At 66.4% G+C, this 55096-nt stretch carries 59 protein-coding genes, 1 tRNA gene and 1 pseudogene (2 of these 61 running past the window's edge); 34 read left to right on the plus strand and 27 right to left on the minus strand.

Features of this window, described 5'->3' with window-relative positions; translation table 11 throughout:
- The 5 genes from acpS to ruvX form a co-directional block, all read left to right on the plus strand.
- Window positions 1-15: the 3' portion of a holo-ACP synthase gene (acpS, locus tag H7F53_RS04795; protein ID WP_185678335.1), read on the plus strand. The gene continues 387 nt to the left of window position 1, outside the view; 15 of the gene's 402 nt are visible here — the last part of the coding sequence; the start codon falls outside the window, past its left edge; the stop codon is at window positions 13-15.
- 96 nt (window positions 16-111) lie between these two features.
- Entirely contained in the window at window positions 112-999 is an 888-nt protein-coding gene (lepB, locus tag H7F53_RS04800) for a signal peptidase I (RefSeq protein WP_343061914.1), read from the plus strand.
- A 10-nt stretch (window positions 1000-1009) separates the two neighbouring features.
- A complete protein-coding gene (locus H7F53_RS04805; RefSeq protein ID WP_185678336.1) occupies window positions 1010-2140 on the plus strand; it encodes an AI-2E family transporter in 1131 nt (376 codons plus the stop codon).
- 10 nt (window positions 2141-2150) lie between these two features.
- A complete protein-coding gene (locus tag H7F53_RS04810; protein WP_185678337.1) occupies window positions 2151-3269 on the plus strand; it encodes a DUF3089 domain-containing protein in 1119 nt (372 codons plus the stop codon).
- On the plus strand, window positions 3266-3751 hold the full coding sequence (gene ruvX / locus H7F53_RS04815; protein ID WP_343061915.1) for a Holliday junction resolvase RuvX: 486 nt from the start codon (window positions 3266-3268) through the stop codon (window positions 3749-3751). Before H7F53_RS04810 ends, ruvX begins: the two co-directional genes overlap by 4 nt.
- Before the next feature lie 52 nt (window positions 3752-3803).
- Here the strand turns inward: ruvX and H7F53_RS04820 are convergent, their stop codons facing one another.
- The 4 genes from H7F53_RS04820 to argH form a co-directional block, all read right to left on the minus strand.
- The gene (locus tag H7F53_RS04820) at window positions 3804-4589 is read right to left on the minus strand and encodes a precorrin-2 dehydrogenase/sirohydrochlorin ferrochelatase family protein (RefSeq protein WP_185678338.1); all 786 of its coding nucleotides are present in this window, start codon (window positions 4587-4589) and stop codon (window positions 3804-3806) included.
- A gap of 46 nt (window positions 4590-4635) precedes the next feature.
- Window positions 4636-5895: a diaminopimelate decarboxylase gene (gene lysA / locus H7F53_RS04825; protein WP_185678339.1), complete on the minus strand. Its 1260-nt coding sequence runs from the start codon at window positions 5893-5895 to the stop codon at window positions 4636-4638.
- 159 nt (window positions 5896-6054) lie between these two features.
- The gene (locus H7F53_RS04830; protein WP_185678340.1) at window positions 6055-6300 is read right to left on the minus strand and encodes a hypothetical protein; all 246 of its coding nucleotides are present in this window, start codon (window positions 6298-6300) and stop codon (window positions 6055-6057) included.
- Between the two features lie 12 nt (window positions 6301-6312).
- Entirely contained in the window at window positions 6313-7686 is a 1374-nt protein-coding gene (gene argH, locus H7F53_RS04835; RefSeq protein WP_185678341.1) for an argininosuccinate lyase, read from the minus strand.
- Window positions 7687-7708: 22 nt separating this feature from the next.
- Between argH and H7F53_RS04840 the strand changes: the two genes are divergently transcribed.
- The gene (locus H7F53_RS04840) at window positions 7709-8293 is read left to right on the plus strand and encodes a TlpA family protein disulfide reductase (RefSeq protein ID WP_246438505.1); all 585 of its coding nucleotides are present in this window, start codon (window positions 7709-7711) and stop codon (window positions 8291-8293) included.
- An 89-nt stretch (window positions 8294-8382) separates the two neighbouring features.
- Window positions 8383-8469, plus strand: a tRNA-Leu gene (locus H7F53_RS04845).
- 215 nt (window positions 8470-8684) lie between these two features.
- Here H7F53_RS04845 and H7F53_RS17975 read toward each other — a convergent pair.
- Window positions 8685-9140: pseudogene (locus H7F53_RS17975) on the minus strand (tyrosine-type recombinase/integrase); the annotation flags it as partial.
- Window positions 9137-9445 (minus strand): hypothetical protein, encoded by a 309-nt coding sequence (locus H7F53_RS04855; protein ID WP_185678343.1) that lies wholly within the window; start codon window positions 9443-9445, stop codon window positions 9137-9139. The pseudogene H7F53_RS17975 and the gene H7F53_RS04855, both read right to left, overlap by 4 nt.
- Before the next feature lie 226 nt (window positions 9446-9671).
- On the opposite strand from H7F53_RS04855, the gene H7F53_RS04860 reads away from it, so the two are divergent.
- The 3 genes from H7F53_RS04860 to H7F53_RS04870 are packed head-to-tail and all read left to right on the plus strand — an operon-like array spanning window position 9672 to window position 12401.
- Window positions 9672-10571: a recombinase family protein gene (locus tag H7F53_RS04860; protein WP_343061917.1), complete on the plus strand. Its 900-nt coding sequence runs from the start codon at window positions 9672-9674 to the stop codon at window positions 10569-10571.
- A complete protein-coding gene (locus H7F53_RS04865; protein ID WP_221773572.1) occupies window positions 10571-11473 on the plus strand; it encodes a plasmid partitioning protein RepB C-terminal domain-containing protein in 903 nt (300 codons plus the stop codon). The genes H7F53_RS04860 and H7F53_RS04865 overlap by 1 nt, the downstream gene beginning before the upstream one ends.
- Entirely contained in the window at window positions 11466-12401 is a 936-nt protein-coding gene (locus H7F53_RS04870; protein WP_221773573.1) for a plasmid partitioning protein RepB C-terminal domain-containing protein, read from the plus strand. The genes H7F53_RS04865 and H7F53_RS04870 overlap by 8 nt, the downstream gene beginning before the upstream one ends.
- Window positions 12402-12575: 174 nt before the next feature.
- On the opposite strand, the gene H7F53_RS04875 is transcribed toward H7F53_RS04870, so the two are convergent.
- The 8 genes from H7F53_RS04875 to H7F53_RS04910 all read right to left on the minus strand — a co-directional run bounded on the left by H7F53_RS04875 (window position 12576) and on the right by H7F53_RS04910 (window position 18484).
- Window positions 12576-13136: a PEPxxWA-CTERM sorting domain-containing protein gene (locus H7F53_RS04875; RefSeq protein WP_246438508.1), complete on the minus strand. Its 561-nt coding sequence runs from the start codon at window positions 13134-13136 to the stop codon at window positions 12576-12578.
- 293 nt (window positions 13137-13429) lie between these two features.
- Window positions 13430-13792, minus strand: coding sequence for a sensor histidine kinase (locus H7F53_RS04880; protein ID WP_185678346.1), 363 nt, complete (start codon window positions 13790-13792; stop codon window positions 13430-13432).
- 3 nt (window positions 13793-13795) lie between these two features.
- Window positions 13796-14521, minus strand: a complete 726-nt coding sequence (locus tag H7F53_RS04885) for a cytochrome c biogenesis CcdA family protein (RefSeq protein WP_185678347.1) — start codon at window positions 14519-14521, stop codon at window positions 13796-13798.
- Window positions 14522-14524: 3 nt separating this feature from the next.
- The gene (locus H7F53_RS04890) at window positions 14525-14920 is read right to left on the minus strand and encodes a TlpA family protein disulfide reductase (RefSeq protein WP_185678348.1); all 396 of its coding nucleotides are present in this window, start codon (window positions 14918-14920) and stop codon (window positions 14525-14527) included.
- Between the two features lie 58 nt (window positions 14921-14978).
- Window positions 14979-16070: an ABC transporter permease gene (locus tag H7F53_RS04895; protein ID WP_185678349.1), complete on the minus strand. Its 1092-nt coding sequence runs from the start codon at window positions 16068-16070 to the stop codon at window positions 14979-14981.
- A complete protein-coding gene (locus H7F53_RS04900; protein ID WP_246438510.1) occupies window positions 16067-16804 on the minus strand; it encodes an ABC transporter ATP-binding protein in 738 nt (245 codons plus the stop codon). Before H7F53_RS04900 ends, H7F53_RS04895 begins: the two co-directional genes overlap by 4 nt.
- On the minus strand, window positions 16770-17810 hold the full coding sequence (locus tag H7F53_RS04905) for a 3-oxoacyl-ACP synthase III family protein (protein WP_343061918.1): 1041 nt from the start codon (window positions 17808-17810) through the stop codon (window positions 16770-16772). Before H7F53_RS04905 ends, H7F53_RS04900 begins: the two co-directional genes overlap by 35 nt.
- A complete protein-coding gene (locus H7F53_RS04910) occupies window positions 17807-18484 on the minus strand; it encodes a 3-oxoacyl-ACP synthase (RefSeq protein ID WP_185678350.1) in 678 nt (225 codons plus the stop codon). The genes H7F53_RS04905 and H7F53_RS04910 overlap by 4 nt, the downstream gene beginning before the upstream one ends.
- Window positions 18485-18605: 121 nt before the next feature.
- Between H7F53_RS04910 and H7F53_RS04915 the strand changes: the two genes are divergently transcribed.
- Together H7F53_RS04915 and H7F53_RS04920 are read left to right on the plus strand one after the other, a co-directional pair.
- Window positions 18606-19136 (plus strand): sigma-70 family RNA polymerase sigma factor, encoded by a 531-nt coding sequence (locus tag H7F53_RS04915; RefSeq protein ID WP_343061919.1) that lies wholly within the window; start codon window positions 18606-18608, stop codon window positions 19134-19136.
- On the plus strand, window positions 19133-19774 hold the full coding sequence (locus H7F53_RS04920) for an NrsF family protein (RefSeq protein WP_185678351.1): 642 nt from the start codon (window positions 19133-19135) through the stop codon (window positions 19772-19774). Before H7F53_RS04915 ends, H7F53_RS04920 begins: the two co-directional genes overlap by 4 nt.
- Window positions 19775-20983: 1209 nt before the next feature.
- Here the strand turns inward: H7F53_RS04920 and H7F53_RS04925 are convergent.
- The 6 genes from H7F53_RS04925 to H7F53_RS04950 form a co-directional block, all read right to left on the minus strand.
- Complete coding sequence (locus tag H7F53_RS04925; protein WP_246438511.1) at window positions 20984-21610, minus strand: recombinase family protein; 627 nt, start codon at window positions 21608-21610, stop codon at window positions 20984-20986.
- Window positions 21611-21995: 385 nt separating this feature from the next.
- Complete coding sequence (locus tag H7F53_RS04930) at window positions 21996-22688, minus strand: hypothetical protein (protein WP_185678352.1); 693 nt, start codon at window positions 22686-22688, stop codon at window positions 21996-21998.
- Window positions 22689-23348: 660 nt separating this feature from the next.
- Complete coding sequence (locus H7F53_RS17980; protein WP_185678353.1) at window positions 23349-23690, minus strand: bifunctional DNA primase/polymerase; 342 nt, start codon at window positions 23688-23690, stop codon at window positions 23349-23351.
- Between the two features lie 120 nt (window positions 23691-23810).
- A complete protein-coding gene (locus tag H7F53_RS04940; RefSeq protein ID WP_185678354.1) occupies window positions 23811-24023 on the minus strand; it encodes an aldo/keto reductase in 213 nt (70 codons plus the stop codon).
- Complete coding sequence (locus H7F53_RS04945) at window positions 24020-24715, minus strand: DUF1080 domain-containing protein (protein WP_221773574.1); 696 nt, start codon at window positions 24713-24715, stop codon at window positions 24020-24022. Before H7F53_RS04945 ends, H7F53_RS04940 begins: the two co-directional genes overlap by 4 nt.
- Window positions 24716-24726: 11 nt before the next feature.
- Complete coding sequence (locus H7F53_RS04950; protein ID WP_246438513.1) at window positions 24727-25026, minus strand: hypothetical protein; 300 nt, start codon at window positions 25024-25026, stop codon at window positions 24727-24729.
- 103 nt (window positions 25027-25129) lie between these two features.
- Between H7F53_RS04950 and H7F53_RS04955 the strand changes: the two genes are divergently transcribed.
- Genes H7F53_RS04955 through H7F53_RS04965 form a run of 3 tightly spaced genes read left to right on the plus strand, consistent with a single transcriptional unit; the run spans window position 25130 to window position 27659 of the window.
- Entirely contained in the window at window positions 25130-25429 is a 300-nt protein-coding gene (locus H7F53_RS04955; RefSeq protein ID WP_246438515.1) for a helix-turn-helix domain-containing protein, read from the plus strand.
- A 2-nt stretch (window positions 25430-25431) separates the two neighbouring features.
- Window positions 25432-26766 (plus strand): type II toxin-antitoxin system HipA family toxin, encoded by a 1335-nt coding sequence (locus H7F53_RS04960; protein WP_185678355.1) that lies wholly within the window; start codon window positions 25432-25434, stop codon window positions 26764-26766.
- A complete protein-coding gene (locus H7F53_RS04965; protein ID WP_185678356.1) occupies window positions 26763-27659 on the plus strand; it encodes an HNH endonuclease in 897 nt (298 codons plus the stop codon). The genes H7F53_RS04960 and H7F53_RS04965 overlap by 4 nt, the downstream gene beginning before the upstream one ends.
- Before the next feature lie 517 nt (window positions 27660-28176).
- Here H7F53_RS04965 and H7F53_RS04970 read toward each other — a convergent pair.
- Window positions 28177-29028 carry a transporter gene (locus H7F53_RS04970; RefSeq protein ID WP_185678357.1) on the minus strand — a complete coding sequence of 284 codons (852 nt, stop codon included), beginning with the start codon at window positions 29026-29028 and terminating at the stop codon, window positions 28177-28179.
- 850 nt (window positions 29029-29878) lie between these two features.
- Between H7F53_RS04970 and H7F53_RS04975 the strand changes: the two genes are divergently transcribed.
- The 9 genes from H7F53_RS04975 (at window position 29879) to H7F53_RS05015 (ending at window position 40952) form a co-directional block, all read left to right on the plus strand.
- Entirely contained in the window at window positions 29879-32026 is a 2148-nt protein-coding gene (locus H7F53_RS04975) for a TonB-dependent receptor (protein WP_185678358.1), read from the plus strand.
- Between the two features lie 182 nt (window positions 32027-32208).
- Window positions 32209-32409, plus strand: coding sequence for a hypothetical protein (locus H7F53_RS04980; protein WP_185678359.1), 201 nt, complete (start codon window positions 32209-32211; stop codon window positions 32407-32409).
- Window positions 32410-32462: 53 nt separating this feature from the next.
- Window positions 32463-33017, plus strand: coding sequence for a pseudouridine synthase (locus H7F53_RS04985; RefSeq protein WP_185678360.1), 555 nt, complete (start codon window positions 32463-32465; stop codon window positions 33015-33017).
- Between the two features lie 83 nt (window positions 33018-33100).
- Complete coding sequence (locus H7F53_RS04990; protein WP_246438517.1) at window positions 33101-35572, plus strand: TonB-dependent receptor; 2472 nt, start codon at window positions 33101-33103, stop codon at window positions 35570-35572.
- A gap of 186 nt (window positions 35573-35758) precedes the next feature.
- Window positions 35759-37027 carry a DUF3422 family protein gene (locus tag H7F53_RS04995; RefSeq protein WP_185678361.1) on the plus strand — a complete coding sequence of 423 codons (1269 nt, stop codon included), beginning with the start codon at window positions 35759-35761 and terminating at the stop codon, window positions 37025-37027.
- Between the two features lie 61 nt (window positions 37028-37088).
- A complete protein-coding gene (gene bchI / locus H7F53_RS05000; RefSeq protein WP_185678362.1) occupies window positions 37089-38090 on the plus strand; it encodes a magnesium chelatase ATPase subunit I in 1002 nt (333 codons plus the stop codon).
- On the plus strand, window positions 38087-39847 hold the full coding sequence (locus tag H7F53_RS05005; protein WP_185678363.1) for a magnesium chelatase subunit D: 1761 nt from the start codon (window positions 38087-38089) through the stop codon (window positions 39845-39847). The genes bchI and H7F53_RS05005 overlap by 4 nt, the downstream gene beginning before the upstream one ends.
- On the plus strand, window positions 39844-40782 hold the full coding sequence (gene bchO, locus H7F53_RS05010) for an alpha/beta fold hydrolase BchO (RefSeq protein WP_185678364.1): 939 nt from the start codon (window positions 39844-39846) through the stop codon (window positions 40780-40782). Before H7F53_RS05005 ends, bchO begins: the two co-directional genes overlap by 4 nt.
- Window positions 40779-40952, plus strand: a complete 174-nt coding sequence (locus tag H7F53_RS05015; protein ID WP_185678365.1) for a hypothetical protein — start codon at window positions 40779-40781, stop codon at window positions 40950-40952. Before bchO ends, H7F53_RS05015 begins: the two co-directional genes overlap by 4 nt.
- On the opposite strand, the gene H7F53_RS05020 is transcribed toward H7F53_RS05015, so the two are convergent.
- Entirely contained in the window at window positions 40941-41675 is a 735-nt protein-coding gene (locus H7F53_RS05020) for a hydroxyneurosporene dehydrogenase (RefSeq protein WP_185678366.1), read from the minus strand. The two genes, H7F53_RS05015 and H7F53_RS05020, sit on opposite strands and share 12 nt — an antisense overlap.
- 119 nt (window positions 41676-41794) lie before the next feature.
- The gene (gene crtD / locus H7F53_RS05025; protein WP_343061923.1) at window positions 41795-43351 is read right to left on the minus strand and encodes a 1-hydroxycarotenoid 3,4-desaturase CrtD; all 1557 of its coding nucleotides are present in this window, start codon (window positions 43349-43351) and stop codon (window positions 41795-41797) included.
- A 108-nt stretch (window positions 43352-43459) separates the two neighbouring features.
- Between crtD and H7F53_RS05030 the strand changes: the two genes are divergently transcribed.
- From H7F53_RS05030 to pufC, 10 genes are all read left to right on the plus strand, one after another.
- Entirely contained in the window at window positions 43460-44563 is a 1104-nt protein-coding gene (locus H7F53_RS05030) for a methyltransferase (protein WP_185678368.1), read from the plus strand.
- A gap of 122 nt (window positions 44564-44685) precedes the next feature.
- Complete coding sequence (gene bchC, locus H7F53_RS05035) at window positions 44686-45675, plus strand: chlorophyll synthesis pathway protein BchC (RefSeq protein WP_185678369.1); 990 nt, start codon at window positions 44686-44688, stop codon at window positions 45673-45675.
- Window positions 45672-46673 carry a chlorophyllide a reductase iron protein subunit X gene (locus H7F53_RS05040; RefSeq protein WP_185678370.1) on the plus strand — a complete coding sequence of 334 codons (1002 nt, stop codon included), beginning with the start codon at window positions 45672-45674 and terminating at the stop codon, window positions 46671-46673. The genes bchC and H7F53_RS05040 overlap by 4 nt, the downstream gene beginning before the upstream one ends.
- 18 nt (window positions 46674-46691) lie before the next feature.
- On the plus strand, window positions 46692-48233 hold the full coding sequence (bchY, locus tag H7F53_RS05045) for a chlorophyllide a reductase subunit Y (RefSeq protein WP_185678371.1): 1542 nt from the start codon (window positions 46692-46694) through the stop codon (window positions 48231-48233).
- Complete coding sequence (bchZ, locus tag H7F53_RS05050) at window positions 48230-49675, plus strand: chlorophyllide a reductase subunit Z (protein ID WP_185678372.1); 1446 nt, start codon at window positions 48230-48232, stop codon at window positions 49673-49675. Before bchY ends, bchZ begins: the two co-directional genes overlap by 4 nt.
- Before the next feature lie 130 nt (window positions 49676-49805).
- Entirely contained in the window at window positions 49806-49961 is a 156-nt protein-coding gene (pufB, locus tag H7F53_RS05055) for a light-harvesting antenna LH1, beta subunit (RefSeq protein WP_185678373.1), read from the plus strand.
- 71 nt (window positions 49962-50032) lie between these two features.
- On the plus strand, window positions 50033-50224 hold the full coding sequence (pufA, locus tag H7F53_RS05060; RefSeq protein WP_185678374.1) for a light-harvesting antenna LH1, alpha subunit: 192 nt from the start codon (window positions 50033-50035) through the stop codon (window positions 50222-50224).
- A 102-nt stretch (window positions 50225-50326) separates the two neighbouring features.
- Entirely contained in the window at window positions 50327-51151 is an 825-nt protein-coding gene (pufL, locus tag H7F53_RS05065) for a photosynthetic reaction center subunit L (RefSeq protein ID WP_185678375.1), read from the plus strand.
- A 14-nt stretch (window positions 51152-51165) separates the two neighbouring features.
- Window positions 51166-52140, plus strand: coding sequence for a photosynthetic reaction center subunit M (gene pufM / locus H7F53_RS05070; protein ID WP_185678376.1), 975 nt, complete (start codon window positions 51166-51168; stop codon window positions 52138-52140).
- Complete coding sequence (gene pufC, locus H7F53_RS05075) at window positions 52137-53207, plus strand: photosynthetic reaction center cytochrome PufC (RefSeq protein WP_185678377.1); 1071 nt, start codon at window positions 52137-52139, stop codon at window positions 53205-53207. The genes pufM and pufC overlap by 4 nt, the downstream gene beginning before the upstream one ends.
- Before the next feature lie 246 nt (window positions 53208-53453).
- Here pufC and H7F53_RS05080 read toward each other — a convergent pair whose 3' ends face one another.
- The 4 genes in view from H7F53_RS05080 to H7F53_RS05095 are tightly spaced (at most 14 nt apart) and all read right to left on the minus strand, a layout consistent with a single transcriptional unit that may run on beyond the window.
- The gene (locus H7F53_RS05080; RefSeq protein WP_185678378.1) at window positions 53454-53798 is read right to left on the minus strand and encodes a hypothetical protein; all 345 of its coding nucleotides are present in this window, start codon (window positions 53796-53798) and stop codon (window positions 53454-53456) included.
- 12 nt (window positions 53799-53810) lie between these two features.
- On the minus strand, window positions 53811-54059 hold the full coding sequence (locus H7F53_RS05085) for a hypothetical protein (protein WP_185678379.1): 249 nt from the start codon (window positions 54057-54059) through the stop codon (window positions 53811-53813).
- Between the two features lie 14 nt (window positions 54060-54073).
- Complete coding sequence (locus tag H7F53_RS05090) at window positions 54074-54556, minus strand: TspO/MBR family protein (protein WP_343061925.1); 483 nt, start codon at window positions 54554-54556, stop codon at window positions 54074-54076.
- Window positions 54553-55096 carry the 3' end of a geranylgeranyl diphosphate reductase gene (locus H7F53_RS05095; protein ID WP_185678380.1) on the minus strand. Its footprint extends 710 nt past the window's final position, so 544 of the gene's 1254 nt are visible here — the last part of the coding sequence; its start codon lies off the right edge, out of view — the gene reads right to left on this strand; the stop codon is at window positions 54553-54555. Before H7F53_RS05095 ends, H7F53_RS05090 begins: the two co-directional genes overlap by 4 nt.

Raw genomic sequence — 55096 nt, forward strand, 5'->3', positions numbered from 1 at the left:
GCCCGTCCCGTGTGACAGTGCCGGCCTGACGCCAACCGTGGGGCGCGAGGCGATTGCATCGGCGCGGCGCACTGCGTACTAGCCGCACAACACACATCCCCAAGGATCATCGTGACCGACACCCCGCCCGCCGCGCCCCCCGTTACCGAACCCGCCCCGCCGCGCGCGATCGACTGGATCGCCGAGATCCGCGGGCTGGCGGTCATGCTGCTGGCCGTGCTGGCCTTCCACAGCTTCCTGGCCAAGCCGTTCTACATTCCGTCGATCTCAATGATGCCCAACCTGCTGGTGGGGGACCGACTGATCGTCTCGAAGTGGCCCTATGGCTGGAACTGGTCCTCAGCCTCGTTCCACGTCCTGCCGCGCTCGACCACACGGATTCTGGGCCGCACCCCGGCCTATGGCGACATCGTGATCGTCGTCCCGCCCAACCGCACCGACGACCTGATCAAGCGCGTGGTCGCCCTGCCGGGTGACCGGATCGCGGTCGTCAACGGCCAGATCGTACTCAACGGCAAGCCCGTGCCGCAGACCGCAGAGGCCCCGGCGCGGATTCCGGCAGACGACCAGTTGCGCTGCGAGGGCGCTGCCGGGCCATCATCGTGCTATGACGAGTTCGCCTCCTACCGGACCCGGTTGCCGAGCGGCGAAGAGGTCTACGAGTTGCCCGCCTACCGCGAGACCCTGCCCAACGGCGCAACCTACCAGATCATCGACCATCTCGATCAGACGCTCGACCACATGCCCGAAATCACGGTGCCGGCCGACCATGTCTTCGTCATGGGCGACAACCGCGACCATTCCGCCGATAGCCGAGCTCCGCTGTGGGAGAACGGGCTGGGCGGGCCGGTGCCGCTGTCCGACGTGGGCGGGCGCGCCGAGTTCATCACCTTCTCGTTGAACGGCACCGAGACGCTCAATCCGCTGACCTGGTGGGGTGCCTTGCGCACCAAGCGAGCCTGGAGCAGTCTGCGTCCGCCGATCATGACCCGACGATAAGGACCGTGCGATGAGTGGAGAGATCGACCCGCAGGCCGTGCCCCCCCGGCATACCCCGGCGGGCCACCACGCCCATCGCGCCGGGCCCACCGACTATGCCGATGCCGACGTGCGGCGCGAAGCCAAGAAGGCCGCGGTGTGGATCGGCATGGCCGCCCTCGTCGTCGCGGTGGTGTTCATGGCCCAGCCGCTGCTGGTGATCTTCGCCGGGCTGGTCTTCGCCGCGATGATCGATGGCGGCGCCCGGCTGCTTGGCCGGATCCTGCCGATCGGCCGCGGCTGGCGGGTCGCACTGGTGCTGCTCGGAACGCTGGCCTTCCTGGTGTGGACCGCATGGTTCGCCGGCACGACCCTGGCCGATCAGGCAGCCCAGCTGCCGGCCACGGTCGAAACCCAGGCGATGCGCGCGCTCGGCTGGCTCGAGGCCCACAACATGGGGGTGCGCGCCGAGGACGTGCGCGGCGTGGTCCAGCAGGCGCTGGGCGGCGTGGGCCAGCTGACCCGCGCGGTCGGCGGGCTGCTCGGGGGGGCGACCACCCTGTTCCTGGTGCTGGTGCTGGGGATCTACATCGCGGTCGAGCCGCGGCTCTACCAGCGCGGGATCGCCTGGATGCTGCCGATGGAGAGCCGCGCGCACTTCCACGGCACCGCCGCGCTGATGGGCAAGAGCCTGCGCATGCTGATGTTCGGCCGGTTGCTGGGCATGGCTGTCGAAGGCGTCGGTACCTGGGTGGCGCTGGTGCTCTATGGGGTGCCGATGTCGGGCCTGCTGGGCCTGCTGACCGGGCTGCTCGCCTTCCTGCCCAACATCGGCGCGCCGCTGTCGGGGCTGATCATGGTGCTGGTGGGCTTTTCCGGCGGAACCACGATGGGCCTCTACTGCATCGCGGTCTATGTCATCGTGCAGACGGTTGACGGCAACATCATCGTGCCGATGGTGGCGAAGAAGACCGTCGACCTCGCCCCGGCGCTGGTGCTGGGCGCGCAGCTGGTGATGGGTGCCCTGTTCGGCATCCTCGGGCTGGCCCTGGCCGATCCGCTCGTGGCGATGATCAAGGTCTGGCTTGAACGGCATTCAGCGCGCAATGCCAGCCTCGCCGAGGCCGCGGCGGGCGAGCCTCTCGCCGTTCCGCCCGCCTGACCCCGCCGCGATGGCCCGCAAGTTCCTCTACATCGTCGCGGTGCTGATCGCGCTGGTCTTCCTCGGCCGGGTCGCGCTGTCGTTTTGGGGCAATGACCTGGCCCGGCTGGCACTGGTTCCGGGCGGAGCCTACGAGCGGGCCGGCGCCCTGCCCGCCGGCGCCTATGCCGATCAGGCGATGTGGCTGTCGCGCCCCGGGCTCAAGGACGATCCGGCGCGGTTCCGTCCCGCCGGGCTGCCCGCCGATCCGGCGCCGCTGGATGCGGCCGTGTTCTTCATCCACCCGACCAGCTACATCGACCGCGCCCACTGGAACGCCCCGCTGGACGATGTCGCCGCCAACCAGACGGCGCGGCGGCTGGTTCAGGCGCTGGCCAGCGCCTTCAACGCGAGCCCCCAGCTGTGGGCACCGCGCTATCGTCAGGCGACCTTCGGCGCCTTCCTCACCGACCGCCCCGACCGCACCGCAGCGCTCGAGCTGGCCTATGGCGACTTGCGCCAGGCCTTTGCCGCCTTCCTTGCAGCAGTGCCGGAAGACCAGCCGATCGTGCTGGTCGGTCACAGCCAGGGAGCGCTGCACCTCAAGCGGCTGCTGCGCGACGAGGTGGCGGGCAAACCGCTCGCCCGGCGGATCGTGGCGGCCTACGTGATCGGCTGGCCGGTCTCGCTGGCGCACGATCTGGGACCGATGGGGCTGCCGGCCTGCGCAAGCGCCGCCCAGACCGGCTGCGTGCTGAGCTGGATGTCCTATGCCGAACCGGCCGACACCGCCGAAACGCGCCGGGCCTATGCGGGCAATCCCGCGGTCGACGGGCGGCTGCCTGGCAAGAGCCCGATGCTCTGCACGAACCCGCTGACCTGGACCCTGGGCACCGCGGCCCCGGCCAGCGCCAACCGCGGCACGCTGGTCCCAACCAAGGTCGAGGGTCAGGGCGAGCTGCGCCCCGGCATGGTCCCGGCCCGCTGCGGCCCGGAGCAGTTCCTGCTGATCGGCCCGCCACCGGAGATGGGCGACTATGTCCTCCCCGGAAACAACTATCACGTCTACGACATCCCCCTGTTCTGGGCGAACGTGCGCGCGAACGTGGCGATGCGGGTGCAGGCGTGGCAGGCGCAGGAGGCCCGGTGAGCGACGGCGCCGCGCTGGTCACCACGGCCCCGGAGGCGTTCCGCGCCGCCCTGCCCGGCGGCGGCGGGCTGCTCGGGCTCGACCTTGGCACCCAGACCATCGGCACCGCCTTCTGCGATGCGGGCTGGCGCTTCGCCTCACCCGGCAAGACGCTGAAGCGCGGCAAGTTCGGCGCTGATCGGGCGCTGATCGGCGCGTTGATCGCCGAACGCGGGCTGCGTGGAATCGTGATCGGGCTGCCACTCAACATGGATGGCAGCGAAGGACCCCGCAGCCAGTCGAGCCGGGCCTATGCCCGCAACCTCGCCGTGCTTGGGCTACCGGTCCTGCTGTGGGACGAGCGCTGGTCGACCATCGGGGCCGAGCGCGGGCTGCTCGACCAGGACATGAGCCGGGCCAAGCGCGCCGAACGGATCGATTCTGCGGCGGCGGCGGTAATCCTCCAGGCGGCGATCGACCGGCTGGCGGGCGGAATCCTGTAGGATCGCGGCAAACAGGCCCTGACAAAGCCGCCGGGCACCTGCCGTCTGGCGCTTAACGCCCCGCCCGCACCGTCACCACCAGCCCATCGCGCACCGGTGCGGGTTCGCCCGGCGCGAGCGGCCAGCGCACGGCATCGGCCCGGGCGCGCAGCAGCACCGCTTCGGCTACGTCCGGTTCATGCGCGACGCAGTCCGCCGCACCGAGCAGGCGGGCGTCGCGCAGGGTCAGGTCATCGGGATCGGCGGAGCGCAGACGGATCTCGGCAGCAGCCGTGGCCATCGGCTCTGCCCCCTCGGCCCAGTCCACCAGCCGCGCGGCGCTGGCCGGGTCGAGCGGGTCAAGCGGACCGCCCGCGGCAAGCGCGGCATCCAGCGCGCGGCGGCGGTCACCCGGCCCGGGGAAGCGCGCCTTGAGCCGATCGCGCAGATCACCCAGCCCGCGGGCGAGGTCGGCCAGCGACGACGGGAGCAGGCCTTCCAGCCGCAGCCGCAGCGCCTTGGCCAACCCGGCCGAGACGCCGCCCGTCGCCACCGCCACCAGCACCGGCCCGCGTTCAAGCAAGCTGGGGGTGGTAAAGTCGCACAGCGCCGGGCGATCGACCACGTTGACCAGCAGGCCGGCGCAGCGCGCGCGGAGCGCGTCGCCCTCAGCCGCCCGGGCATCATCGTGCGCGATGAAGGCCAGCCGCGCGCCGCGGTCGATCCCGTCCTGCAGATCGTCGATCACCTCGCCCCCTGCCCGGCGCACCAGCCGCGCCTTGGCCTCGGCTGCTTCGCCGTGGCCCAGGACGATCACCGGCTGGCCCGAGATGCGGTGATAGAGCGGCAATGAGTCCATCGGTTCCGTCCCGTCTGCCGGGTTGCCCCGCGCGCCGTGCGCCAGCCTAGTCGAGCCACTCCGGCACGCGCTCGGCCGCCAGGATCGCCGCCGGTTCGATCCGTTCGGCCACCACGGCCCAGCGATCGCCATCGACCATCACCTCGGGCACCAGCGCGCGCGAGTTGTAGGTGTTGGCCATCGTTGCGCCGTAAGCCCCGGCGGTGCGGAACACGGCCAGGTCGCCTGGCCCGACCGCATCGATCGTGCGGCCCATCGCGAAGGTGTCGGAGCTCTCGCAGATCGGTCCGACGATGTTGGCCACCATCTGCGCGCCGCTGGGCTCGACCGCGACGAAATCGTGCCAGGCATCGTAGAGCGCCGGGCGGGCGAGATCGTTCATCGCCGCATCGACCACCACGAAGGGGGCGACCACCCCGGGCTTGACCCGGATCACCCGGGTGACCAGCACGCCCGAGTTGCCGGTGATCACCCGGCCCGGCTCGAACATCAGCGTGGCGCCCCAGTTGCCGGTGACCCGCGCCACCATCGCGCCATAGGCAGCCGGACTGGGAAACTCCTCGCCGGCGCGATAGGGCACGCCGATCCCGCCGCCGAGATCCATGTGCGATACGCTGTCGCCCTGGGCACGGATGTCCTGCATCAGGACGCCCATCTTGGTGAAAGCGGCCTCGAGCGGATCGAGGCTGGCAAGTTGGCTGCCGATGTGCACGGCCAGTCCGCGCAGCTCCAGCCCGGGCAGGGCGGCCAGGCGGCCATAGATCCCGGCCGCCCGGTCATAGGGCACGCCAAACTTGTTCTCGGCCTTGCCGGTGGAGATCTTGCCGTGGGTCCCGGCATCGACATCGGGGTTCACGCGCAGCGCCGCGCGCGCCGTGGTGCCCATGGCGGCGGCGATCTGCGCGAGCTCGACCCCCTCCTCCTCGCTTTCGAGGTTGAACTGGCCGATCCCGGCCGCGATCCCCTGCCGCAGCTCGGCTGCGGTCTTGCCCACCCCGGAGAACACGATGCCCTCCGGCGCCATCCCCGCGGCCAGCGCGCGCGCGACTTCTCCGCCCGAAACGCAGTCGGCGCCGAAGCCCTCGCGCGCCAGCAGGCGCAGAACAGCCAGGTTGGGATTCGATTTCACCGCGAAGGCGACATGCTTCTGCGGCACCCCGCCCAGTCCCTCGAGGAAGACCCGGGCGTGCCGCGTCAGCGTCGCGCGCGAATAGACGTAGACCGGGCTGCCCACCGCGGCGACGATCTGGGGCAGGGGCACATCCTCGGCGTGAAGCACGCCGTCCCTGTAAGTGAAATGATCCATGGCGGCTGCTCTAATGCGCTCGGCGCGAAATGCCAGCCCGTCACTTGGTGGGAGAGCCGCCCCATGATGGCCGCAATCGCGAAGCACGTCGATGTCCGTGGCGAGGCCCGGGATGACAGGACCCGGCCCGTCGGCGTCTGGCGCCAGTCCGGACGCTCCTCAGCCCTGCGGCGGCAGGTCGAACGGATCGTCGCGACGCTGTTCCGAGCGGCTGCGCAGCTCGACGCTGCGCTCGGGCGCGGCCTGGGGCGGGAGGGTGAGCAGGGTATTGGCCGAGGGCTGATCGCCCCGGCCATAGGGCGCGACCGGCAGGCTGCGCCCAGCCTGCGGCTTGAGTTCGGCGGTCTGCCCGCAGCCGGCCAGCAGCGCGGCCAGGACCGTCAGCATCGCGATCGTTCCGCGCATTGTCCCAGCTCCTTAGCCGAGGCCGAGCGCGGTGCGCGCCGCGGCCACCCGCTTCTCTACCTCGGCCGGAGCGGTTCCGCCATGGCTGGCGCGTGCCGCGACCGAGGCCTCGACCGACAGCGCAGCAAAGACCCGCTGATCGATCCGCGCATCGATCGCCTGGAGTTCTTCGAGCGGAAGCTGATCAAGCGCCACGCCCTTGCTTTCGGCCAGCTTCACCGCTGCGCCGGTAATGTGATGCGCCTCGCGGAACGGGATGTTCGCCTGCCGCACCAGCCAGTCGGCCAGATCGGTCGCGGTGGCATAGCCCAGCTCGGCGGCCGCACGCATGCGGTCGGTGCGGAACTGGGTCGCCGCGACCATGCCGGTCATCGCGGCCAGGCAGAGGGTGAGCAACCCGGCAGCCTCGAACACCGGCGGCTTGTCGTCCTGCATGTCCTTCGAATAGGCCAGCGGCAGGCCCTTCATCGTGATCATCAGCGCGGTCAGGCACCCGACGATCCGCCCGGCATGGCCGCGCACCAGCTCGGCGGCGTCGGGGTTTTTCTTCTGCGGCATGATCGAGCTGCCGGTGGACAGCGAATCGGGCAGGCGCACGAAGCCGAAGGGCTGGCTCGCCCAGATGATGAACTCCTCGGCCAGCCGCGAGAGGTGCAGCGCGCACTGGCTGGCGGCCATCAGGTAGTCCAGGGCGAAGTCGCGGTCAGACACCGAATCGAGGCTGTTGTCGGTCGGCCCGTCGAAGCCCAGCGCGACGGCTGTGGCCTGGCGGTCGATCGGAAAGCCGGTCCCGGCCAGCGCCGCCGCACCCAGCGGGCAGCGGTTCATCCGCGCCCGCGCATCGGCAAAGCGCGAACGGTCGCGCGCCGCCATCTCGTAGTAGGCCATGAGGTGGTGGCCCAGGGTGACCGGCTGGGCGGTCTGCAGGTGGGTGAAGCCAGGCATGATGCTGGCGGCATGCTCGCCCGCGCGGTCCACCAGCGCGCGCTGCAGCGCGGCCAGGCCCGCGTCGGCCTGGTCGATCGCATCGCGTACCCACAGGCGGAAGTCGGTCGCCACCTGGTCGTTGCGGCTGCGCGCGGTGTGCAGCCGCCCCGCCACCGGGCCGATCAACGCGGCGAGCCGGCTCTCTGTGGTCATGTGGATGTCCTCGAGGTCCCAGTCCTCGGGTACGCCGTTGGCCTCGTACTCGGCCGCAACCTGGTCAAGCCCGGCGGCGATCGTCGCCGCATCCTCGGGGGCGACGATGCCCTGGGCGCCGAGCATGCCCACATGGGCCTTTGACGCCGCGATGTCCTGCCGCCACAGCGCCTTGTCGAACGGGATCGAGGCATTTATCTCGCGCATGATGGCCGAGGGTCCTTCGGCGAAACGCCCCCCCCACATCGCGTTGGAGCCCGCTTTGCTGATGTCCCGCTCGCTCACATCCCTGATCCTTGGCTGCGGCCTGTCCCTTGGCCTTCTGGCGCTGGCCGGGTGCGATAGGCAAGGCGGCCAGCCCGCGCAAGGCGCGACGTCGGCCGCCACCTCCGCTGCGGTCGCCCCAGCCGCGCCAGCCAAGGGCCCCGATCGACTGAATGCGGGCACCCCCCTGCCCGACCAGACCCTGTCGGATCCCGCCGGCCGCAAGCTGGCGCTGGCGAGCCTGGCGGGCAAGCCGGTGCTGATCAACCTCTGGGCCACTTGGTGCGCGCCCTGCGTCAAGGAGCTGCCCACACTCGAGGCACTGGCCGCCAGCGGGACGGTGCGGGTCGTCACGGTCTCGCAAGATTCGGGCGATCCGGCCAAGGTCGCCGCCTTCCTCAAGGGCAAGGGGCTGACCCGGCTCGAGCCATGGCTCGACCCCGAGAACAATCTGGCCTTCCACTACAACGGCGGCACCCTGCCGATGAGCGTGCTGTACGACAGTGCGGGCCAGGAAGTCTGGCGATTTACGGGCGAGAACGATTGGTCGAGCGCGGAAACCAAGCGCCTGCTGGCCGAGGCCGGATAAAATCCTGCCCAAGCCGTGTTGACACCCCCGGCGCCCTCGCCTAGAGGCGCGCTCCTACCTCGCAGCTAGCGCTTCAGCCAGCTGCCCGTGCCCAGATGGCGGAATTGGTAGACGCACCAGCTTCAGGTGCTGGCGCTCGCAAGGGCGTGGAGGTTCGAGTCCTCTTCTGGGCACCATTTCTTCCTCCGGGGGCGGACGCCCCCGGTAGAAAATCCCTCAGTTTGATGGGCTTAACGTCTCCCGGCGCTTGTCCGTGCATGCCTTCAACCGCCCCTAGCCATGGCGAAGTGGGGGCCTTTTGGAGGGCCTCCTGGGGGCCCCGTAGGCTGTCCAGCAAATCGCTCCACCACTGCATCATGGCCACCCGTTCGGCCCAGTACTCGGACCGGTTGTAGATCGAACTCACAGCCGTGCCGACCTGCCTGGACATCGCCCGTTCGACAGCATCATGGTTCCACTTGCCGCTCTCGTTCAGCAGCGAAGATGCCGTGGCACGGAACCCATGGGCCGTCATAACACCCTGGTATCCGAGCCGCTTCAGCGCCTGGTTAACGGTGTTTTCCGAGATCGGCTTGCGAGGGTTGTGGAACGCGGGAAAGACATAGGGTCCATTTCGCAGCTGCTCCATCTCGCGGATGATAGCGATCGCCTGGCGTGACAGCGGCACATCGTGTGGCCGACGCTTCTTCATCATCTCTGCCGGTATTGCCCAGCGCCCCGCCGCCAGGTCCACGTCGGCCCACTTCATCTGCCGGATCTCGCCCGGCCGCTGGAACAGGTGCGGAGTGAGACGCAGCGCTGCGACCGTGGAAGGATAGCCGTGTAGTCGACAACCGCGAACGGTCAGCTCAAACGGCGCTCAAGCTGGCGGATGTTTCCAACGATCATCCGCAAGGCGTCCATGTCCGGATCGTCGGAATCAAACAGCTTCTCGCCCCAGTACAATTCGATGCGCTCACACAGGCCTGAGAGCGTGGGCGCATGCAAATCGAAGTACCGACCCCTTGCCTGCTCGAGCGCAATCTCGAGCTTCTCGAGCTCGTCATCTTGGCGCTGCCGGGCGTTCGTTTCGACTTCCAGGCGAAGTTGTTGATACTCTTCTCGGGCGGCGTACCACGCAGCGGCAGTCTTGGTATTGAGTGACTTAGCCATGATTCGTCTCCTATCGACGGTCGTTGGTCAGAGCCGGGACGAGGTTGCAGCCTCGTCTCGGCTCGCATGTCAGCTAAGACTCGGCAGACTCAGAGACAAGTACTATTGTCGACATTACCTGGTGTATTGGCGATTACATCCGCCCGCCCTTGCGCGTAGCCGATCATTAAGCCATGCTGCTGAACAAGCTTGGCTATCGAAAAAGCCCTGAGCGTGACCCGAGCTGGTGTCCTGCATTGGATCCGGCCCGCGCTCACGGTCAAGCTGTAGTAACCTGGGGCGGCGCCAATCTGCAGTCGGCCGGCGATGTGTGAGTCTGTGGACCCGTGCTCGCGTCAGCAGGGTGCTGAGCAATTTCGCCTATGTCGGGGACAATGTCTGGGGTCGGACGTCCGGCAGGCTGTGTCGCAAGCGGGTCACAACCCGGCCAGAGCTCTGGGTCTATGCATCGGATGTTTTCGAACCGGTTGTAGAGCGCGGCCTGTTCAATGAGGCTCGGTCGATCATTCAGGCCAAGGTCTGCAAACTGACCAATGCCGAACTCCTGACGCGCCTCGCATCCCTTCTTGATAGGCACGGGACGCTATCTGCCCGGCTAATCAATGACGATCCCGAACTGCCTGACGCCAATGTTTGCGCTTACCGGTTTGGCGGGCTGATGAAGATCTACCAGCTGCTCGGCCATAGTCCCCGCATCTGCTTGGATTACGTTGAATTGAACCAGTCGTTCAAGCAGGTCAGAGCCGGGCTCATCAGCCTCATCGCCGTGAGCCTAGATCGGGCAGGCATACTGGTCACCCGTGCCACTCACGCGGATCAGTTGATCGTCAATCATGAGATCTCCCTGTCGGTGCACGTTGCCAGATGTCACGCCCTCAACTCTGGCAACATGAGGTGGCAGACCCGCGGGTTCCGGAGCAAGGCGACTGACATCAACGTCATCGCGCGAATGGACCCGAGCAACTCGGCGATTTCTGAATACTACATCATCCCGAGAGCCGAGGTGACCTACGGGACCCTCAACATCGACGGCACCAACGCCCCGGATTTCTCGGGCTACCGTTACTCGGATCTGACCTGTCTCCCGCAGATGCTTCAGCCAACCCATATCTCGGAGGTCGTGTGATGGCCGATAAAGTCGCCGAATGTGTCGAGATGGTCGCGTTGGACAGGATCCATGTGCTCAACCCCAGGACCCGCAGCAAACGCGGACAAGAAGATTTCATTCGAAACATCAGGGACGTCGGCCTCAAGCGACCAATCACGGTCGCGCGCAAACGGGGCGCAGATGGGCTGACCTATGATCTCGTATGCGGCCAGGGCCGGCTCGAAGCCTTTCGGGCGCTCGGCCAGTCGGAGATCCCGGCCCGGGTGATCGATGCCAGCGAGGCCGAGTGCCTGGTCATGAGCCTCGTGGAGAACATTGCGAGGCGCCAGCACCGGCCGATCGATCTGATGCGCGAGATTGGTGAGTTGCGTTCCCGCGGGCACAGCGTCGATGGCGTCGCAAGGATTATCGGGGCGGCCCGGACCTGGGTCAACTCTGTCGTCGGATTGCTCGAGCGCGGCGAAGAACGCCTGCTGTCCGCTGTTGAGACGGGCGTGATCCCCATCAGTCTTGCTGCCGAGATCGCCCTTGCCGACAATTCGCAGGCCCAGAACCTCCTCCTCGATGCCTATAACTCAGGAGACCTCAGGGGGAAAAAGCTGGCTGCCGCCAGGAAGATGCTGGAGGCGCGGCAGTCTGCCAAAATCCAGACATTGGCGGCTTCCAAGCATGGCCGGAGCAGCAATCGGCGACCAATCTCGGTCAAAGAACTGATGACCGTTTATCAGAAGCAGGCCGAGCAGCAGCGCTTGCTGGTCAAAAAGTCACAGCGGACCGAAACCCAGCTGATCTTCACCGTTCAGGCACTCAAGGATCTCTTGGCAGACGAGGCATTTCGGGACCTCCTGGCGCGAGAAGGACTGGATCTCATGCCCCGCGCTCTCGCGCAGCGGATCTCAGGAGACCTTGAACATGCTTGAGCAGATGGCTGCACAGATGCCTGGTTCAGATCTGACCGCGCTCGCGGTCTCGTCAGGCTTTCAGCGCGAGATGATCGAGGTTTCGCTGGATAGGATCGTTCCGCTCAAACGGCTTCGACGCGACGCTAAACTCAGTGCCAAGTACGGCCAGATCCTGAGTTCTATCAAGTGTGTGGGCCTGGTCGAGCCCCCCGTGGTTGTGCGTGACGCGGGACACCCCGGTCAATTCCTGTTGCTTGATGGGCATCTGCGGATTGAAGCCCTGAAGGACCTGAGCATTGGCAATGTAGAATGCCTGGTTGCCCATCACGATGACACCTACACTTACAACAAGCGGGTCACACGGCTGCCGCCGGTGCAAGAGCACCGAATGATTGTCCGGGCTGTCGAGCGCGGCGTGGCCGCAAGCGCGATTGCCGAAGCCCTCGGGCTTGAAGTTCAATCGGTGCGCAAGCGCCTCAAGCTGCTGGATGGTGTCTGTGTCGAGGCTGCTGAAATCCTCAGAAGCGCCCCTTGTTCGATGAGGGTATTCGAGATCCTGAGACTCATGCTCCCGGCCCGGCAAATCGAAGCCGCAGAACTCATGATAGGCCAGAACAATTTCACCATGATGTTTGCCAAGGCGCTGTTGGCAGCCACGCCTCCGGCTCAGCTCGCAAATACCAGACGATTGGCGCGCGCCAGCAAGAATGATGTTTCCCAACAGCTTGCGCAAATGGAAAGGGAACTGGCCGGGCTGCAAACGCAAGTGAAGTCAGTGGAAGACAGTTATGGGAGCAATACCCTCGAGCTGACGATCGCCAGTGGTTACGTCTCGAGGCTGCTCGCCAATCCGCAGGTCCATGCGTGGATCGGCGCAAATCGCCCGGAGTACCTCATCGAGTTCCAGAAGATGTCTGACCCCCAGTCGTTCAGGCATCGAGCCTAACGAATGGCGCCGTGCCGCTCGGCCCGGGTTCGGGGCCCGAGGCTACCCGTCCACACGCGATCAACCCAAAGTTTCCGGGTTCTTCGAGGTGACCAGCTGGCTTTTCTCAAAAGCAAGGCACCGCCAGAATTCAATCTGGCGGCGCTGCTGCCTTCCAGATTAGTTCACCCTCAACTAAGCGAGGCGGACATTTTTTTGGCTGCGCTTCGCTACGCGCATTGCGCCCCCGATGAGTCCAAAGCCTAAGAGCATCATCAGCCAAGTGGTGGGTTCCGGAACGGCATCAGCGCTAGCAACCGCAAATCGCGCGACGCCAGGGCCCCCAGGGTTGCCAGAAACCAAAAGTCCAATTGCGGTGCTAGAAAAAGTAGTTTCAAGTCCGAGGTTGTCACTAATAAGACTTAAACCACCAATTCCTGACAAGCCAGTAAGAACAAACAGATCAGGGCTTGCGCTACCAGTAGAATTATAGGTGATTGTAATAAGACCATTCGTCAAGTCAACAAAGCGATTTGAGCCCAATATTATTTCGACTTCTGAAGTAGAAATGGTTTTAGTTCCGAAGGTTGATACATTCACGTTATTGCATTGAGATGGGTCGAGAGAAACTGCTCCAAAATAGACAGAGTTCGTGCAGTACGTCACATTTTGGCCGACAAGTTCAGCAGCAAGGGTCGGAGCCGCAAAGGCAAAGCTCCCGACCAAACCAATTAATGCCAACTTTATCTTACCCATGATCAACATTCCTCTGTTTTTATAGGCTTAAGCGCCGCGGCGCAGATTAATCAGTGGCCGAATTCAGGAAGACGATCATCATTAACATAGAATTAACTATTTGCAACGGACTCAAAAGCCCGTTTATCCCCTTGACGCATGTGAATCGACTCTCGGCCTGACGGGCGATATGCCGGGACATACTCCTTCGGAGCGAGATGCACTTCGCCATCAGCCCCGAAAATCCGCCGATGGCCCAGGTCAATCGTGACCGCTCCACAGCGGACCACTGGCTCCGCCTCGTCCCTGCAAGATCAATGGCGCAGCGCGGCGCGGATCCGGGCGGTGAGCTCGATCGGCTGGCGGGGCGGGCCGTACTTGGCGGCGTTGTCCAGCAAGTTGATCAGGCAATGGTGCAGCAGGCGGGCATCGACGCGAACCAGCGGCAGGTCGGGCGGAATCGCCAGGCTCTCCGGCAGGTCAGCCAAGACGCGGCGCATATCGTGGGCCGCCGCGGCCGCCGCCTCGACCAGATCGACCGGTTCTAGCATCTCGTGCAGGGCCCTGCGCTCGATCCGCAACATGTCGAGCAGATCGAGCTTACTGCGCGGCGGGACTGCCGCCAGTACGGCCAGCTGACCATCGCGAGCTGCGAGCAGCACGGTCTCCCCCGTCATTCATCAGATCGACGTTGTCAGATCCACCAGCCAGTCAGGCGAGGCCGAGACGAGCACACCTTCGATCAGCTTGTCGCCGCCGGTGATGATCAGCATGCCGACCACCATCAGCAATCCGCCCAGCACGCGCTTGCCCGTGCCGCCCGCGCGCATCAGGCGACCACGCCACTGGGCGAGCAACGAGCGGGTGGCGAAGGCCAGAGCCAGGAGGACGCTGGCAATGCCGCAGCCGAAGGCCGCCATTGTCAGCCCCACCATCGAAAGGTTCTCGCCCTGGGCGGCAAGCACCGTGGCAGCACCAAGCGTCGGGCCGACGCAGGGGCTCCAGACAAGGCCGAGCAGGACGCCGATCGCGGCCTGCCCGGCAAGGCCGTAGCGCTCCATGCCGGCTTGGCGCGCATTCGCCCAAACGGCGAGCGGTGCGGCCGCGCGGGTCAGCAAGCCCTGGGCGGCGGGCACCACTAGCGCGAGGCCGGCTGCGATGAGCAAGGCGGCGCCTGCGAGGCGGACCCAGTCACCTTCGAAGCCAGAGGCCGTGCCCAGTGTGGCAAGCAGAAGCCCGGTCAGCGTGAAAGAGCCAACCAGCCCGCCGGCCAGTGCGAGGGGGCCGCGCGGGTGCGCCTGTGCGGCGCTGCCGAGCACGATGGGCACGAGCGGCAGGATGCAGGGCGAGAGGATCGTCAGCGCACCCGCCGCATAGGCAAGCACCGGGCTCAGCACGTCCGCCATGGCTCAGCCGATCGTCTTGGCCAGCAGGCCGTTGATCGCCGCCTTGTCGGTTGTGTAGACCACGCGGCCTACTTCGCGCGTGCCGCTGTAGCCGATCAGGGTCGATTGCTTCTGTGCACCGAGCGCCTTCCACTCGGCCTTCTGCTTGTCGTAGTTGATCGAGAGGATCAGCAGATTGTTGTACTGCGGCGCGGCTGTTGCCGCCTTGATCGTCCGGCCTTGCGAGGCACAGACGGGGCACCACCACGCCTTGACCTCGACCAGGATCGGTCGCCCCTTGGCCTGCGCAGCTGCAAAGGCAGCTGGGGTGAAGGGCTGCCGCTCGGCAGCGGTGGCGGGCGCCACGAATACGAAGGTCGCGCTGGCCGACAGAGCAAGGGCGGTGAAGGAACGGAACATGGGATAGGGCCTCCTGGGTTGCTGATTCCGGTTCGCAACAGGTCCGGTGCCGGTTACATCAATCAAGCGACCGGGCCTGAGACAGGATGGCGATCGCGGCCGCGATCACGGTGAAGGCAGCCATTGGCAGCGCCTGCGCAAGTACATCCGTCCCGCCTTCGCCGCGTAGCATCACCCCGGTTGCAGCCCGGATGAAATGCGTGAGCGGAAAGAGATTGCCGATAGCCTGCGCCCAGCCCGGCAGCGTGGCGAAGGGGTAGAGAAACCCCGAAAGCAGCATCGCGGGCAGGTAGAACGCCACGGCGCCCTGCAGCGCAGCCAACTGCGTGCTTGCGCGCGCCGCGATGGCATAACCCAGCACGAGGTGCGCCGTGGCAAACAGCGGCAGGATCGCGGCGAGCGCCAAGGCGTCGCCGCGCACCGGCAGATCGAAGAGCCAGGCCCCCACCGCCATCACCGCAAGGCCCTGTACGCTGCCGATCGCGACATAGGGCAGCAGCTTGCCAAGCAGCACTTCGCCGCGCGCAACCGGCAGGATCAGCAAGGCTTCCCAGGTGCCGCCTTCACGTTCGCGCGCAAGGCTCAGCGCGCCGAGCATGATCATTGCGATCATCACCGTTACGCCGATCAGGCCCGGCAGGAAGCTCCAGTCGGCACGCGCTGCGGGATTATAGAGCCGCTCGATCCTCAGCCCGGGACTGGAAACCTCGCCGCGCGTCGCAAGGGTGCGCCAGTACGCCGCCTCGATCCGCGCGGTTGCCGCCGAAGCGAGCGCCACGTTGCTTTCATCGACGACGATGCGAAGCGGACCGCCCTCGGCAAGCGGATTGGCGAAGGACCGGACCTCAGGCAGCTCGACGCCGATCACGGCACCGCCGCGCCTGACCAGTGCCTCGGCCGATCCGGGTTCGCCGGTGGCGACAATCGCTATGCCCGGCTGCCCGCGCAGTTTCTGCGCAACTGCTGCCGTATCGCTGGCGGTCGACGCGGCAATGGCCAGGGCTACGGCGGCATTGGGCCGGATCGCAGTGCCGAACAGCACAATCTGGAGCAGCGGCACGATCAGCAGCAGCGTCAGCGCGATCCGCGTGCGGAGCAACCGTGCCCATTCCACCGCTGCCACAGCGGCGATGCGGCGGAGCCTGCTCACGCTTGTGCCCGCGCTAGCACGGCGGCTTCGAGCGAGGTTGCGCCAGCTGCCCCGATCATGGCGGCAGGCGTCGTCCGGGCACTTGCCCGCCCATCGTGGTAGAGCATGATCTGCGGCAGTCGCTCGGCTTCGGCAAGGTCGTGCGTGCTGACCACGACGGCGCTTCCTGTGCCTGCAAACTGCATGATCCAGCCCCAGAGCGCCGCGCGCGTCACGGCGTCGAGCCCTGCAGTTGGTTCGTCGAGCAGCAGTAGCGGCGGCGCGTGCAGGACACTGGCGGCAAACTGCACCCGCCGCGCCCAGCCGCCCGAAAGGGTGCCGAAGCGCTGCGCCGTCACCGCTTCTAGCCCAAAGCGCGTCAGGGCATCACCCGCTGCTGTGCGGGGCAGACCATGCACCTGCCCATGGAAGTGCAGGTTTTCGATGACGGTGAGCTCGGGATAGAGCGCCAGTCGCTGGCTCATGTAACCGATCCGCCGCCGATCGATGCGGCCCGCCCGGATCGCGGCGCCCAGCACGGTGCCGGAACCGGTGTCAGGCGTGACCAGCCCGGCGAGCATCCGCAGCGTGGTCGTCTTGCCGCCGCCATTAGCGCCAACAAGGCCGAGCAGATCGCCGGCAACGAGGCGGATCGTCACGTCGCACACGACTTCGCGGCCGCCGAAGGCCTTCGCCAGACCGCGGACCTCGACTAGCGGCTCAGCCATGGTTTTGGCGATAGGCGAAACCGCCATACATGTGCTTGCTGGCTTCCGCGCCGAGCACGACGATGTCCTCCCCCGGCGCGGCGCTGGCCCTGAGCGTATCAAGCGCTATCCAGATCGCCGCCGATCCGGTGTTGCCGATCCTGTCCGCCTGCACGAAAACCTGCTCTGGCGGGAGCGCGAAATGCGCCGCGGCGAGCATGCCGATCCGCCCGCTGACCTGATGCGGGACGACATGGCACGCAGCCTCGATCCCGAAACCCTGCGCGGCTGCGGCATCGCGCCCGGCATCGAACAGCCGGTGGCCTTCTGCGCGGATCGCCGCAAAATCATGATCGAAGCGGTGCTGGCGATGCTGGCGAGAAATCCCGGGTGCGCGCCCGCTGCCCAGCGCGCCGAACCATGCCGCTTCAATCGACGAGTGGCCCGCTTCGAAGGCGCCGACGATCACCGCGCCGGCCCCGTCGCCCATCTGCACCATGTTGACGATTTGGTCCGCCTCGGCATCAAGCGAGGCCGGGTCGAAGAACAGCGATCCTGTCTCCGAACCCACGATTGCAATCGGCCCCGAGCCCGTGGCGATCAGCCCAAACGCGATCATCAGCGCATTGGCAAAGCCGGTGCAGGCCTGTCGCAATTCGACATGCGGCCCCTGATACCCGAGTTGGTCCGCAACCACGGCGACATTGGCGGGCAGGGGCTGATCGGGTGTCGTGGTGTGGCCGATCAGGTAGGCAAGATCATGGGGCTTAAGTCCCGCGTCCGAAAGCGCCGCGCGCACCGCCTTTGCTGCGAGCGCCGCGTTGGAATCGCCGGGACGCGGTGTTTCGTCGGGCGCGGCGAAATCACGGCACAGATGGCGGCCTTCGATCCCGAGCCGCTGCGCGATGGCCGCCGCCTCGCGCGTCCGGGCAAAGCCGAAGCGCTGGTGGATCATCGCAATCAGATCAGTGGTCGCGATTGCGTTTCCCGGCAGCGCTTGGCCGCTGCCGAGCACGGCGATCCGGCCGCGTGAAAGCCAGGGTGCGCCGTTCACGGGCGGAGCAACCCTGGCGAAAGCGCCGCAAGGTCTGCCTGCAGCCGCGCCGGATCGACCGCCAGATCCTCGAAGGCATCGGCCGCGAGCATGATGACATCGGCCAACGCCACGCGCGCTGCATGGGCAACGTCCTCGAACGTCTTGCCATTGGCGCGCGCCAGGACGAGCGACCGGCTGAGCCGGACATGCCGCGTCTCGTCCAGCCGGATGCGCGCGAGCCTGTCCGCCACGCTCCGATCTTCGGCAACAGGCGAACCAGGCCGCAGCAACCGGCTGAGGATCAGGCAGACTCCGGCGTCTATGGCGGCGATCCGCGCGAGGTGCGCGCATGTCGAACCGCGCCCAAGATCGATATGAAAGCGCCGCGCCGCCCGGCGCAAGGCCGCCACTTCGACGGGCGGCAGGCTTTCGGCAAGGCCATAGAGCAAGCGGTCGTGAACGCGCTCCTCGGCGGCGATTTCCCTGAGCGCTCGCGCGGCCGCCAGATCGCTGTCCCTTGCCGCCAGGCCATCGAAGGCGATCGCCGCCGCCTCCTCGCCGCAGCCGAGCAGCGGCACCAAGGTTGCGAGCGCCTCTGCCGAACGGTCGCCAAGCCGGACCTCGATCGGCCCTACGCGCGCTGCCCGGTCCGTTTTGCCGAAGCAGAAGGTCGTTCTGACCGACGGGATCATCTCTCGCGCGCTCCGATCTGTTCAAAAGGCGTTGATCTGCCTAGTGCTTCGCAGAGGCATCGCGCGCGGTTACACCTTGCAGGCGTAACCGGAGTGCGACCTGACACGAAGGGCACTTCGCGTGGCATCGGACGAAGCAGCGCTGCAATCGCTGATGCAGGCGAGCATGGCGGGCGATTCGCGGGCGCATCGTGCCCTGCTCGGCGCGTTGATCCCGGTGCTGCGGCGCTACTTTGCAAGGAAAGGCGTGAACGATGCCGACATTGACGATCTGGTGCAGATGACGCTGATTGCGGTGCACGAACGCGGCGATACCTATGATCCGGGAAAGCCGTTTGCGCCCTGGGTCTATGCGATTGCGCGCTACAAGATGATCGATCAGTTCCGCCGCAGGCGAAACCACATCGGGCTTGATGACATTGGCGAGCTCGCCGAGGAGCGTGATTTCAGTGAGGCCCTGACCGCCAGACTGGATGTCGATGCACATCTGGCCAGAATTCCGGAGAAGCAGGCAGCAGCGGTGCGTGCGATCCGGATCGAGCAGCTCAGCGTAGCAGAAACCGCCGCACGCGACGGGCTGTCCCCGTCCGACATCAAGATTTCGGTCCATCGCGGACTGAAGGCGCTTGCCAAGCGAGTTCTCCGCAAGTGACCGACCTCGACAACCTCGTTGACCGGCTCGCCGCGCAGCATCGCCGCACGCCACCGCTCGGGCTGCCGAGCCGGGTGGCGAACGCGGCGCTGCTCGGCGGCGCGGTCACACTTGCGCTGGTGTTCATCTGGGGTCTGCGGCCGGATCTCGCTGCCGCCAGCGCGACCTCGGGCTTCTGGATCAAGCTGGGGTTCGGGGCAGGCTTTGCCGTGGCCGGGCTGGCCGGGCTGGAGGCCCTGTTCAGACCGGAGCGTCCCATGCCGCGCCGGCTCTGGCTCGCTGCCATCCCGGTTGCCGTCATCGTATTCGCCGCCATCAGGGAAGTCGCCACCGTTCCCGTTACGCAGCTGGGGGCGCTGTGGCTGGGCAAGACCGCGCTGGTATGCCCCTTCTCGATCGCTGCTCTTGCTGCCGTTCCGGCGATGGCCCTGATCCTTGCGGGCAAGCGCTCTGCGCCGACGCGGCTCAGGCTCGCCGGCGGCGTCATCGGACTTGCTTCTGGCGGCATCTCGGCAACGCTCTATGCGCTGCATTGCCCGGAAACCGGAATGTTGTTCGTCGCCACTTGGTATCTGATCGGGATCGTGCTTGCGACGGGGATCGGTGCGATTTGCGGCCCGCGTCTGCTCAGATGGTAAGCAATTTGGCAGTAATCGATGCAAGCTGTTGAGACTGCACAGGCAACGACTGCGGTGTTCGGACACATGCGCGGACGCTGAATGTCGAGTATCGGCGAGGAATCTGCCGTTGGGCGCAACGTAGAAGGGCGTCGGCTTCGTCCCGACTTTTGCAGTCTCGGGACAAAGTTGAGATGGCTCATTCAGGGAAGAGCTCCGTCTAAACCTTAGCGGCCGATTGAGGGCGTTGCGACTAGCGCAGCGCCGCCCATAGACAGCTTGGGCTGCGCAAACCGTCGATCTATTTTTTGAATCAATGACACAAAAGTAATCGCTTCACTCGATTATGATTTCCCTCACAGGTCCACGACTGCCCCGTGAGGAGCCTTAGCACCATACCGGGGAGCCAGAGCCTCCACGATGCCGCAGAGGGCCTCATAGTCGACCACAAGGTTTGTCAGCTTGCCGCTCTCGGCTGGACCAGAGAGGATCAAGGCTCCCTCGCCCATGTCGTGAACGCTCAGAGCCTCTTGCCCCTCAGTACGGATGATAAGATCGCGCATGATGTATCCCGTCCGATTGATCTACGTGCCACCACAGCAAATGGCGACAGGCGGTATTTGACACACAATTATACACAGACAAAGCACTTTTAGTTCCACAATTGCGGACTATCCGCATATGTTCCGTACCTTTTCATTGAGCACCAAGAAAATTCTTTTGCTCATGAGAGTTTCTGTTGCCAAACCTTCGCCATCATCGGCGCCATTTTGGTTATAGGCGACCAAGAAGCGTGATCCATCGGCGTCAATCCACTGTAACGATATACCCGAGTATGCGACCGCACCCGAGGCGCCGGGAGCCGCATAGTTCACACGGGTCACGCCTGGATTGCCGTAGGAGTTCTGTGCCACTGTGGCGGCCCGTGAGAATTTACTGAATCCCAACCCAAGCGGGCGCGACACCATCTCTACGGCGCCCCCACAGCCGCTAACCTCTATCGTGCCGTTGCTTAGAGTAGTTAGGTCCTTATCTGAGCCTGAAAGCACGTCCGCTGTCCTGGAGAGGATCGCGCGGGCCTCCGCTAACGGCATTCCTAACCTAACGCCCCCTATTTCCCTCCCCTCAGCACACAAGGGCGAGCAGAGAACGGAAACAGATAGAGCAGCCAATACCGCACGAAGCGCCATAGTCGCCTCCCCAAGGTGGGCCGACGACTAGAGCTAGCCGTCAAGCTACAGCCGCACAGTACCTTGTGACAGTAGCCTTAGACAGGCCAAATTGTTCGCAAGTCTCTCGGATACTAGCCCCGTTATCCTTACGCCACGCGACGACCTCAGCAGCGTTTGCAGCCTTCGGGCGACCTAGGCTCTCCTTGCCCTTATGCGTTCGTCCTGTCGCCTTGAGAGCCTCCCGCGCAGCCTCCCGACCAGCGTCACAGCGTTCCTTGATCCTCTGGCGCTCAAGGTCTGCAATCTGTGCGAGGACAGCCACGACAATCTCCCCAGCTCCTCGCCCGATTGGACCAAGCCCACGAACGTCCAGAGTTACCCCCATGTCCAGCAACCGGCGCACCATTGCTTGCACGTCTAGAGCATCGCGCCCCAGCCGATCCAGTGCATAGAGACACAGAGTATCCCCTTCGCGCACGTATGACAGGAGCTTTGCGAAGCCGGGACGATCCTCGGCCTTGGTAGACCCGCTAACCCCTACGTCCTCAAACTCCCGGTCAAAACTCCCCCCGAGCGCCAGACGCTGCGCTTCTACGCTCTGGTCCCCAGTGCTGACACGGTAGTAGGCAATCCGGCTCATATCTGCCTCACATGGATCAAAAGATATAATGACTATATGAGACATCATCATAATCCTGTCAACATATCTTTTGAGACACCTTGGAGCATCCCGGAGACCCCCCCTCACAACTTACAAGTTTTGAGTCATGCCCGGTGAGGCCGACAATGTCTGGCGCAATGCCAAACGCCTAACCCCTGCCTCCCGAAGGCAGGGCGCCAAATGTGCAAAGGCTTAACCGTGGTTGCTAGCTACGGAGGCGCTGACATCGAGACACCTACGCCCCCGAGTGGCGCGGGTCCCGTTTTGGCCTTCGGGTCCCATGCGGGTCCCATCTAGCGAGAGCGTAAGGATACCCCGAGTGATTGCGAGGGCGTTTCAAAAAAGCCGCTAAAGCCTCGCGTTGTTGGTTGTTGTTCCAACCGGCAAAGGCAGAGTGAGGCCTCAAAAACTATGAAGACTTCTCAGCACTACTTTGGATCGAAGCTCCGTCTGGGGTCTCAGCCACTGATAGTGCGCCAGTGGCACTAGTCGTGACCGATGCAACGCCAACCAACTCGACGTATCGAGAAACACTCCGCCGTGGCGTATAGTTAGGAAGTGTACTCTTCCTAATCTCATCGAAATGCTGCGTGATGATTCCTTCTACACCGCTAACGAAACGTAGAAAAATGCGAGATGCTCCAAGACAAATTACCCACTGTAATGTATCGATTTGCGATCCACCCGACAATATGTTTATCGCAATCAAAGCAGAAGCCGGACTTTGATTAACTGCCTTTACTAAGTCTGAAAATTTAACAGGAGAGTTATGTGTAACAATAGATGGATCTATTAAAATATCTTCATCGGATTCGCAGCCTTCCACCCACTCGATAAATCCGGCTTGCTGCGGCGACAATGGAGCATCACCCTCTATCGATGAATGACGAACTATCGACGAAATTGCATGCTTCAAACTTAAGCCACTCGATGCCTTCTCGATAACAGAAGCTTGCCAATATTCTAATTGCTCAAATAAGTTCGAGTTTGCATGACCAGGAACAAAAGTCGCTACAAGGGCATATCCGAAGTCATTTCTAAAGTACAAATGGGTCTCGACAATCTGGCCGTAGCCCCGTGGGTACTCATCGCTTTCGCTCATCTACCTGACCTCTATTCGCTGGCCGCTATGCGAATGTAGCGCGGCCAAGCAGCGGCGCCTAGGGAGACAGCACAATCATTCACAGGTCCTGGGAAGGCGACAGCCTAACTGCCCCCCCGTGAAAGACCAGAAAATCATCCCCGTCGATCCTCAAAGCGGAATCACAATGCCCCAACTCCGCTTCAACCCTTGCCTTGAGGTACAAACCTAAGGTACAAAACACCCTCACGGAGCTTCTCGGAAACCTCAGAAATCCGCCAATAATGGCCACGGAAGGGCTATTCCTCTTCTGGGCACCATTTCTTCCTCCGGGGGCGGACGCCCCCGGTAGAAAACCCCTCAGTTCGATGGGCTTAACGTCTTCCGGCGCTTGTCCATGCATGCCTTCAACCGCCCCTAGCCATGGCGAAGTGGGGGCCTTTTGGAGGGCCCCCTGGGGGCCCCGTAGGCTGTCCAGCAAATCGCTCCACCACTGCATCATGGCCACCCGTTCGGCCCAGTACTCGGACCGGTTGTAGATCAAACTCACAGCCGTGCCGACCTGCCTGGACATCGCCCGTTCGACAGCATCATGGTTCCACTTGCCGCTCTCGTTCAGCAGCGAAGATGCCGTGGCACGGAACCCATGGGCCGTCATAACACCCTGGTATCCGAGCCGCTTCAACGCCTGGTTAACGGTGTTTTCCGAGATCGGCTTGCGAGGGTTGTGGAACGCGGGAAAGACATAGGGTCCATTTCGCAGCGGCTCCATCTCGCGGATGATTGCGATCGCCTGCTGTCAGCGTCTATCTCCAGCAAGTCTGCGCTTGCTCCGGTGATGACTCCGACGTTGAAGTTGCTGGCATCCCAGCTTGCGAGCAGGGCAGCCTCTGGTGCAGACTCGCGGTAAGGTGTCCAAGTTACTCCAGGCTTCTTGCCGTGGGCGAGGACTGGGAAGACCCGGAGGCCCTGCGCCGCCGCTGTGGTAAAGCGACTTTGGGCAGCTGGATTAGGGTGTATCACTTTTTTACTCCTCGGCCGGAATGGCCGTGGCGGTCCAACTACACTCCCAACTGGCGTTCGTCTCAAGGATACGCGGCAAACACCGGGTAATTGGTTGCAAGGTTATCTCCTCCGTGCCGATTAGTCGGGTAGGACGAACGCATCGCGCGGCATCTGACGCAGGAAGCGGCCAAAGCGATGCTCGCCCAGCGTGCCGCCATAGACGGGGGCGGTGTCGAAATGACGCGCACCGCTCTCCCACGCCGCCAGCATGGCGGCGTGGGCAGTCGCCTCGTCCACGGTAGCAAACATATTGCCCAACGGCGCTCCGCCAAAGCCCATCTTTTCGATCATCGCGGCGTGATCCGAATGTTTCGAAAATGAGCGATGGTGGCCGTCTCAACCCATAGGCCCACGCCGCCGCGCTGATCAGGACCGAGCTTCAGGTCATTGACGATCAGCACTGGCGAAGTGCGATGGTCTAGATAGAGCACCGCTCGAACGCCGGATACCTCTATCCGAACATGCACCCAGCGGCCCGGTGCAATATCAGCGGCAGTCTCGTAACGTTCGGGGCTTTCGCGGCGTAGCCGATCAAAGCGCCAGTCCGGGAAGGCAGCGTATTGCACCGCATGATTGCGGCGTACCTGATCCTGCGCCACGCCATTGGTTGGGCGCAGATAGATGCTCTCGAACCGTGCGCCATCATAGCGAAAGGCGAGCCCTACAAAGCCGCGTGCAAAATCTGGCGCGCCAGGGGCAAGATCGGCCTTCATTTCCGCCTCGATCACGCCATCGTGAAAATCGACCGGCAGCCAGGCCATGAAGTCTCGGTCAGCAAGCTTGTCCTTGGCAGGATCCTGCCAGTGCTCGCGCGGGATGGAGACGCGCAGCCCTTGCTCATCCTTGGTCAGATCCACGCCGATCACGCGAAGATCGGCGGGTGCCGGATCGGTGGCCTGCGCGGTTCCGCCAAACAGCGCCATGGCGACAAGCGCTGTGACCCACTTTTTCTGGGCAAGCCAACTGATGCGATTGAGGGGCATGGGACATTCCGTCACTGATCGAGGAAGGCAGAGAGGTCAGATACGAATTTGACCGGATTCTTGTAGGCCAGCAGATGGTCACCATGCTCCGCGCGGGAATAGACAAATATCCACCGCGCGGCTCTATCACTGTCAGCAAACATGCATCGCAATGCGCGATGAATGCCGAGCAGCGCTGTAGCCCGCCCTTCGCCGTTGAGAAGCCGCTCGGCTGCTTCATCTTGAACGCCCCAGCGCGCGACCAATGCAGCGGCCGCCCGCGCTATGGCCAGTATTTCGTCATCGTCGTATTGAGCGCTTGCGATCGACATGGACAGATCCACTGACTTCGACGCCCCCTCGATAGCATGGAACGTCCGTTCCGGCCACCAATAAACTTACCGATCGGTAAGATATTCTGGATGGACAGCCACATTGGAGCGCTTCCTTCCCGATCGGGAAGAAATGCTCTTGAATCTCTACGGTAGATATGAGAGCTTCCCGCTCGGTAAGACTGACATGATCGACAACGCAACCCAATTCGGCGCAGCCGTCGCCTCGGCCCGCAAGACCCTTGGCCTTACCCAGCGGGAGCTGGCGCTCGCAATCAACAGCGGCGAGCGCTTCATTGTCGATCTGGAAGCAGGAAAGCCCACCGCCCAACTCGGCAAGGCACTCGCTGCTGCCAAGGCTGTCGGCTTGCGCCTCACCGCCACCGGCAGTCCGCAGGCCTGACGTTGGAACTTCCCGTCCACTACGAGAACCGCCTGGTCGCCAAGATCAGTGCCGATGGACGGGCGACCCGCCTCGCGTATGACGAAGCATGGCTGTCTTCCCCAGACAGCTTCCCGGTCTCGCTGGCAATGCCGAACCGGCCGGAGCCGTATGACGGGGAACAGGTCCTTCCCTGGCTGATGAACCTCCTGCCGGAAGGCGAACCGCTGCGCGCCATGACTCGCGCGCTCGGCGCTGCGCCGGAGGACGCGCTCGGCCTGATCGCGCAGACCGGCAACGATCTGGCGGGCGCGCTCAGCATCGCTCTGCAACAGCCGCGCGGCGAGCCCGGCTATCGCCCGATCCCGGATGCCGACGCACTGGAACGGATCATCGAGGAATTGCCTGCACGGCCATTCCTAGTCGGCGAGGACGGCGTTTCGATGAGCCTTGCCGGCGCGCAGGAAAAGCTGCCGGTGGCTGTCATCGACGGCCAGATTGCAGTGCCGATCAACGGCGCGCCATCCACCCATATCCTCAAGCCCGACAATCCACGCCTGCCCGGCAGCGTCCAAAACGAGGCGCTATGCATGGTTCTCGCCCGCCGGATCGGTCTCAATGTCGCGCCAGTTACGACCGGCGTTGCGGGGAAACGCAGCTACCTGCTTGTCGAGCGCTATGACCGGACAGGCACCGGCAACCATGTCCGCCGCCTGCATCAGGAGGACTTCTGCCAGGCTCTCGCCCGTCCTCCCGCCGCCAAATACGAGTTCAACGGCACCGGCACGCGCGGCCCCTCGATCGCCGACATGTTCGCGGTTGTCCGCCAGCATATGACGGCGCGCGACATCACTCGGCTGCTGGACGCCGTGATCTTCAATATCGCCATCGGCAACGTCGACTCCCACGCCAAGAATTACTCGATCCTGCTCGGCCCGGGCGCGCCGCAGCTTGCCCCGCTCTACGACCTGATGTCCGGGCTCGCTTGGGCGAACATCACCCAGAACCACGCCCAGTCGATCGGGGGCCAGCGCCGCGGTCGGCACATCTACGGTCGCCACTGGCGACGCACGGCCGAAGCCGCAGGACTGGCAGCGCGGGGGACGGTGCAGCGGGTGGAACAGGTGACGGCACGGTTGCTGCGCGAACTGCCCGCAGCGGTCGATGAGGTGGCAGCAATGCCAGTGGGTTCGACGATGTTGGAGGTCTTTGCAAAGGAGATCGAGGAACGGGCAACCGAGGTTAGGGCGCACGCCGGGCAGGAAGGCCTGCCGGATGTGGCCGAAGTGCCCACGGAGGAGGTTCCGATGATCGGCGCGAGCGCCTATTCTGCTGACGGGGAAGCGGGAGCGCCATGACCAAAGGAATCTTCGTTCATCGCACCGACTCGATCTACGACGACAGCCCGGCGGAGCAGTATCAGTTCCCGCGCCAATACCTGACCCGAGTCAGCGCCTGCATCGGCGATTGGATCATCTACTACGAGCCAAGCAAGATCCACGACACGCGCGGCTATTTTGCCGTGGCCAAAGTAGCCCAGGTCGTGCCGGACCCAACCGCCAAGGACATGTATCTCGCGCTGATCGAACCCGGCACTTACCTGGACTTCCCCAATCCGGTCCCGTTCAATGGCTCTTTGGGGCTGGTCGAGCGCGGCGTTCTCAATGAGCAGGGCAAGATTTCGGGTCGCGCCCAATCGGCAGTCCGGCCCCTGTCGATCGAGGACTTCAACCGCATCATCGACATTGGTCTTGCGGAAGATGACAGCTTCTTGCCGAGGGTCGATGAGACGGCTGACCACATGCTGCGCGAGGAGCGCTCTCCGTTCCAGTTCGAGATCGAGCGGGACCGCGTGGCCAATCTCGGATCACGGCTGGTCCGTGACCGTCTGTTCCGCCGCCGCGTGGTCGAGGCCTATGATGCCCGCTGCGCGGTGACTGGCCTGAAACTGATCAACGGCGGCGGCCGCGCCGAGGTCGAAGCAGCCCATATCCGCCCCGTGGATCGCGGCGGGCCGGACATCGTCACCAACGGTATCGCCCTTTCAGGAACCGTCCATTGGATGTTCGATCGGGGCCTGATCGGCCTAAACGACGATCTCGAAATCCTTGTCAGTCGACATGCGAACGACCCCGATAGCATCCGCTCGCTGATCAACCGGACCGGCTTCGCCATCCCGCCCCAGCGACCTCTAGAGCGCCCGCATCCGGCCTTCCTGGCGTGGCATCGAGAGCATTGCTTCAAGCACTGACGGAACCTGCATCAGGCGCCGCAGCGGCTGCTATTCCCAAGGCCGACGACCCGATATTGTTTGGTCTGTTGCGGAGACATAATCGACGTGAGACCGAAAAGCTGGGCACAGTGCAGAGCACACCGGACGCGACAAATCGCAGGTAATATCCAGAATAACATTGATATAATACAGTGACTTAATGACTTCACGAGAAATTGGCAGCTTCTCCGTCAAATCTGACTTGCGACCAGCCCTGTCCATCCACGCAAATCACATCTGGCCGGAGGGCAAGGAACTCTGCCAGTTTCAACGAGCTTGACGACCGGTTTGAACATAAGTTGAACAAACTTGCCTTTCGCAGTGCGTTCTAGGCTCCGCCAACATGGAGTCCAGCATGACACGCAATGTTTCCGTCCAGACTTACCTGCCCAAGCACGTCGCTGCCTGGGTTCAGGATGAGGCCAGGGGCCCACGCTTCGCCGCTGATCCACACCCTCTGGAACGCGCTACTTCGCAGAGGAGCCTCTCGGGCCCCTCAAAACCTCGCTGAGAGACCAAGATAAACCTGCACATCCGGGGTTGCCCGGTTGAGGCCAAAATTGCCCCCCAGGTCGAGCTGGAGTTCGTCATGGAGGAGGTAGCTCAGCGCTGCATCAGCGGAGTACTGGCGCAGCGTGCCGGCCGGGTCCCAATTCTGCGAGGTCCAAACCTCGCCCGCCAGCGTGGTCCGGGGCGCGATCGGAACGGCGAGGTTGGCCAAGCCCTGGAATTCCAGGTGACGTCGCTGCGGTGCGAGGGCACCGGCCAGCAGGTTGACCTGCGGCACCAGCGTCAGCATGGCAGGTCCGATTTCCAGCTGGACGGGCACGATCAGTCCGCCTTCCCACTGCTCATTACCGATCCCGCGCTCGGCCGTGGGTGCCTTGACGAACGGCAAGAGCGTCACCTGGACCGCGTCGTCAGGGCCTGTCAGGCGCTGCTTGAAGCGAATGGTGAGATCGCCCACCCCGCGCTGGTTGACGGTCTGCTCGCCCACCCGGGTGCGCACTTCGACAAGCGGGGCGATATTGAGCTGGATGTCGCTGTTGTCGCCGAGACCATACTTCACGGTCGGGTTGGTATAGACCAACACATCCGTGCGGGCTGGTGTGGCGGCAAGGCGGGTCCAGCTGAAAACATCGGCTTCGACCTGTACGGCGCCCTGGGGGACCGTGCATGTAACGTTGCTCTTGGTGGGGCGGTCGGTGCAGATCGGGCCGGGATCCCCGGATGGTGTGGTCGCAATCTGCGTGGACGCATCATCCCCGCCGGTCTGCGCCATCAACTGCGAGGGCAGAAGGATCAGCGCAGCGGCACCGACGGCAAGACAAGGCTTGTGCATGGTCATTCGATCCCTGTGCCGCACCGCTCCTAGCGGCAACGATGCGGCGGCCTTTGCTCCGAAAGGCCATAAAGAAGCCATGGGAATCACTGCGCAGAAGGCTCTGGCAGCATCAGCCGATAGCCCACCGCGGGTTCGTTGCGAATGATCGAACGGTCAGGCACACCGTGCTGCCCCTGGATGACTGCCTCTCGCGACGAACGACGCCCGTGACGGATGGCCAGAGCAAGGCTGATTGAACTGGCTAGTTAGAAGAAGTTCGAATATTCATGGGGAGCGAAGACCCGACTCTCGGCGGACAACGTGAGACCCGTTGGAAGAAGTGCGTGGTACCCTTCAGGCATGATCGAGCGGTATTGACCTGCCGGGCCGATGGGATGGCCTTGGGGCACCATTTCTTCCTAGAGCCTTGAATGGCCTGGGAACGTCACAGACCTGACACAATCAATCCCGCCACGGCAAAGGCTGGGTTAGCGGGCTCCGCGCTGGCCTGGGGCGTACAGGGCTGTGACCTTCATCGCGTAGCCCGGAACGGGAGATCCCGGAAGGGGCCCTGCGGTCGATCGCCGGCTCCACCCTCGGACCCATGTCATCACCGGGGCGGGGGTGCCTGCGCGAGCCCATGATGCCAAAGCCCCAGTGATCCTCCACCCTCCCCGGTCAGGGCCGAGGCGCAGGCCGCGTTCGGGTGGACGGGGAGACTGACCCGCAGTCCGCTGTCCGGACGATGGTTGGACGCTATCCGCCGTTCGGTCAGAAAACGAAGCTCATCAGGGAAGCCTGGAAACCCTGCGTAAACAACAGCTCCGAAGCGGCCGGAGCGTGACCGGTGTGCGGGGCAATCGGGGATAGGCAGATGAGAACAGTCAGGGCTTTGCTGTGTGGCGCGGCGGTGGTGGCAGCGCTACCGGTGATGGCGCAGGAGACCGACCAGTCCAATTCCGAGATCCTGGTGACGGCCTTGCGCACCACCACCAAGCTCCAGGAGACGCCGATCGCCATCACGGCGGTGGGCCAGGCCGATCTCGAGAACAAGCAGATCGCCAATGCCCAGGACATTGCCAAGGCGGTCCCGGGGCTCACCCTCATTCCGGTCTCGGCCAACCCGTCGACCTTCCAGTTGGCGCTGCGCGGAGGGACCGAGCAGACCCCTGGCCTGATCGTCTCCGAACCCGCGGTTGGTCTCTATGTCGACGACGTCTATCGCGGCAGACTGCAAGGTTCCAATCTGCAAATGGCCGATATCGAGCGCATCGAGGTGCTGCGCGGACCGCAGGGCACGCTCTATGGCCGCAACACCTTCTCGGGCGCGCTGAAGGTGATCACCCGTACCCCCGGGGCCAATGACAAGTGGTTCAACGCCTCGGCCGGGTATGGCAGCTACAACGAGTTCCGCGGCGATGCCTCGGTCGGCGGCGCGCTGGCGGGCAACCTGGGTGGGTCGCTGGCGGTGTTCTATCGCAACCAGGATGACGGGTGGATCTTCAATCGTGCCCAGAACCGCATGGTCGGCAGGGAAAACAACTTCGTCGGCCGGGCCAAGTTGGCCTATGACGACGGCACGCTCAAGGTGGTCGCCTCGGCCTCCTATGCGAAGGACGTCAACGACGGGTACCTTCCCGTCAACGTCAGCTTCGTCCCCGATGCGGCCCGGGTGAACTATGCGACGCGGGTGTTCACCCGCAACGCCCGGCCGGTGGTGGCCGGCGATCCCTTCGTCACCTCGTCACCCACCCCGTCGCGCGGCGAAACCGAGGTGTTCACGGCCGGTCTCGACCTGTCGTACCAGGTCGGTGCGGTCACCCTGCGCTCGATCACCGCCTATGTCGACACCACCGACTATTTCCGCTGGGATCTCGCGGCGGGGCTGCAGGTGGCGCCCACCGTGTTCATTTCGACCTTCGATCGCGGGTCGGCCTCATCGGCACGGCAATGGAGCCAGGAACTCCAGGCGACCGGCGCATCGCTGAACGACAAGCTGACCTGGCTGCTGGGAGTCTACTACTTCAACGAGCAGGGCACCCAGGATTTCAGTGATGCCTTCTTCGGGTTCCAATTGCCCCTGTTCGTCCAGCGCACACGGACCGACAGCTACGCCGCCTTCGCTCAGGCCAACTATGCCCTATCGGAGCGGACCTCACTGACGCTGGGCGGCCGCTATACCAGGGACGACAAACGGTTCGACGCCACCATTGCCGCACCGACCAACCTGACGGCCGGGCTCAACGCCAGTTTCGACGCCTTTACGCCGAAGCTCGGGCTCGAGCACAAGTTCAGCCCGGACGCGATGGGTTATCTCTCGGTCTCTCGCGGTTTCAAGGCCGGGGGGTTCAACGGGCTGTCTCGGGCGCCGGCCGTGCTCAACGCCGTATACCGGCCGCAAACCGTCTGGGCCTACGAGGCCGGACTCAAGGCCGAGTTCCTTGACCGCAAGCTGCGCACCAATCTGGCCGTCTTCGTCAACGATATCGACAACCTGCAGCAGACGGCCCAACGCGGGACCGACTTCCCCCAGATCAACGTCGGTTCGGCGCGGGTGTGGGGTGTCGAACTGGAACTGACCGCCCGGCCGGTCCCCGGTCTCGACCTGTTCTCCGCGGTCGCCTACAACAACGGCCGGTACACCCGTCTCGACCCCGCCGCAGACGCGGCGACCTCAGGCGCGCGCGACATCCCGCTGGTGTCCGACTGGCAGGTGCGGCTGGGCGGGACCTTCGAGCAGCCGTTGAACGAGCGGCTGCTGGCCCGCATCGGCGGCAACATGAACTATACCGGCCCCTATAACGCCGCGGTCACCAACGCCCTGGTCGTGGCCGGCTGGACCCGGATCGACGCCTTTGCCGCCCTGGCCACCGCGGACAAGCGCTGGGAGCTGAACCTCTCGGTGCAGAACCTGACCGATCAGGTGACCTATACCAGCGGCATCGTCGGCCCGCCGTTCCAACCGGCGCTGAACGTGCTGCGCCCCCGCACCTGGATGACCACGCTGAAGTTCAAGTACTGATCGGCCGCGGCCAGGTCGCCGCTCAGGGTCACCGGCTGGTGGCTTGGCACGGGACGCGTCAAGGCCCGCCCGGTCCAGCTTCCCCGTCCCCGCGCAGGGCTGACGCACACCGGCGCGGTTGGGGCTGGACGGGTCGCGGCGCTTCGGCCTAGAGGCGCAGGACGATGCAGGAAGGGACCGGCGTGGCAAAGACGATCAAACTGACCTTGAGCGAGGACGAGGCCGAGATGCTGGTCGATGCGCTTGAGGTCGATCTTGAAGGCTATCTCGAAAGCGCCAAGGAAGCCCGCGGCAACAACAACCGCGCCGATGTCGAGACCTTCACCGAGGCTGCCGGGCGGATCGAGGCGCTGATGAAGAAGATCCAGGCGCTGCTCGACTGAGCCGCCAGGTGGGACAAGCAAACAGGCGGGCAGGAGGCAGGCAAGCACGCGCCATGACCCGTTTGCTGCTGTTCAACAAGCCGTTCGACGTGCTCTCGCAGTTTACCGACCGTGGGACAAGCAGCCCGCGCGCCACACTGTCCGACCATGTTGCCGTGCCCGGGGTCTACCCCGCCGGGCGCCTCGATCGCGACAGCGAGGGGCTGCTGCTGCTCACCAATGACGGCCGGCTCCAGGCGCGCATCGCCGATCCGCGCCACCGCCTCGCCAAGACCTACCTGGTCCAGGTGGAAGGGAACCCCGATCCGGCGGCGCTCGAGCGGCTGCGGGCGGGCGTGCTGCTCAACGACGGACCGACCCGGCCAGCCGAGGTCGAGGCGATCGCCCCGCCCGCGCTATGGCCGCGCGATCCGCCGGTGCGCTTTCGCAAGAGCGTGCCCGATCATTGGCTGCGGCTGACCCTGCGCGAAGGGCGCAACCGCCAGGTGCGGCGGATGACTGCAGCGGTCGGCCTGCCCACGCTGCGTCTGGTGCGCTGGAGCATCGGCCCGTGGTCGGTGGAGGGGCTGACCCCGGGGGCCTGGCGCGAGGGCGATCCGCGGCTCTGAAGCGGACCGGGCCGGATCGCCGTCTCTCATCCCTTGGGCCAATGGAGGATGCTGGCGGGGGCATGATAGCCATGGCGTCCATGATGCCCGTCTCGCCTCCCCAGCCGCTACTTGCCGGACTTGCCGCTATCCTGGTCCTGGGTGTCGCGCCCGCGGTCCGCGCGGCGGACAACGAGGCAGACGAAGCCGAGACAATCGTGGTCATCGCCACACCCCTCGGCGAGCCGCCGCAAACTGCGGCTAGCGCCGACGCGCTGGCCGCGTCGCGCGCGGCGAGCCTGGCCGAACAACTGGTGCGTACCACACCCGGGGTGACAGTGGCCGAGCTGCAGGGCAATCCGCTGCAGCCCGACATCAGCTTCCGCGGCTTCACCGCCTCGCCGCTGCTCGGTACGCCGCAGGGCCTGTCGGTCTATCTCGATGGGGTCAGGATCAACCAGCCTTTCGGCGAGGTGGTCAGCTGGGACCTGCTGCCGCCGGGGGCCGTCGCCACGCTCGGCCTCGCCTCCGGAGCCAGCCCGCAGTTCGGCCGCAATGCACTGGGCGGTGCGCTGGTGATCCAGACCCGCGACGGGCGCAGCGATCCCGGGGTCCAGCTGCAGGCCGGCGGCGGCAGCTTCGGACGCGCGACAGCCAGCGCCACGGTCGGAGGCGCGATCGGGCCGGAGCTCGATGGCTTCGTGCTGGTCGACCACTTCCGCGAGGACGGCTGGCGGATCGCCTCGCCCTCGCGCGCCACGCGCGGCTTCGCCAAGCTCGGCTGGTCGCGCGGGGACGACCGAATCGAGCTGTCCGGGCTCCATGCCGACACCGACCTGACCGGCAACGGGCTGCAGGAACAGCGCCTGCTCGCTGCCGACCGGACCAGCATCTACACCGCGCCCGACACCACCCGCAACCGCGCCAGCCTGATCGCGCTCAAGGGCGAGCATCCCGCCTCCGCGGGGCTGACCCTGCGCGGCAACCTGTTCTGGCGGCGCCTCGAGACGACCAGCCGCAATGGCGATGTCAACGAGGAGGCGCTCGGCGAGAACCCCTACCAGCCCTCCGCCGCCGAACGCGCCGCGCTCACCGCGGCGGGCCTTGCGGGTTTTCCGCTGGCCGGGGAAAGCCAGGCCAACACGCCCTTCCCACGCTGGCGCTGCATCGCCAATGCCCTCCTCAACGACGAGCCGAACGAGAAGTGCACCGGGCTGCTCAACCGCTCGGCCACGGTGCAGCACGAACTGGGCGGCGGGGCCGAGATCGTGCTCGACGCGCCGCTCGGCGAACGCGCCCACAGCCTGACGATCGGGCTGAGCTACGTTCGCAGCACCGCGCGCTTTGCCCAGTCGACCCAGTTCGGCGTGATCCAGCCCGACCGCACGGTGCTCCCGGTAGACGGGCCGGGCGCCTTCGCCGACGGTACCCAGACCTCCGAGAACGCCTTCGACGCGCGCGTCGATCTGCATGCAGTAACCGGCAGCTTGGGCGCCTATCTGGCCGACAGCCTGGCCCTGACCCCTCAGCTGCGGCTCGAGCTGGCGGGGCGGTATGACCGCACCCGGGTGCGCAACCGCGACGCGATCACCCCGGGGGGCGGGACGGGATCGCTCGACAGCAACCCCGTGTTCGCCCGCTTCAACCCTGCGGCAACACTGCACTGGGAGGCTCGCCCCGGGCTGAGTCTGATCGCGAGCTGGTCGCAGGCCTCGCGCGCGCCCTCGGCGATCGAACTGGGCTGCTCCGATCCGGCCAGCCCCTGCCGGCTGCCCAATGCCCTGGCCGGCGATCCGCCGCTGCGTCAGGTGATCGCCCGCACCGCCGAACTGCGCATCGGTTGGACGGCCGGTGGCGTGAACCTCACCGCCGCGCTGTTCCGGACCGATAGCCACGACGACATCCAGTTCGTGACCGACCAGCCGTCAGGCTATGGCTACTTCCGAAATGTGGGCCTCACCCGGCGGCAGGGGTTCTCGCTCGAGGCGCAGGCGACCCACGGCGCGCTGACATTGCAGGGCAGCTACACCCTGCTTGACGCCACCTATCGCAGCGCCGAACAGGTCGACGGCAGCGCCAACAGCAGCAACGACGCCCCGGCCCCCGGCTTCGCCGGCGCGATCATGATCCGTCCGGGCGACCACCTGCCGCTGGTCCCGCGCCACACCGCCAAGGCGGCACTGGCCTGGCAGGCCGCGTCCTGGCTGCGGCTCGATCTCGATCTTCTCGCGGTGTCGGGAGCCTTTGCGCGCGGCAACGAGAACAATCGCCATGCCCCGGACGGCATCTACTATCTCGGCGCCGGGCGCTCCGCCGGCTATGCCGTGGTCAATGCCGGGCTCGAGCTGCGCCCGGTCGCGGGGCTGACGCTCTACGCCACGGTGCGCAACCTGTTCGATGCGCGCTATGCCACCGCCGCCCAGTTGGGCGCGACAGCCTTCGACGCCGAGGGCCGGTTCGTGGCGCGGCCGTTTGCCGGGCCGGTGATCGATGGCGAGCGGCCCCGCCAATCTTCCACCTTCCTCGCCCCGGGTGCGCCTCGCGGGATCGAGGCTGGGCTGCGCTGGCGGTTCTGATACCGTTCCGGCAAATCCTCGTGGATACAGCCGGTTCGCTTCGCCGGACCGGCTGCCGCGGGACGCAAGCGGACGGAACGGGGCAATTCCGTTTGGCCCACCCCGAAAACTCGCGTAGCTTTCTTTCCGCATCGCCGGACCGGAAAGCCCGGCCCGACCCGGTGCCAAGGGGGAAAGGACGCGGCCGTGCGCGACCATGAGCTGAGAAGGCCGGCCGTTGGCGAGATGCACCTGCGGCGCTGGCCGCTGGTGCCGGTGCCCTGCCATATCATCCAGTGGGTGCTGGCGGTCGACGAGGACGAGCGCGCCGAGGAACTGGCGCTGGTCGAGGCCCGCGCCGCCGCCAAGGAGCTGGTCGGCAACCCCTCGCATCGCGAAGGCCGGATCAGTCCAAGCGTGGCCTTCACCTGGGAGCGCCAGAGCGAGGGCAGCAGCCTGACCCTGTTCGTGGCCCCCTGCACCGAGGACGCCTTCCTCGATCCCTCGAGCGATCCCGAGCTGATCGCCGCGATGGACTGGGCGCAGGACCTGCCGGGCCAGATCGTCCGCAGCACCCGGGTCTGGGTGGGCGAGGACGACGCCGCGGTGCAGCGCGTGCTGGACAGGCACGCCCTCAACCGCGACGAGCTGGTCTCTAGCATCATCGGCGGCGGCATCCGCATGTGGTCCGACTTCCGCATCATGCCCGATGGCTTCGGCCGCCTGCTAGTGGCCGCCAACGGGGCCGATCCGCGCGACCTGGTGCGGCAGATCCAGCGGCTGCAGGAGCTGGGCAACTATCGCAACAAGGCGCTGATCGGCCTGCCCGTGGCGCGCGAGTGCTGGCCGCTGCTCGACCAGGCGGAAGCGCGCCTGCGCGACCTGGCCGACCGCATCGCCAGCGCCGCCACGCGCGACGACAACCTGCTGCAGGAGCTGTCGGCACTAGCGCTCGACCTCGCCTCGGTCTCCACCGCCACCTCGTTCCGGATGGATGCGACCCTCGCCTATGCCCAGATCGTCGAAGAACGGCTTGAGCAGCTCGACAGCCGGTCGGTGACGGGCTTCGCCTCGCTCACCGATTTCACCCAGCGCCGCTTTCGCCCGGCCATGAACACCTGCCGCGCCACGGTGACCCGGATCGAACGCCTGGCCCAGCGCACCCAGCAGCTCGCCTCGCTGCTGCGCGTGCGGATCGAGACCAACATCGAAAACCAGAACGGCGAACTGCTGCGCAAGATGGAGCGCAGCAGCTCGATGCAGGCCCGGCTGCAGCAGCTGGTCGAGGGCCTCTCGGCCGTGGCGCTGAGCTATTATCTGCTCGGCCTGCTCAAGTATCTGCTCAATGCCGTGCCCGAAGAAGGGGGCGGGATCGACCACGAACACCTGATCGGACTGCTGGTGATCCCGGTGGTCGCCGGGGTATGGATCACCATGCGGGTGCTCAAGAAACGCCTGCTCGGCCCCGACCACTAATCGCCGACTGGCCGAATTTCCGCTTGTGGTGACGCCGCTTGGCGTCCAGAATGTTGGACACATGGCGCGTTTTCCCTTCTCTGCGATCGTCGGCCAGGACGAGATGAAGCTCGCGCTGTTGATCGCGGCCGTCGATCCGGCGATCGGCGGGGTGATGGTCTTCGGCGATCGTGGCACCGGCAAGTCCACCGCCGCGCGGGCGCTGGCGGCGCTGCTGCCGCCGATCATGGTCATGGAAGGCTGCCGGTTCGGCTGCTCGCCCGACGATCCGCGCGCCTGCCCCGGGCCCTGCGAGGCGACCGCGGCGGTGCGCCGCAGCGTTCCCTTCGTCGACCTGCCGCTCGGCGCGACCGAGGACCGCGTACTCGGCTCGCTCGATCTCGAGCGCGCGCTGCGCACGGGCGAAAAGGTATTCGAACCCGGCCTGCTCGCCCGCGCCCATCGCGGCTTTCTTTACATCGACGAGATCAACCTGCTTGAGGACCATCTCGTCGATCTGCTGCTCGACGTGGCAGCCTCGGGCGAGAACGTGGTTGAGCGCGAGGGCCTTTCGGTGCGACACCGTGCGCGCTTCGTGTTGATCGGTAGCGGCAACCCCGAGGAGGGCGAGCTGCGACCGCAGCTGCTCGACCGGTTCGGCCTTTCGGTCGAGGTCCGCACGCCGCGGGCGATCACCGACCGTGTCGAGATCATGCGCCGCTGCGCCGCGCACGATGCCGATCCCGCCGGGTTCGGCGCGGCCTGGGCGGCGGAGGACGAGAAGATCCTGCAGCAGATCGCGCGCGGCCAGAAGCGGCTGAGCAAGATGGACGTTCCCGATGCCGTGTTGGTCGACGCCGCCGAGCTGTGCAGCGCGACCGGAGTCGACGGGCTGCGCGGTGAGCTGACGCTGATGCGCGCGGCGCGGGCCTATGCCGCGCTGAAAGGGGCCAAGCAGGTCCGGCGCGAGCATCTTCTCGCGGTCGCGCCGCTGGCGCTGCGCCACCGCCTGCGCCGCGACGTGCTGGACGAGAGCGGATCGACCGCCCGCATCGAACGCGCGATCGCCGAACAGTTCGCATGACCGCGGCCGCTCCGGCGCCGACGGATCCCGCCCTGGCCGATGCCCTGCTGGCCGCACGCCTCGTGGCCGCCGAACCGCGGCTGGGCGGGCTGTGCCTGCGCGGCGAGGGTCCGGCGCGCAGCCGTGTGCTCGAGATACTGCGCGCGGCGCTCCCCGCCGGCGCGCCGTGGCGGCGCCTGCCCGGCCACATCGACGATGATCGCCTGTGCGGTGGGACCGACATCGCCGCCAGCCTGGCCGCAGGGATCCCGGTCCACCAGCGCGGCCTGCTGGCCGAAGCCGTGGGCGGGGTGCTGATCGTGCCGCTCGCTGAACGGCTGCGGATCGACATCGCCGGCCGGATCGCCCAGGCGCTCGACCAGGCCGAGGCGGAGAACGGGCGCTTCCTGCTCGTCCTGCTGGACGATGGCGCCGAAGGTGACGAGCGTCCGCCGGCAGCCCTGCTAGAACGGGTCGCCTTCGACTGCGATTTGCGCCGGGTGTGTCGGCTGGCCGAGGAGGCCCCGCTGGCCGCCCCGAGGGCCGTCGGGGGCTGGCTATCAGACGACGGGCTCGACGCGCTGGCCGGCACCGGCATGGCACTGGGCATCGCCTCGGTGCGCCCGCTGCTGTTCGCCGCGGCCGCAGCGCGCACCGCGGCCGGGATCGCCGGCCGGGCCGAAGTGGGCCAGGCCGATCTGGAACTGGCCGCACGGCTGGTGCTCGCACCGCGGGCGACCCGTCTGCCGCCGGACGCATCCGCGGACGAGCAAACCGAGCCGCCCGAGCCGCCCCCGCCCGGCGACGATCCGGCACCCGACCCGCCAGGCGACGCCGAGGACCAGCCCGCACCCGAGGCCCTGCCCGAGGACCTGCTGATCGAGGCCGCGCGGGCGGCGATCCCGCCCGACGTGCTCGAGATGATCGCCGCAGGGCGGGCGCTGCGCGCAGCGCGGGGCGGCGGCGGGGGTCGGCGCACCGCCTCGAAGCTGCGCGGCAGGCCGCTTGGCGCGCGTCCCGGCCTGCCCGGTGGCGGTGTGCGGCTGGCTCTGGTCGACACGCTGCGCGCGGCCATTCCGTGGCAGCCGCTGCGGCGGCGCGAACCGGCTATGCCAGGCGCCGGACCGATCCGCTTCCGCCGTGACGACCTGCGCGTGCGCCGGTTCGAGGAACGCACCGCCACGGTGACCGTGTTCTGCGTGGATGCCTCGGGCTCGGCCGCAATCGCCCGGCTGGCGGAGGCCAAGGGGGCGGTCGAATTGATCCTCGCCCAGGCCTACGTCAAGCGGACCGAAGTGGCCCTGATCGCCTTCCGCGGGACCCCGGGCGAGGGGGGAGGCGCCGAACTGCTGTTGCCGCCCACCCGCTCACTGACCCGCGCCAAGCGCGTGCTCGGCGCGCTGCCCGGCGGCGGCGGTTCGCCGCTGGCGAGCGGGATCGCGCTGGCCGGACAGGTCGGCGAGGCGATCGCGGCGCGCGGGCGCACGCCGTTGTTCGTGTTCCTAACCGATGGCAGCGCGAACATCGCCGCCGACGGGACCCGCGGACGCCCCCGTGCGCTGGAAGATGCTCTGGCCGCGGCCCGCCGCCTCGCTGCCGAGCGCCGCCACGCCGTGGTGATCGACATTTCCCCCCGCCCGCGGCCCGAAGCGGCACGGCTGGCCGAGGCGATGCACGCGCGATACCTGCCGTTGCCCTTCGCCGATGCCCGTGCGCTTCAGGCGGCGGTCGCCCTGGCCGCCCCACCCGAGCGCTCCGGGCGCCGGCCGGCCGCATGAGCGTGCTGCGCTGGGAGGTGGAGGGGCGCAACTGGCCCCACCGCGCGGCAAGCCGCTTCGTCAGTGCGGCCGGGCTGCGCTGGCACGTCCAGATCATGGGCTCAGGTCCGCCCCTGGTCCTGCTGCATGGCACCGGTGCGGCAACGCACAGCTGGCGCGAAGTGCTACCGCTGCTCGCCGCCGACTACACCGTGATCGCCCCCGACCTGCCTGGCCACGGCTTCACCACCGGCCGTCCGCGGGGCGGCCTGTCCCTGCCGGGCATGGCCGAGGCCGTGGCCGGGCTGCTCGCCGCACTCGATGCCGCACACCCCGCGGGGATTGTCGGCCATTCGGCCGGAGCCGCAGTCGCGCTGCAGATCGTGCGGCAGGCTGATCCGCAGGACCGGGCGGCCGCGGCAATTCCGCTGGTCGGGCTCAATCCCGCGCTGATGCCCTTCCCCGGACTGGCTGCGCGGCTGTTCCCGTCGCTGGCGCGGCTCCTGTTCGTCAATCCGCTGGTGCCGCGGATGATGGCCGGAATCGCCAGTCTGCCGGGCGAGCCCGAGCGGTTTCTCGAGCGGGCCACCGGATCAAGCGTGGATGCAGCAGGCCTCGCCGGCTACCGCACGCTGTTCCGCAACCCGGGACACTGCGCCGGGGCGATCGAAATGATGGCGAGCTGGGACCTCGAGGGCCTGAGCGGGGCACTGGCCACCCTGACCAATCCGGTGCTGCTGGTCCACGCCGAGCGCGACAGCGCCGTGCCGCTCGATTCGATCGAGCGGGCGGCGGTGCGCCTGCCCCATGCCCGGCTGGACGTCTGGCCGGCGCTGGGCCACCTCGCGCATGAGCAGCGACCGGATCTCGCCGCCCTGGCGATCCGCAGGCATGTGGAAGCGGAGCGCGATGTGCGGCACGGCCTGGCAACCGCCGACAGGGAGGGCACGGGATGAGCGGCTTCAGCGAACACTTCGGCTGGTTGGAGATCGTGTTCACCGCGGTGATCGCGCTGGGCTTCGGCGGCTATCAGCTGTGGTCGGTCAACCGCGAGATCCGCGCCGACCGCGAGCGGGCGGCGCGCGACCGCGCAGCGCAAGGCGACAAGGACAGCTCAGCCGGCTGAGCGCGGAATCCGGTAGGGCAGCATGAACTGCACGATCGGCGAGGCGAACCGATCGAGATCAAGGCTCTCCTGGACCGCCACGACCGGTTCGCCGAACAGGTTGGCGGCAAGCGTCGAGCGCGCGTAGAACGGTGCGTCTTCCCAGGTCCGCTGCACCCGGGCGAGCCCACGGTCGGCCCGGGTCTTGCGCTCCATCAGCCATTTTGTCCCGCGCAGGGGCGCCACCGGGGGTAGCTCCTCCTCATGCGGAGTGCCATCGTGCCCGAAGCGCAGCGCACTGGCGAAGCCCCCCCCGTCGCGCCGGATGCCTTCATAGCTGACCACGGCCCCACCGCGGCCCCCATCCGTCCGGACATGCGCGCGCGACCAGTGCCAGACGCGGAAGCCCTCCTCCAGCGACTCGCTGCCGAAGTTCGAATCGAGATAGGCGTCGCCCTTCCAGCGCAGCTCCGGACGCTCCATCACCACCTCGATCCGGGCGCGCGGCGCGATACAGTGCCAGCGGTGCCTACCCGCCGGGTCGAGGGCGAAGGCGCGGCTGTTGAGCGCCTCGGGGATGACCCGGACCCGCCCGACCACGCGCCGCTGCCAGGGCACTCCCAACCGCTTGTCGCGTTCCTCGATCACGATCTCGAGCGCTTCGCCGGTCCAGTGGACGTGGCTGGGACCAAGCTGGAGCGTATCGGCATCGCGGCGCACTTCGCCGCGGGTCCGCTCGGTCATGGTCCAGCGCGCGCCTGGGCCATAGAGCGCGACGTTGAGCGCGCAATGGTTCAGCGGATCGCCCCGCCCGCTGGCCTTGTAGTAGGGCGAGAAGACGCTGCCGACAAAAGCGATGATCGTCAGTCCGTGACGGCCGCAGTCGCTGAGCGCGTCGACATACCACCAGCCATAGCCACCGGGTGGGACCGCTGCATCGAAGCGAGGTCGTGCAGCACCGCCTGGGTCGCCAGACGTCCCGACAAGGCGGCCATCGGCACCCCCGCGCCCGGGTGGGTACTTCCACCCGCGCAGTAGAGCCCAGGGATCGCGGTCCGCGTACCCTGCCGGAGGAAGGACGCCGCCCAGCCGTGCGAGGCTCGTCCATAGATCGCTCCGCCGGTCGAGGGCAAAAAGCTCTCGAACGCGTTCGGCGTCAGCAGCATGTGCGGGAAGCCCGGCTCCAGCTCCAGCCCGCAGCGACGCAGGCTGCGCGTCATGGCCTCGGTGCATTGGTCCTTCTCCCTGTCGGTATAGGCATGGCTGTCGCCGTTGGCCGGGGCGTTGACGATGATCTGCAGGCGTTCGCGTCCGGCGCAATGACCAGCCCCCTCGTCGCGGTCCTGGGCGCAGACGTAGACACTGGGATCATGCGGCGGCTGACCGCCCCGGATGTCCGCGAACTCCCGCGGATAGTCGGGGGAGAACAGCACGTTGTGGCGCTGCAACGGGAAGCCGCCGGTCTTGGCATGGGCCAGCCAGACCATGGCCGACAGCGAACGCTTGCGCGGCGCGTGCGAGCTGACCGCCATGCCCGCAACCGGACCAAAGCGCCCGGCAGCCAGCGCCGCGGGATCGGCATTGGCGATCACCGCGTCAGCCTCGACGTGATCGCCATCGGCCAGCGCGACGCCCGACACCCGGCCCATCCGCGTTTCGAGCAGGGCCGCCGCCGTGCCGAAGCGGAAGCGCGCACCGTGGCGCTGGGCAAGCCGCATGAGCGCGTCGGCCAGCGCGCTCATCCCTCCGTCGATCAGCCAGACACCCTGCGATTCGACATGGGCGATCAGCATCAGGGTGGCCGGCGTCGCGAAGGGCGACGAGCCGCAATAGGTGGAATAGCGCGCGAACAGCTGGCGCAGGCGCTGGTCGGCGAAATGCTCGCCCAGCACTTTCCAGAGGCTCTCGTAGGGGCGGATCGCGAGGAGGTCGCCCACCCGCCATAGTCCGATCCGCCACATCAGCGCGGGCGGCCAGGCCAGCTTGCTGCCGCGGAGCATCGGCCGGTCAAGGATTCCGTGGATCCGCGCCGCCTCGGCACGGAAAGCGCGGAAGCCGGCCGCCGCCGCCGCGCCGGCGAAATCGCCGATGGCCTCCTCGCTGCGGGCCGGATCGGCGAAAAGGTCAAGCTGGCGCTCACTGTCCCAGGCATGACGGGCCAGCACCTCGGCGCGGCGGATGCTGACATGGTCGGCCAGCTCAGCACCGCATTCGCGGAAGATGTCCTCGAACACGTCGCGCAGCGTGAAGACCGTCGGCCCGGCGTCGATCGCCGCACCGTCGACCGCCAGCTGGCGCGCCTTGCCGCCCGGATGACGAGCCTTTTCGATGACCGTGACCGAACAGCCCCGGGCCGCGAGCAGGGCCGCAGCGGCAAGGCCGCCGATGCCGGCGCCGATGATGGCGATCCTTGCTCCCACGGCTGTGCCTTTCGCTTCCGGGTTGCTGCAGCGAATATAATTGATCTTTACAGACGATGTGTCCACTCTTTTGGACATATGGTCGAGCCCGCTTCCTTGCCCGCCGCGATGCCTCCGCGTTGGCGGGTCGGCTGGACCGCCTGGCGCAACGCCACGATCGCCAGTCCGCGCTTCCAGACCTGGGCCGCCCGGCTGCCGTTGGTCCGCGGCGTGGCCCGGCGCCGCGCCGCGCAATCCTTCGATCTCCTGGCCGGCTTCTGCTATTCGCAGATCCTCGCCGCAACTGAGGCCTCAGGGCTGCTCGACAGGCTGGCCGAGGGCCCCTGCAACCTGGCCGCGGTGATCGCCACCACCGGCCTGCCCGAGCCCGCGGCGCTGCGCCTCGTCCGGGCGGCGGCGGCGATCGACCTGGCCGAGTCGGTCGGCCCCGGCTGGTGGATGCTGGGGCAACAGGGCGCCCCGCTTCAGGCCAACCCCGGGGCCCGCGCGATGGTGCGCCACCATGCCCTGCTCTACGCCGACCTGGCCGACCCCCTGGCGCTGCTGCGGGCCAATCGCCAGAACCCCACGGCACTCTCGGCCTTCTGGCACTACAGCGCTGAAACCGAGGGAGAAACGGCCCAGGCTTACTCCACCCTGATGGCCAGTTCGCAGGCCATGGTCGCGCGTGAGACGCTGGCCGCCTACCCCTTCGCGCGGCACCGGCGGGTGGTCGATCTGGGGGGCGGGCACGGGGTGTTCATCGCCGCCCTTGCCGCCGCCTGCCCCGCGCTCGGACTCGGCGTGTTCGACCTGCCGCCAGTGGTGGCCGGAACCGCGACGCGACTCGCTGGGACCACGCTGGGCGACCGGGTCACCCTGCATCCCGGCGACTTCTTCGGCACGCCGCTGCCTGCCGGCTATGACTGCATGACGCTGGTGCGCATTCTCCACGACCACGACGATGGCGCGGTCGAGGCACTGCTTGCCGCCGCTTGGGCAGCCCTTCCGCGCGGCGGGCGACTCGTGATTTCCGAACCCATGGCAGACACCTCCGGGGCCCGCGCAATGGGGGATGGCTACTTCGGTCTCTACCTGTGGGCGATGAACTCGGGTCGTCCCCGCTCTGCCACGGAGTATCGCACTTTGCTGCAAAAGGCGGGCTTTTCAACGACCCGTCACATCCCGACCGATCTTCCCGTCATCACCAGCGTACTTGTCAGCACGAAATGACACTGTCTAATGTCAACTTTGATTGACGTTCGTTAGGTAAGGTATATGGTGAAGACTGCCTGATCATACCCACTCCGGGTTTGGGGCAGCGGCCTTCGGGCCATAGGGGAAGGGACCGGGGCATGGATGCACTGGCCATCGTACTGGAAGCCCCAAAGCGCATCGCGCTGCGGCGGCTGGCCCTGACCAACACACCCCTACCCGGTGCGGCCGGAGCCGTGACTCTGCTCGACTCAGCTGCGGGCCTCGCCCCTTCCGACCTCCTCGTCGAGGTGCGCTGGAGCGGGATCAGTTCGGGCACCGAGAAGCTGCTGTGGACCGGCGACATGCCGGCATTTCCCGGCATGGGCTATCCGCTGGTGCCCGGCTACGAATCGGTCGGCCGGGTGATCGCAGCCGGGTCGGACGTCGCCGGCCGGGTGGGTGACTGGGTCTTCGTGCCCGGCGCAGCCTGCTATGCCGAGGCCCGGGCGCTGTTCGGCGGCAATGCCCAGCGCGTTGTCCTGCCTTCGGCCCGCGCTTTCCCGATCGCCGAGTCGCTTGGCGCCGACGGGGTGATCTTTGCGCTGGCCGCCACCGCGCTGCACGCGATCGACTGGGCCGCACCGCCCGAGCTCATCGTCGGCCACGGCACGCTGGGCCGCCTGATCGCCCGCATCGCCATCACCGGCGGGGCCCCGCCGCCGACCGTGTGGGAGGTCAATCCGGCCCGCCAGGGCGGCGCTAGCGGCTATACAGTGGTAGCGCCCGGGGATGATGACCGCCGCGACTATGGCGCGATCTACGACGCCAGCGGAGCCCCGGACTGTCTCGATCTGCTGATCCCGCGGCTGCGCCGCCGCGGTGAGATCGTGATGGCGGGTTTCTATGCCGAACGGCCCAGCTTTGCCTTCCCGACCGCGTTCCGGGCCGAGGCTCGGATCCGCGTCTCGGCCGAATTCAGCGGCGACGACCTGACTGCGACCCGTGCCCTGGTGGACAGTGGGGCGCTCGATCTCGGCGGCCTCGTCAGCCACGTGCGCCCGGCCCTCGAGGCCGACCAAGCCTACCCCGAAGCATTTCTGGGCGCCGATTGCCTGAAGATGGTTCTCGACTGGAGCGAATGCGCATGACCATGCTCGAATCCGGACTGACCGTGCACGACGCCGCCCTCCGCGCCGAGGCGGCGATCGAGCCCGACGCGCCTCACACCGGCGAGGTCAAGAAGGACACGCAGGTCATCGCGATCTACGGCAAGGGCGGCTCGGGCAAGAGCTTCGCCCTGTCCAATCTCAGCTACATGATGGCGCAGCAGGGCAAGCGCGTGCTGCTGATCGGCTGCGATCCCAAGTCCGACACCACCAGCCTGCTGTTTGGCGGCAAGAGCTGCCCGACGATCATCGAGACCTCGGCTGCCAAAAAGCTGGCTGGCGAGGAGGTGCGCATCGAGGACGTCTGCTTCCAGCGTGACGGCGTCTTCGCGATGGAGCTCGGCGGGCCCGAGGTTGGCCGTGGCTGCGGCGGGCGCGGGATCATCCACGGCTTCGAGCTGCTCGAGAAGCTGGGCTTCCACGACTGGGGCTTCGACTACGTGCTGCTCGACTTCCTCGGCGACGTGGTCTGCGGTGGCTTCGGCCTGCCGATCGCCCGCGACATGTGCCAGAAGGTGATCGTTGTCGGCTCGAACGACCTGCAGTCGCTCTACGTCGCCAACAACGTCTGCAAGGCGGTCGAATACTTCCGCAAGATGGGCGGCAATGTCGGCGTCGCCGGCATGATCATCAACAAGGATGATGGCACCGGCGAGGCCCAGGCCTTCGCCAAGGCGGTTGACATCCCGGTGCTCTGCGCGATCCCGGCCAACGAGGACATCCGCCGCAAGTCGGCCAACTACCAGATCATTGGCCACCCCGATGGCGAATGGGGCAGCCTGTTCGAGGAGCTGGCGTGCAATGTGGCCGAGGCCCCGCCGCGCCGGCCCAGCCCGCTCGAGCAGGACGGCCTGCTCGGTCTGTTCTCGCCCGACGAGACCGGCGGCAACGTCGAGCTGATCCCCGCCACCCAGGCCGACATGCGCGGCGGGACCTTCGTCACGCGGCCCTCGCTGGAGGTGATCTATGACGAAATCTGAGCGCGGGAGCCCCTCGTCATGAGCGACCTGGCCCCCGACACCGGCGATTTCGCCCGCCAGCCCGACCGGATCGAGCTCGACTCGCCGGTCGAGGGGGGTGGCTGCCATGCCGGCGCAGACGTCCTGCGCGAGGCAACGAACAAAGCCCAGGGCACCGAACTGCTGGCGCGCTATGCCGCCGACTACCCGGTCGGCCCGCACGACCAGCCGCAATCGATGTGTCCGGCCTTCGGCTCGCTCCGCGTGGGCCTGCGCATGCGCCGCACCGCCACCGTGCTGTCGGGCTCGGCCTGCTGCGTCTACGGCCTGACCTTCACTTCGCACTTCTACGGGGCGCGCCGCACGGTCGGCTATGTGCCGTTCAGCTCGGAGACGCTGGTCACCGGCAAGCTGTTCGAGGACATCAAGGAAGCGGTCGAGAATCTCGCCGATCCCGAACTCTACGATGCGATCGTGGTCACCAACCTGTGCGTGCCCACCGCCAGCGGCGTGCCGCTGCGGCTGCTCAAGAAGCAGATCAACGGGGTTCGCATCATCGGCATCGACGTGCCCGGGTTCGGCATTCCGACCCATGCCGAGGCCAAGGACGTGCTCGCCGGCGCCATGCTGGCCTATGCCCGCACCGAGGCCGAGGCCGGCCCGGTCGCCGCGCCGCGGACCCGCGCCGACCGCCCGACCGTAACCCTGCTCGGCGAGATGTTCCCGGCCGATCCGGTAGGCATCGGCATGATGCTCGAGCCGCTTGGCCTGGCGGCCGGGCCGGTCGTCCCGACCCGCGAATGGCGCGAGCTCTATGCCGCGCTCGACTGCGCCGTCGTCGCTGCGATCCATCCCTTCTACACCGCCAGCGTGCGCGAGTTCGAGGCTGCCGGCCGCACCGTCGTGGGATCGGCCCCGGTCGGTGCCGAAGGCACCGCGGCCTGGCTTGACGCGATCGGTGCGGCCTGCGGTGTCGATCCGGCCAAGGTCGAAGCCGCCAAGGCTCGGTTCGTCCCGGCGATCCGGGCGGCCCTGGCTGCCAACCCGATCAAGGGCCGGATCACTGTGGCCGGCTACGAGGGTTCGGAGCTGCTGGTCGCCCGCTTGTTGATCGAAAGCGGCGCCGAGGTGCCCTATGTCGGGACCGCCTGCCCGCGCACGCGCTGGTCCGATCCCGACCGCGAATGGCTCGAGGCCCGGGGCGTACGCGTCAACTTCCGCGCCAGCCTCGAACAGGACATCGCCGCGATCGAAGAGTTCCGCCCCGACCTGGCGATCGGCACGACCCCGGTGGTGCAGCACGCCAAGCAGCGTGCAATCCCCTCGCTCTACTTCACCAACCTGATCTCGGCCCGCCCGCTGATGGGCATCGCTGGCGCCGGCAGCCTGGCCCAGGTGGTCAATGCGGCGATGGCCAACAAGGCGCGGTTCGACAAGATGACCGCCTTCTTCGATGGCGTCGGCTCCGGCCCGGCGGCAGGCGTGTGGGAGGATACCCCGCAGGATCGGCCACAGTTCAAGAAGAAGTATGCCGCGCTCAACGAGGCTGCCCGCAAGGCGGCTGAGGCGGTGGGCTCATGACCCTGATTCTCGATCATGATCGGGCCGGCGGCTACTGGGGCGCGGTCTACGTCTTCGCCGCGGTCAAGGGGCTGCAGGTGATCATCGACGGGCCGGTCGGGTGCGAGAATCTGCCGGTCACCTCGGTGTTGCACTACACCGACGGCCTGCCCCCGCACGAGCTGCCGATTGTCGTCACCGGCCTTGGTGAGGAAGAGCTCGGCAAGACCGGGACCGAAGGCGCGATGAAGCGCGCGTGGAAGACGCTCGACCCGGATCTGCCCGCGGTGGTGGTGACCGGTTCGATCGCCGAGATGATTGGCGGCGGCGTCACGCCGGAAGGCACCAACATCAAGCGCTTCCTGCCGCGCACGATCGACGAGGATCAATGGCAGTGCGCCGACCGTGCACTCTCCTGGCTGTGGTCGGAATTCGGCCCCAAGGCGATGCCGGCAGTCAAGCCCGTGCGCGAGGGCGAGAAGCCCAAGGTCAACATTATCGGCCCGTCCTACGGCATGTTCAACATGGCCAGCGACCTGGCCGAGATCCGCCGCCTGATCGAGGGCATCGGAGCCGAGGTCAACGTGGTCTTCCCGCTGGGTTGCCACCTCGCCGACATCCGCCGGCTGGCCGACGCCCAGGCCAACGTCTGCCTCTACCGCGAGTTCGGCCGCAACATGTGCGAGCTGCTCGAGCGCCCGTATTTCCAAGCGCCGATCGGGCTGGACAGCACTACGAAGTTCCTGCGCGCGATGGCCGCCGAGCTGGGACTCGATCCCGAGCCGTTCATCGAGCGCGAGAAGCACACCACGATCAAGCCGCTGTGGGATCTGTGGCGCTCGGTTACCCAGGACTTCTTCGCGACGGCCAGCTTCGGGATCGTCGCCAACGAGACCTATGCGCGTGGCATCCGCCACTTCCTAGAAGACGACATGGGGCTGCCGTGCACCTTCGCCTTTTCGCGCAGTGCCGGGGTCAAGCCGCGCAACGAGGACGTGCGCGCGGCGATCCATGCCAATCCGCCGCTGGTCCTGTTCGGCAGCTACAACGAGCGGATGTACAATGCCGAGCGCGGCAGCCGCGGGATCTATATCCCGGCCAGCTTCCCCGGCGCGGCAATTCGCCGCCACACCGGTACGCCGTTCATGGGCTATTCCGGCGCAACCTATCTGGTCCAGGAGGTCTGCAACGCGCTGTTCGACGCGCTGTTCCACATCCTCCCTCTGGCCACCGACATGGACAAGGCCGAGGCCACGCCGGCGCGCGAGCACCGCGAGCTGCCGTGGGATGCCGATGCCAAGTCCCGGCTCGACGAGGTGGTGGCCGCACAGCCGATCCTGATCCGCATTTCCGCCGCCAAGCGCCTGCGCGACGCGGCCGAACGCGCCGCCCGCCGCTGTGGCGAGGCCCGCGTATCGGCCGACCGGCTCGCTGACGCCCTGCTCGAGGCCCAGGTCGGATGACCCGCGCCCCCGCCCATTGCCCGTTGGCCGCCCCGCGGCCGGCGCGCTCCCCCATCCTCGTGGATTCGTCCGCGTGGATACCGAAAGAGGTCTACCGCCTCTCGCACACCAACAATGACTGGAGATTGCTATGAGTAATGGCGATGATCGCTTCGGCCTGAGTACTTATCTCACGCCCGAAGAAGCCAAGGAATTCCACAAGCTGTTCGTCAGCAGCTTCCTCGGCTTCACGGCCGTGGCGGTAGTGGCGCACTTCCTGGTCTGGGCCTGGAAGCCCTGGCTCTGAACTGACAACCCGGTCCGGCGGCGCCAACCGGCGCAAACGGGCTACAACCTTCTTGCACGAGGACAGATACCATGTGGAGAATTTGGCTTATTTTCGATCCGCGCAGGGCGCTCGTCGCTCTGTTCGCCTTCCTGTTCGTGCTCGCGCTGGTGATTCACTTCATCCTGCTCAGCACTGACACGTACAACTGGCTCGACGGCCCGAACTCGGCGCAGGGCGTCGCGAATGCCGCCGCGGCAGCAGCAGCAAAGCCGTCTGCCTGAGGGCAGCCTGTGCGAGAGGCGGCGGCCTTCATGACCGCCGCCTCCGGGTTTTGACCGAACTTCACATTATCCCGCCGCATCCTGGCGGGGAGGGGTAGAGCCATGGCACTCCTGAGTTTCGAACGAAAATACCGCGTTCGCGGCGGGACCTTGATCGGCGGCGACCTGTTCGACTTCTGGGTGGGCCCGTTCTACGTCGGCTTCTTCGGGGTCGTGACGGCGATCTTCGCGTCTCTCGGCACCGCTCTCATCTTCTACGCCGCCTCGCAGGGGTCGACGTGGAATCCCTGGCTGATCTCGATCGCGCCGCCCGACCTGAAATACGGTCTGGCCCTGGCTCCGCTCAAAGAGGGCGGGTTCTGGCAGGTCATCACGGTCTGCGCGCTGATTTCGTTCAGCTCGTGGGCGCTGCGCGAGGTCGAGATCTGCCGCAAGCTGGGCATGGGCTACCATGTCCCGGTGGCCTTCGGCATGGCGATCTTCGCCTATTTCACGCTGGTGGTGATCCGCCCGGTGCTGCTCGGTGCCTGGCACTGGGGCTTCCCCTACGGGATCTTCAGCCACCTCGACTGGGTCTCGAACACCGGGTACCAGTATCTGCACTTCCACTACAATCCGGCGCACATGCTGGCGGTGTCGTTCTTCTTCACCACCACGCTCGCACTCGCCCTGCACGGCGCGCTCGTGCTGTCCGCGGTCAATCCGCCGACCGGTAGCGAAGTGAAGACACCGGAATACGAAGACACCTTCTTCCGCGACCTGATCGGCTATTCGGTCGGCACGCTCGGCATCCACCGGGTCGGCCTTCTGTTGGCGCTCAACGCCGGGTTCTGGAGCGCGGTGTGCATCGTGATCAGCGGGCCGCTGTGGACCAAGGGCTGGCCCGAGTGGTGGACCTGGTGGCTCAACCTGCCGATCTGGTCGTAAAGGAGCACCAAGCGATGACGACCTATCAGAACATCTTCACCCAGGTGCAGCTGCGCGGCGAGCCCGAGGCCGGGATCGCCCTGCCTCCCGGCAGCGAGGCGCGGATCGGCAAGGGCACCTTCAACTACTGGATGGGCCTGATCGGGCACGCCCAGATCGGTCCGGTCTACCTTGGCTGGACCGGGGTGATCTCGCTGATCCTGGGCTTCCTGGCGATCGAGATCATCGGCCTGAACATGATGGCATCGGTGAACTGGGATCCGATCCAGTTCGTCCGCATGCTCCCCTGGCTCAGCCTCGAGCCGCCGGGACCGGAGTATGGCTTCTCGCCCTTCGTGCCGCTGGCCAAGGGTGGCTGGTGGATCCTCGCCGGCGCCTTCCTGACCTCTTCGATCCTGCTGTGGTGGGTGCGCACCTATACCCGGGCCCGCGCGCTCGGCATGGGCTCGCACGTTTCCTGGGCATTCCTCTCGGCGATCTGGCTGTACCTGGTGCTCGGCTTCATCCGCCCCATGCTTATGGGCAGCTGGGCAGAGGCCGTGCCCTTTGGCATCTTCCCGCATCTCGATTGGACCGCGGCTTTCTCGATCCGGTATGGCAACCTGTTCTATAACCCGTTCCACTGCTTCTCGATCGCCTTCCTCTATGGCTCGACCCTGCTGTTCGCGATGCACGGCGCGACCATCCTCGCGGTCGGTCGTTACGGCGGTGAACGCGAGATCGAGCAGATCACCGATCGCGGCACGGCTTCCGAACGGGCAGCGCTGTTCTGGCGCTGGACCATGGGCTTCAATGCCACGATGGAATCGATCCATCGCTGGGCCTGGTGGTTCGCCGTGCTGACGACGCTGACTGGCGGAATCGGCATTCTGTTGACCGGCACCGTGGTCGACAACTGGTACCTGTGGGCGCAGCAGCATGGCTATGCCACGCCCTATCCGTCCACCGGGGTCGTTGATCCCGCCACCCTGGGGAGCGCCGGGCAATGAAAAGGATAGCATCGCTCGCCGTTGCGGCGATCGTCACCCTGGCCTTGGGAGCCTGCCAGCTGAGCCCGAAAACGGCGACGCAGAACGGCTACCGCGGCACGGGCATGGACCAGATCCAGCTGACCAAGGTGGCCATGGCCAAGGACGAGGTTCCCGCCCCGCCCTATGACCCGCCGGCCACCGACGGGCAGCGCGCCAAGGAGGTCTACCAGAACGTCCAGGTGCTCGGCGACGAGTCCGCTGACCAGTTCAACTACACCATGGCCGCGATCACGCAGTGGGTGTCACCCGAGCAGGGCTGCAACTACTGCCACAATCCCGAGAACATGGCCTCCGACGAGCTCTACACGAAGGTGGTGGCGCGGCGGATGCTGCAGATGACGCGGAACATCAACCGCAACTGGAAGCAGCACGTCGCGGCAACCGGGGTCACCTGCTGGACCTGCCACCGCGGCAATGCCATCCCGGCCAACTACTGGACCATGCCCGCCGCGGGCAAGTCCGGGATCATCGGCAACCGCCACGGACAGAACGATCCGGTGCCGGAATCGGCCTTCTCGTCGCTGCCCAACGCCTCGCTGGCGCTCTATATCACCGGCGATCCGAAGGTGGACCAGAACATCCGCGTCCAGACCACTGGTCTGCACCCGGGTTCGGGCAACAAGACCAGCACGATGTCGACCGAGAACAGCTATGCGATCATGATGCACACGTCGCAGGCGCTCGGCGTGAACTGCACGTTCTGCCATAACTCGCAGTCGTTCCAGGACTGGTCGATCAGCACGCCGCAGCGTGCCAAGGCCTGGTACGGCATCCGCATGGTGCGCGAGACCAACGGTCAGTACATCACCCCGCTCGCCACGGTCTTCCCGGCCAAGCGCAAGGGAACCGAAGGCGATCCGTTCAAGGTCAACTGCACCACCTGCCACCAGGGCAAGAACAAGCCCATGGGCGGAGCGCAGATGGCCAAGGACTACCATGCGCTGTGGGGCGAGACGACCCCCGCGGTCATGGCCGCTCCCGCCGCTCCGGCGGCGGCTCCGGCCGGCGGCGCTCCCGCCCGCTGACCCGCGGCATCACGCTCAGGCCTGCGCGCATGCAGGCAACAAGGGTCCGGCGAGCTCGCTCGTCGGACCCTTTTCCATGGGCCATCGGGATCAGCGGCGCGCCCGTCGCGGCAGCCACGCATGACCCGTCGCACACCCTGGCGGCACTACGTTGAACGGGGGATGCAAGCCATGCCGGGACACCGGGCCACACAGTGCCGTAGCAAAATCGGCAGTGGCCCGAACGGACCGACGGCCCAACCCTGCTCAGCCCACCGCGGCGTTGGCCTGGCGGGTCAGTTCGGCCAGCTCGGCCGCGAGCACGGGATCGAGCGTGGCGAAGTTGAAGCACGACTTGCCCTGTTGGCGCCGCTTGAGCGCGGGCGAGAGCGCCGCCCCCAACGCGGGATCGGCGTAGAGCGGAAACAGGTGATAGGCGACATAGCGCGCACGCAGGGTGACCGCGCCGAACCACACCGGCTTGCCGGACCGGGGATCGGTGGCCCGGCCATGCAGGACAAGATCGCCGGGCTGGTCGCTGGCCACCACCTGATCCGCCGCCGCGTCCAGCATCAATGCGCGCAAGGCGGCGAAGGTGGGCTCAAGATCCATCGCGGGCACGAATCAGGCCTGCCGCCGCCGGGCCAGATCGGCGAGGTGGGCGGGCAGTGAAAGTGCCAGCGGCAGGGCGATCCAAGGCCAGGCCGAGCCCACCAGCGCGGCGCGCAGGCCCAGCACGATCAGTGCGGCCGGGAGGAGCATGGCAGTGATCGTCCCCAGCGGCCAGCCCCGCGCCCGCAGCCATGCGGCCTCGAGCGCCAGCGCCGCCAGGATCACGTCAGCGGCATGCCCCGAGGCGAACAGGCTCTCCAAGCGCGCTTCCCGCCTCAGCCGAACGGCGCGTTGAGCTGGACCACGCCCCAGTTGAGCGCGCCAGCGGCACTGACCCAGACGAGGTAAGGCACGAGCAACATCGAGGCGAGCCGCGACAGGCGCAGGCAGTAAACTATGAGCACCGCGATCGAGAGCCAGAGCAGCAGCAGCTCGACGAAGGCCCAGTCCGGCCGCTGCAGGCGGAAAAACAGGAGGCTCCACATCACATTGAGGAAGCCGTTCAGCGCGAACAGGCCGACAAGCGTATCGGAAATGCGCACGTTCGGCGCGGCCCGCCAGGCCGTAACTCCGGCCAGGGCGGCGAGCGCGAAGATCGTGGTCCAGGCGATCGGAAAGACCGGGCGCGGCGGAGTGAAGGCCGGCTTGTGCAGGCTTTCGTACCAGGGGCCAAGATCGGTGATCGTGCCGCCGAGCAGGGCGACGAGCAGGGCGGCCATCACCGCAATGCCCACCGGCATGACCCAGGCGCGGTTCACGGGGTCAGTTCCCGTGGCTCGGGCCGGCCGATGCCGAGCAGATGCGCGCAGTCCTTGATGAAGATCCGCAAGTGCGCCATCGGCTTGGCCCGGACCAGCCGCTTGTTCATGTAGGCCTGCCAGGTCAGCTGCTGGACATCGCGGTCGGCGCACATCGCCACAAAGCGTTCGCGGCGCTTGTCGCTGGAGTACCAGAAGTACTGCATGATCCCGAGGATCCAGAACACCCGGCCGTGCAGTTTCAGAAAATCGCGCCGCGCCCGGCGCAGGACGGCGGGATTGCCCGAGGCGATGAAAGCCTGCGCGGTCTGCGCAGCAATCCGGCCGCAGACCATCGCATAGTAGATGCCTTCGCCCGAAGCCGGGGCGACGACGCCCGCTGCGTCACCGGCCAGCAGTACATCGCGGCCATTGTCCCAGTGCTTGAGCGGCTTGAGCGGGATCGGCGCGCCCTCGCGGCGAATCGTCTCGCAGCGCGCCAATCCCATCTCGTCGCGCATGCGCTGGACCGACCCGCGCAGCGAGAAGCCCTTGTGCGCA

The organism is Novosphingobium piscinae (genome assembly GCF_014230355.1).
Lineage (GTDB): Bacteria > Pseudomonadota > Alphaproteobacteria > Sphingomonadales > Sphingomonadaceae > Novosphingobium > Novosphingobium piscinae.

Excerpts from the sequence above, each read along its gene's own strand:
- pufL (WP_185678375.1), top strand. The coding sequence starts at position 50,327 with ATGGCACTCCTGAGTTTCGAACGAAAATACCGCGTTCGCGGCGGGACC.
- H7F53_RS04840 (WP_246438505.1), top strand. The coding sequence starts at position 7,709 with ATGTCCCGCTCGCTCACATCCCTGATCCTTGGCTGCGGCCTGTCCCTT.
- H7F53_RS04890 (WP_185678348.1), bottom strand. The coding sequence starts at position 14,920 with ATGTTCCGTTCCTTCACCGCCCTTGCTCTGTCGGCCAGCGCGACCTTC.
- H7F53_RS05005 (WP_185678363.1), top strand. The coding sequence starts at position 38,087 with ATGACCGCGGCCGCTCCGGCGCCGACGGATCCCGCCCTGGCCGATGCC.
- pufC (WP_185678377.1), top strand. The coding sequence starts at position 52,137 with ATGAAAAGGATAGCATCGCTCGCCGTTGCGGCGATCGTCACCCTGGCC.
- H7F53_RS05040 (WP_185678370.1), top strand. The coding sequence starts at position 45,672 with ATGACCATGCTCGAATCCGGACTGACCGTGCACGACGCCGCCCTCCGC.
- H7F53_RS04900 (WP_246438510.1), bottom strand. The coding sequence starts at position 16,804 with ATGGCGGTTTCGCCTATCGCCAAAACCATGGCTGAGCCGCTAGTCGAG.
- bchZ (WP_185678372.1), top strand. The coding sequence starts at position 48,230 with ATGACCCTGATTCTCGATCATGATCGGGCCGGCGGCTACTGGGGCGCG.
- H7F53_RS04865 (WP_221773572.1), top strand. The coding sequence starts at position 10,571 with ATGGCCGATAAAGTCGCCGAATGTGTCGAGATGGTCGCGTTGGACAGG.
- H7F53_RS04930 (WP_185678352.1), bottom strand. The coding sequence starts at position 22,688 with ATGAGCGAAAGCGATGAGTACCCACGGGGCTACGGCCAGATTGTCGAG.
- H7F53_RS04820 (WP_185678338.1), bottom strand. The coding sequence starts at position 4,589 with ATGGACTCATTGCCGCTCTATCACCGCATCTCGGGCCAGCCGGTGATC.
- H7F53_RS04985 (WP_185678360.1), top strand. The coding sequence starts at position 32,463 with ATGACCCGTTTGCTGCTGTTCAACAAGCCGTTCGACGTGCTCTCGCAG.
- H7F53_RS04910 (WP_185678350.1), bottom strand. The coding sequence starts at position 18,484 with ATGATCCCGTCGGTCAGAACGACCTTCTGCTTCGGCAAAACGGACCGG.
- H7F53_RS04870 (WP_221773573.1), top strand. The coding sequence starts at position 11,466 with ATGCTTGAGCAGATGGCTGCACAGATGCCTGGTTCAGATCTGACCGCG.
- H7F53_RS04965 (WP_185678356.1), top strand. The coding sequence starts at position 26,763 with ATGACCAAAGGAATCTTCGTTCATCGCACCGACTCGATCTACGACGAC.
- H7F53_RS05015 (WP_185678365.1), top strand. The coding sequence starts at position 40,779 with ATGAGCGGCTTCAGCGAACACTTCGGCTGGTTGGAGATCGTGTTCACC.
- H7F53_RS05030 (WP_185678368.1), top strand. The coding sequence starts at position 43,460 with ATGCCTCCGCGTTGGCGGGTCGGCTGGACCGCCTGGCGCAACGCCACG.
- H7F53_RS04970 (WP_185678357.1), bottom strand. The coding sequence starts at position 29,028 with ATGACCATGCACAAGCCTTGTCTTGCCGTCGGTGCCGCTGCGCTGATC.
- bchC (WP_185678369.1), top strand. The coding sequence starts at position 44,686 with ATGGATGCACTGGCCATCGTACTGGAAGCCCCAAAGCGCATCGCGCTG.
- H7F53_RS04990 (WP_246438517.1), top strand. The coding sequence starts at position 33,101 with ATGCCCGTCTCGCCTCCCCAGCCGCTACTTGCCGGACTTGCCGCTATC.
- H7F53_RS04875 (WP_246438508.1), bottom strand. The coding sequence starts at position 13,136 with ATGGGTAAGATAAAGTTGGCATTAATTGGTTTGGTCGGGAGCTTTGCC.
- lysA (WP_185678339.1), bottom strand. The coding sequence starts at position 5,895 with ATGGATCATTTCACTTACAGGGACGGCGTGCTTCACGCCGAGGATGTG.
- H7F53_RS04925 (WP_246438511.1), bottom strand. The coding sequence starts at position 21,610 with ATGTCTCATATAGTCATTATATCTTTTGATCCATGTGAGGCAGATATG.
- H7F53_RS04880 (WP_185678346.1), bottom strand. The coding sequence starts at position 13,792 with ATGACGGGGGAGACCGTGCTGCTCGCAGCTCGCGATGGTCAGCTGGCC.
- H7F53_RS04855 (WP_185678343.1), bottom strand. The coding sequence starts at position 9,445 with ATGGCTAAGTCACTCAATACCAAGACTGCCGCTGCGTGGTACGCCGCC.
- H7F53_RS04830 (WP_185678340.1), bottom strand. The coding sequence starts at position 6,300 with ATGCGCGGAACGATCGCGATGCTGACGGTCCTGGCCGCGCTGCTGGCC.
- H7F53_RS04975 (WP_185678358.1), top strand. The coding sequence starts at position 29,879 with ATGAGAACAGTCAGGGCTTTGCTGTGTGGCGCGGCGGTGGTGGCAGCG.
- H7F53_RS04945 (WP_221773574.1), bottom strand. The coding sequence starts at position 24,715 with ATGCCCCTCAATCGCATCAGTTGGCTTGCCCAGAAAAAGTGGGTCACA.
- bchY (WP_185678371.1), top strand. The coding sequence starts at position 46,692 with ATGAGCGACCTGGCCCCCGACACCGGCGATTTCGCCCGCCAGCCCGAC.
- H7F53_RS05080 (WP_185678378.1), bottom strand. The coding sequence starts at position 53,798 with ATGGATCTTGAGCCCACCTTCGCCGCCTTGCGCGCATTGATGCTGGAC.
- H7F53_RS05020 (WP_185678366.1), bottom strand. The coding sequence starts at position 41,675 with ATGACCGAGCGGACCCGCGGCGAAGTGCGCCGCGATGCCGATACGCTC.
- argH (WP_185678341.1), bottom strand. The coding sequence starts at position 7,686 with ATGTGGGGGGGGCGTTTCGCCGAAGGACCCTCGGCCATCATGCGCGAG.
- bchO (WP_185678364.1), top strand. The coding sequence starts at position 39,844 with ATGAGCGTGCTGCGCTGGGAGGTGGAGGGGCGCAACTGGCCCCACCGC.
- pufB (WP_185678373.1), top strand. The coding sequence starts at position 49,806 with ATGAGTAATGGCGATGATCGCTTCGGCCTGAGTACTTATCTCACGCCC.
- H7F53_RS04810 (WP_185678337.1), top strand. The coding sequence starts at position 2,151 with ATGGCCCGCAAGTTCCTCTACATCGTCGCGGTGCTGATCGCGCTGGTC.
- H7F53_RS04950 (WP_246438513.1), bottom strand. The coding sequence starts at position 25,026 with ATGTCGATCGCAAGCGCTCAATACGACGATGACGAAATACTGGCCATA.
- bchI (WP_185678362.1), top strand. The coding sequence starts at position 37,089 with ATGGCGCGTTTTCCCTTCTCTGCGATCGTCGGCCAGGACGAGATGAAG.
- H7F53_RS04885 (WP_185678347.1), bottom strand. The coding sequence starts at position 14,521 with ATGGCGGACGTGCTGAGCCCGGTGCTTGCCTATGCGGCGGGTGCGCTG.
- H7F53_RS04805 (WP_185678336.1), top strand. The coding sequence starts at position 1,010 with ATGAGTGGAGAGATCGACCCGCAGGCCGTGCCCCCCCGGCATACCCCG.
- H7F53_RS04940 (WP_185678354.1), bottom strand. The coding sequence starts at position 24,023 with ATGATCGAAAAGATGGGCTTTGGCGGAGCGCCGTTGGGCAATATGTTT.
- pufM (WP_185678376.1), top strand. The coding sequence starts at position 51,166 with ATGACGACCTATCAGAACATCTTCACCCAGGTGCAGCTGCGCGGCGAG.
- pufA (WP_185678374.1), top strand. The coding sequence starts at position 50,033 with ATGTGGAGAATTTGGCTTATTTTCGATCCGCGCAGGGCGCTCGTCGCT.